Below are 56,910 nucleotides of genomic sequence, written 5' to 3' on the forward strand. Positions count from 1 at the left end.
CTCCAAGAAGGCCGGGTCGAACAACGCGACCCACAAGACGGCCGACCTCTGCTGGGGCTCGGAGAACGCCACCCTCTCGCTCGGCGGCATGACCACCGAGCTGGTGTGGGACGAGTCCAAGGGCAAGTGGTTCAGCGCCAACGGTGACGGCTCGAAGATCGAGCGGTTCAAGGACACGTCCAAGGACCCGCGTCCGGAGATGAAGGACGCCGACGGCGAGTACTGGGTCGTCACCACCAAGGACGGCACGAAGTACCACTTCGGCCTGAACAAGCTCCCGGGCTGGTCGGACAACGGCAGCTCCGCCGACGACCCGTACACCAACTCCGTGCTCGCGGTGCCGGTCTACGGCAACCACGCGGGCGAGCCCTGCTACAAGGGCTCGACGACCGCCGACTGGAAGGCCTCCGCCTGCAACCAGGCCTGGCAGTGGAACCTCGACTACGTCGAGGACGTCCACGGCAACGCCATGTCGCTGTGGTGGGAGCGCGAGAAGAACTACTACGCGAAGAACTTCTACTTCAAGGGCCCGGTCGAGTACCACCGCGGCGGCTACCTGAAGCGCATCGACTACGGCCAGCGCAAGGACACCGTCTTCAGCGCCGAGGCCCCGGCCCGCGTGCGGTTCGACGTCGAGGAGCGCTGCTACGCCGAGGGCAGCCTCACCTGCAGCCCGGAGAACTTCACGTCGAGCGACCCGGGCAAGTACCGCATCTGGTACGACACCCCCGCCGACCTGCGGTGCCAGGCGGTCACCGCGACGGACAAGAAGAAGTGCTGGAACGCCGGCCCGACCTTCTGGTCCACCAAGCGCCTGGACAAGATCACCACCTCGGCCCAGCGCCGCACCGACACCACCGCGCGCCAGGACGTCGACAAGTACCAGCTCAAGCAGAGCTTCCCCGTCCTCAAGACCGGCCCGAACACGGCCCTGTGGCTGGAGTCCATCCAGCGCACCGGCTACGCCCGCAAGGGCTCCACGGACGCCGCGGTCACGCTCAACCCGATCCGGTTCGAGTCCAACGAGGAGGAGATGCCCAACCGCGTCCTCCTGCGGAAGACGACGGGGGAGGAGAAGGGCGACCCGATCGACCCGCGCCCCGGCTTCGCCCGGCTGCGCATCGGCCGCGTCATCAACGAGTACGGCGGCGAGACCGTCGTCACGTACAAGATGCCGACCTGGGGCGACGCGGCGGACGGCTGCGCCAGCCGGACGGGCCTGCCCGGCAAGACGGACACGGCGGCACTGAAGGCCAACACACGCCTGTGCTACCCGATGTTCTGGCACCCGGACGCCGAGGTCGAGGACATCGACTGGTTCCACAAGTACGTGGTCGACTCGATCGAGGAACTGCCGAACGTCGACGGCTCGCACCCCACGCGCACGTCGTACGACTACAAGAACGCCGGCTGGAAGCTCGCCGAGGCGGAGTTCAGCAAGAAGTCCACGCGGACCTACTCGCAGTTCGCGGGCTTCGAGCAGACGTCCGTCGTCACGGGTGAGCGGAAGGTCGCGGCCGACAACGGCGAGGGTTCCGCTCCGGGCGAGGACACGCCGGGGACAGAAGGACCGAAGACCAAGGCGGTCACCCGCTTCTACCGGGGCATGGGCGACAACGTCCCGATGAAGAACCTCGCGGGCACCACGCTCACCCACGACGGCGCCACGGTCTACGACCGTGAGGCCTTCGCCGGGCGAATAGCCGAGGAGTTCAGCTACTCCGACGCGGCCGACGCCGACAGCGACTGGCTCACCCGCAGCCTCACCGTCCCCGAGGCCACCGAGCTCGCCAGCCGCACCCGCGGCGACGGCCTCGACCCGCTGAAGGCGTGGCGCGTCACCGAGCCCGAGGAGATCGCGTACACGAAGTCCTCGGGCACGGGCGACGACACCCGCACCCTGCGGACCGTCCGCACGAAGACGACGTTCGACAGCGTCCACGGCCTGCCCACGCAGGTGGAGTCGTTCGGCGACGCCGATCCGACCAAGACCGGCGACGAGTCCTGCACCAAGCTCGAGTACCTGCACAACACGACCCGGAACATCATCGGTCTGACCAAGCAGGTCCTCGTCTCGTCCACCTCGTGCGCCGCCGCGGACTGGTCCGACCTCACGAAGCTGAGCGCGGGAGGCCGGACCTCCTACGACAACACGGCGTACGGCACGGCCATCGCCGACACCGGCCGCGGCCTGGCCACCGAGACGTGGTCCATCAACGCGGACGGCACCGGCTGGCAGACCGGCGGCACCGTCGCATTCGACTCCCTCGGCCGTGTCACCAAGCAGACCGACGTGGACGACAAGGAGTACACGACCACCTTCGACCCGCCGACGGGTCAGGTCTTCAAGATCACCCAAACGAACCCGCTGGGCCACACCCAGGTCCAGGAGGTGGAACCGGGCCGCGGCGTCTCGCTGAAGACGACCGATGTCAACGGCCACGTCAGCGAGGCGGCGTTCGATCCGCTGGGCCGTCTCGCCGAGGCATGGGCCCCCGGCCGGACCCCGTCGCCGAACGCGGTCCCGGACTTCCGGGCCGAGTACGTCACTCCGGGCGACCAGCCCGACCCGAACGACCCGGACGGCGGAAAGCTTCGCAAGCCCCCGTACATCACGACCTACAGCCGTGGCTACGAGGACCGGGTCGAGAAGTCCGTCACGATCTACGACGGTCTCGGCCGTGAGCGCCAGTCGCAGGAGGAGGCGGACGGCGGCGGCCGTCTGATCACCGACACGCTGTACAACAGCGCCGGTGAGATCTACCAGACCAACAACGCGTACCTCAACGAGGACGCCCCCAGCGGCGAGCTGTTCACCCCGCGCGCCGACACCACGGTCCCGAACATCACCCGCTACGAGTACGACGGTCTCGGCCGCGTGCTCGAGGAGATGCCGGTCCTCAAGGTGAAGGCCCCGGGGACCACCGAGGCCATCTCGCAGGAGGTGCCCGAGAAGGCCACCCGCTACGAGTACGGTCCCGACTGGTCGAAGGTGATCCACCCGCAGGGCGCCTCGTCCTACAAGGTCTACACCGACGCGCTCGGGCGCACCGTCCGCACGGACAACTTCACCCCGGCGGCGCCCGGCGGCTACACGTCCACGCGCTACGCGTACGACAGCCGTGGTCACCTGACGAAGGCGACCAGCTCGACCGACCCGACGCACCCGTGGTCGTGGACGTTCGACAAGCGCGGCCGACTCGAGACCGCGACCGACCCGGACGCGGGCACCACCCGGGTGGCGTACGACCACCGCGACCGGCCGCAGACGACGACCAACGCGCGGGGCGTCATCACCTGGAACTCGTACGACGAGCTGTCCCGCCCCAAGGAACAGCGTCTGGGCGGCTCCAGCGGCACGCTTCTCGCCTCGCTCGCGTACGACACCGTCGCCGGGGGCAAGGGCATGCCCGCCTCCGCCACCCGGTACACGGACGGTCTGGCGTACACCCAGAAGGTCAACGGCTACACGAAGGACTACCAGCCGACCTCGACGACGCTGTCCCTTCCCCCGTCGCTGGCCACCACGTGGGGCATCCCCGCGGACTACCAGTACGACTACAAGTTCTCCGACAACGGCATGTTGGAGGAGACGAACCTTCCGAAGGCCGGCAAGTTCGACGCGGAGAAGCTGGTCATCCGCTACAACAAGGAGGGGAACCCGCTCTCGATCTCCGGCAAGGACTGGTACGGCTCCGAGACGCTCTACTCGCCCTACGGCCAGGTCCTGCGCTCGACGCTGGGCGCGGTGCCGTACCGGGTGTGGGCACAGAACTCCTTCGACGAGTCCACCGGTGAGCTCCAGAACCAGATGGTCTACCGGGAGCAGACCAGTGGTTCCGGTCCGGTCCAGGGCAACCTGGTCTCGAAGCGCGAGTACGCCTACGACCCTGCCGGCAACGTCACGGGCATCCGTGAGCACGCCACCGGGATCGAGGAGCGGCAGTGCTTCACGTACGACCCGCTGGGCCAGCTGAAGAACGCCTGGACCTCGAAGGACCAGGAGAACTGCACGGCTCCCAAGAACCCGGACGGCACACTCAACGTCGCCGCGGGCAAGGACAACTCCGGCTACTGGCAGGAGTACGAGTACGACCTCCTCGGCAACCGCACCAAGCTGGTCGAGAAGGACCTGACCGGCGCCACGGCCAAGGACGCGACCACCACGTACCAGTACGGTGTGGGCGCGGCCAAGAGCCAGCCGCACACGCTCACCAAGGTCTCGAAGACCTACACCACCCCTGCCGGTGCGCAGGTCAAGGCCGAGGCCGAGCGTCTGTACGAGCTGACGGGTGAGACGAAGTCCGTCACCTCGATCGACAACGGTGACAAGCAGACGCTGACCTGGACTCCGGACGGCAAGATCGACCGGATCACGGGCGCGGGCACCGGCGGCAAGACCCCCTACGTGGGCCTGGCCGACAAGTGCCTCGACCTCAAGAGCGGTCTCGCGGTCGCGGGGCAGCCGATCCAGCTCTACAGCTGCAACACCACCCTGGCGCAGAGCTGGAAGTTCACGCCCACCCCGAGCACCCCGGCGACTCCGCAGACCGACCCCAACCGGGGCACGCTGTCGGTGTACGACGACTGGTGCCTCCAGCCGGCCGCCAACACGGCCGGGTCCGCACTGCAGATCCAGAAGTGCGCCGGCACCGCTGCGGCGGCGACGGCGCAGGAGCTGAAGCGCAACGCCGCCGGTCAGCTGACGCACGTCGCGTCCAACCTGTGCCTGGCGGTACAGGGTGGCAACTCGGCCAACGCCACGGCGATCGTCCTGGCCGCGTGCGACGGAGCCTCCGCCGCGCAGCTCTGGGCGCCGCAGAACGACACCCGTCACATCTACGGTCCCACCGGCGAACGCCTGCTCACCATCAAGGGCAAGACGGCCACCCTGAACCTGGGTGACACGGAGGTCACCGTCCAGCAGGGCGGCGCCCTCGTCAACTCGCAGCGCACCTACACCACCCCTGCCGGGGCGGTCATGCGCTACGCCAACGGCACGGCTGCGGACCAACTGGTCGCCCTGACCACGGACCACCAGGGTTCGACCTACACCGAGGTGTTGCTCGGTGGCGGGATGGACGTTCGGATCCGCAAGCAGGACGCGTTCGGCAACCAGCGGGGTGCCGGCACGTCCGGTGTCAACCTGCAGACGCACACCGGATTCCTGGGGAAGACAAGGGACGACTCCTCCGGCTACACGCTGCTGGGCGCCCGTCTGTACGACCCTGTCGTCGGACGGTTCCTCTCCGCCGACCCACAGATGGACCTGAACGATCCTCTGCAGGCCAACGGATACGTCTACGCGCACAACAACCCGGTCACCCATGCGGACCCGACGGGTCTGGCGATCACCCTGACCGCCTCGGAGAAGGCGGCGGCTCTCCTGGGCGCGGGTCTTTCCGCCGCACAGGTCGCACAGGCGCAGGCCACCATGGGCAAGTCCCTCACCTCGGTGATCCTCGCCGCCGCATGGAGCGTCCTGAGCGACTTCATCGGACTCAGTGACGCCATGGCCTGCTTCGGCGGTGACATGTGGTCCTGCGGCAGCATGATCATCGGGGCGATCCCGTGGACCAAGCTGGGCAAGATCCCGTCCGTCCTGAGGGCGGTCGACCGCACGATCAACGCCATCCAGGCGTTCAAGAAGGCGAAGGCGGCCGCGGAAGCGGTCCTCAAGGCTGCCAAGGCGGCTGAGGCGGCGGCTCTGAGAGCCAAGAAGGCCGCCATCGAGAAGGCGAAGAAGGAGGCCGCGCAACGGGCCAAGAAGAAGGCAGCCGAAGCCGCGAAACGGAAGGCCGACGCTGCCGCGGCCGCGAAGAAGAAGACCGGTAACCCGGTCCAGAAGCGGGCTCAGGCCAAGGCGGCCCCGAAGTCCTCGTCCGTGGCCGGTGGCGGCAAGGGCGGTGGCAAGGGCGGCGGTGGCGGCAAGGTCAGCACGTCGAAGCCAGGCGGAAGCTCCGGTGGTTCCTCCCGTAGCAACGGCGGGTCCAGCGGCGGGTCCTGCAAGACGGGTGACAACAGCTTCGTGGCGGGCACGAAGGTGCTGATGGCGGACGGTTCCGTCAAGGCCATCGAGGACGTCAGGACGGGTGACAAGATCGTCGCCACCGACCCGAAGACCGGGGAGACCCGGATCGAGACGGTCACGGCGGAGATCAAGGGCGAGGGCCTCAAGCGCCTGGTCAAGGTCACCATCGACACGGACGGCCAGGAGGGCACGAAGACGGCCGAGGTCACCGCGACCGACGGTCACCCCTTCTGGGTTCCCGAACTGGGCAAGTGGATCGACGCCACACACCTGAAGCCGGGTGAGTGGCTCTCGACCAGTGCCGGAGTCTTCGTTCAGGTCGCCGCGGTCCAGCGATGGACGGCCCAGAGCGAGACGGTCCACAACCTGACCGTCTCGGACACCCACACGTACTACGTGCTGGCCGGGGCGACATCCGTCCTGGTCCACAACTGTGGTGTCGCGACTGAAGACGATGCCCGCCTCGCGCACGACCGAGCGCTGGAACTGCAGTCCACCCGAGACGACTTCCCCGGCGCCAACTACAGGGGGGTCACCGCGGTGATCGGCGTCTACAACTCCGACACCCGGAGCGTTACGATTCGCATCGGAATCAGCGGTGGGGCCGCGCAGCCGCCGGCCTGGTCGCTCCGCGACGGCGAGGAGTTCGTCCAAGCTGCAGGACATGCCGAGGAAGCCATCCTCGGTAACCTGGCCTCGAACGAGCACGCGATCTTCGGTGCGGCGTCGACCAACTTCTGCAACGAACACTGCCTCCCCCTGGTGGACACGAGGGATGTGAACCTCATGGGAGGGCACGGAACCATCAAGTATTCCCCGTTCAGGTACTTCTGGATTTCGAGCGAAGATTAGCGGGACGTCGTGATTGAGAACCTTCCTGGCCCGTCGGATGCCGAGTTGAACCTCCTTGCTGCCGCAACAGCGGAGCGGGCGGCAGCTTTCTGCCGGGTGATGGGATCCGAAGAGCAGCAGGACTGGATTGATTCCGGTCTGGAACTCGCTTGGCGTATGGCCGCTGGTCACGACGTGGCAGACGATTGCTCAGCCCTCCTCGATTCTCTCGTCGAAGATGACGAGGGTGAATTCGAAGACGCGGACCCCACCGCGTCTCCCGGGTTCTACGCGGAGATGGCTGTCGGTCTTGTCGGGGAAGCGCTGGCAGTTTCCTTGAGGCCGTCCGTCGATCGCATCGAAACAGGCTTCAAAACGATGCGAACGCTTTTCTCCATGGTTGATTTCAAGCTCTCCGGGGAGAAGCCCGTGATCGTGCGGGCCGGTGAGCCTCAGCCGGCTCCTGGACCCCTGGTCCAGGGCGAGAGGGATGCCGAGGATCAGGCACTCGCGATCTTGCTGAGAGAGCGAGGCGTGGCAGGAGAACGTCTGGGGGCGGAATCGACCCTGACCGAGTTGCGCGACCTCTCGGAAGCTTTCTCAACCGATGTGACACCGGCTCTGGAGGAATTCTCCGAGGCCAACAACTGGAGCTGACGAGCCGCTGGCTCACGGTCCCGTCGGACTGACAGCTTCCAGGAGACATGACGGAGGGTCGTCCCCGGCTTCGTGCCGAGGGCGACCCTCCGTTTCGCTGTGTGACAAGCGATCGAGTTGTCGGTCTCGGGTCAGGAATCGCCCGACGCCTTGCGCAGCGCGCTGATGCAGGTGCCGATCGCCTCCTGGAGGGCTTCGAGGCGCTGGAGCATGTCGGCCTCGTAGATGTCCTCCTCCATCACCTCGTCCAGGGTCAGCTCCTCGAAGACCTTCGTCGCCTTCTGCAGGCTGTTGTAGAACTTGGTGCGCCGCTCCTGGACCCGCAGCTCCGGGTCCTCCTCGACCGCCTTGGCGACCAGGCCCTTGACCGTGTCGTAGGCCTCCCCGGCCCACTCGCCCGCCTCCTCCGAGTCGTCGAGCTCGTCGAGGAGCGACAGGTGCCGCTCGGCCTCGGCCCGCAGCTCGGCCGGCGCCTCCACGGTCTGCCCCGCCGGGGTCCTGATCTGGCCGTTCTCGACGATCTGCCGGACGTACCCGATACGGTCGGCCGCCTTCGCCTCGCTCGCCACCGCCTTCTTCAGGTCGTCGGTGCGCGCGATCGCCCGGGCCATCTCCGTCTGGAGAGCCGGGTCCTCCTTCATCCGGTCGAGGAGCGCCCCGCGCGCCGCCTCGGCCGTCCCCGGGTCGGCGAGGATCGCGGCCCGCAGCGCCGTCGGGTTCTCGGCGACCTCCAGCGCCTTCGTCGGCCGGATGCCCTCCGCCTCGGCGGCGGCGCTGATCGCCTGGCCGCGCACGGAGGACGCGCTGTTGCGGGAGGTGTAGTAAGAGAGCCAGACATCCGCGTCGGGCAGCTCGACGTCCTCGCCGGGGACGAGCACCTCGAACTGCGGGACCAGGCCGTCGTCGGCCGCCATGTCCCAGGCCTTGTAGTACCGCATGACCCGCTCCGGCGAGCACCCCGCGAGCTCCGCGAACGCCTTCGCCGAGACCTTCGTCGCGGCCGTCCCCTCGGCGTGCTGGCCGCCGGGGCGCACGCTCCGCGCGACCTTGAGCGCGAACGCCCAGCCGCCGGTGCGCGCGTAGATGCCGAAGTCCCGGGCGTCCCGGACGACGACGGGGTCGAGGTCGGAGGCGAGCTCCTCGGTGACGGCTGCGTCGGTGGGCTCGTCGGTGACGGGAGTCGCGGTGGGCTCCTCGGTGACGGTAGCGCCGGTGGGCTCGTCGTCGGCGGCAAGGGCCTCGTCGTCGGCGGAGGCCTCGGTGGCGGCGGTCTCCGCGGCCTGCGCCTCGGGCTCGTTCGCGGAGGGCCCCGCGGCTCCCGGCTCCGGCTGCTGGACCCAGAACTCCCCCGACGAGTCGGCAGGGGCGGGGACGGCGGGGGAGGTGTCGGACGGGTCGAGGGCGATGGTCACCGAGAGCACTCCGGAAGGTCGGGTACGAGAACTGCGGCCGACAGCCTATACGCACCCCTTGGTCGCGTTTCGCCCGATTCCACGATCCGGGCGCCGGGAAAAGCGGTGGCGCGGGCGGTCCGCCCACCCCCAGGATGCCGTCATGACCTACGGAATCGAGTCCCACCCCGCGCGATGAGCGCTCCGGACGAGCGCACGACGCTCGCACCCGCCCTGTACGCGTACGCCGAGGGCCTGCGCGACACCGCACCCGACGCGCCCCTGCCCCGGGGCGGCATCCCGCTGCCCGACAGCGCGCGCCCCCCACGTGACCCGGCCGACCGGATCTCCGCCCGCGAGGCCCGCCTCGCCCTCCCCGCACTCCTCCGCCCCTTCCTCGCCGCCCCGGACCCCGAGCGGGCCGCCGTGGAACTGGAGCGCGCGCTCGCCGCGACCCACGTCCGTGAGCGGGCCGTCTTCGCCGCGGTCGCGGCCGTGCCACCACCCGAGGACCCCGACGCCCGCGGTCGGGCCCGTACCCTCGCGCGGCGCCTCACCCGGCACGGGACGACCGTCCGCGCCGTGGCCGCCGGGCTCGGCCTCCTGACCCGGCTCGGCGAGCCCGAGGACGTGCCGTACCTGCGCACCCTCGGCCTCCTCGACGGGCTCGGCCGCCACACCGTCACGGTGCTGGAAGCCCTGGACCGGAGCGCCGCCGCCGTGCTGTGGCTGGTCCACTTCGCCCTGGGCGACGCCCTCCGACAGGTCGCCGACGCCCTGGCCGCGGGCGACGAGGCGACCGCACGCGACCGGCTCCCCGGGCTCGCGACCACGCCCCGGGGCCTGGGCCCCGAGCCCGCACGGCGGGTCGCGGAGGCCGTCGACCTGCCCGCGCTCCTCCGGCGGGAGCCGGACCGCCCCGACCTGCTCGTCACGGCCCTGCACCTGCTCACACGCATGTGCACCGGCCGGAACTACGAGCCCGAGATCCGCCGGTACGAGGGAGCCGTCGCCCTCCACGAGGCGGTGGCCGCCCGCGCCCACGAGCTGCCCCCGCTCCTCGACCACCGGGCCCGCCTGACCACACTGGCCCTCGGCCTGCACAGCGGGGCCGCCCACCTGCTCCCCTGGCCGCCGGGGCGCCGGCGGGAGGTGATCGGCATCTTCCTGGACGCCGCCGACGAGCCCGGGAGTCCCGGCCGGCCGGGGAGCCCCGACGGCCCGGAGGACCGGGCCCGCGCCGACTGGGTCCGACGCACCGCCCGACAGCTCCGCGCCGCGGCCCCCGGCGAGTCCGCGGGCCCACCCGTACCCGCCGCGGCCGCCGGCACCGCCCGGCTTCGCATCGAGGTCGCCGTGTCCGACCCGGGCGACCCGGAGGGCGTCGAGACGCGCCTCCTCGTCGACGGGCGGCCCCTCGTCCCCGAGGCCTTCGACCGCGGGCCCGGCGAGCCGCCCGAGCGGCTCCTGGAGAACGGCGCCCTGCGGGCCGGGCCCGAGCCCCGCGAGGTGCGGATCGCCGAGGCCTACTGCACCGAGGGCTGCTGCGGCGCGCTCCACGTCACCGTGCGGCGCGAGGGCGCCCACGTCGTCTGGGACGGCTGGCGGCGGCCCGGCGCACCGGCCGGCATGCCCGACCTTCCCGCGTACCGCTTCGACGCCGAGGCCTACGACACCGAGCTCGCCCGCGCCGAGCGGGACCAGAGTTGGAGCTGGCCCGCCCGCCGTACCGCCTGGCTGATCAGCGCGGGACTGCGTGAGCGGCCCGGGCTGCTCGCCCGGTGGGGGCTCGGGCGGGGGTGGATCTCGACGGACTTCCGGGTGCGGGACACCACCGTCGTCACCTTCGGCGGCCCGCCCCTGAAGGCCGACGGGACACCCGACACGGAACAGGGGGTGCGTCAGTTCCTCTGGTACCTCCCGGACGACGGCACCCCGCCCGAGGAGCGGGCCGCGGCCGCCCTGCGGCGTCTCGCGGAGGAGGACCCGAGGGGGTACGCGAACGGCGCGGGGTGAGCCGTACGCCGTCCCGGTGACCGTCAGTGGTCCACTCCAACGGCGGTTGTCCACAGGGGTGGTAGGGCCGCCGGGCGGCGCGTACGGTGCGAGACATGAAGATCCTCATCAGTGCCGACATGGAGGGCGCGACCGGGGTGACCTGGCCCGCCGACGTGCTGCCCGGTACCCCCCAGTGGGAGCGCTGCCGCGCGATGTTCACGTCCGACGTGAACGCGGCCGTTCTGGGCTTCTTCGACGGCGGCGCCGACGAGGTGCTGATCAACGAAGCGCACTCGACCATGCGGAACCTCCTCCTGGAGCGGCTCGACGAGCGCGCCGAGATGCTCACCGGCCGGCACAAGTCGCTCTCGATGGTCGAGGGCGTGCAGCACGGCGACGTCGACGGCATCGCCTTCGTCGGCTACCACACGGGCGCGGGCAGCGACGGGGTCCTCGCCCACACCTATCTCGCCAACTCGATCACGGGCGTCTGGCTGAACGGCGAGCGGGCGAGCGAGGGCCTGCTCAACGCCCATGTGGTCGCGGAGTACGGCGTCCCGGTCGTGCTCGTCACCGGCGACGACCTGACCTGCGAGGACGCCCTCGGGTACGCGCCGGAGGCCCCCAAGGTCGCCGTGAAGGACTTCGTCTCGCGGTACGCCGCGGTGTGCCGGACCCCGGCCAGAACCGCCGCCGACATCCGGGCGGCGGCGAAGACCGGCGCCGGGCTCGCCGTCCGCCACGAGCCGGTCCGCGGCGGCCCCTTCACCGTGGAGCTGGAGTTCGACGCGGAGCACCTGGGCGCCGCCGCCACGGTGGTTCCCGGCGTGGCGCGCGGCGCGGAGCGGCGCGTCGCGTACACCAGCGAGACGATGTACGAGGCAATTCGCACGTTCAAGGCGGTCACGACCATCGTCTCGGCCGCGGTGGAGGAGCAGTATGGCTGAGGAGGTCCGGAGCCCGGACACGACGGCGCTCGACGAGGTGGTCACCTTCACCTCCGAGCTCATCCGCATCGACACCACCAACCACGGCGACGGCGCCTGCCGCGAGCGCCCCGCCGCCGAGTACGTCGCCGAGCGGCTCGCCGCCGTCGGCATCGAGCCCACCCTCCTGGAGCGCACCCCCGGCCGCACCAACGTCGTGGCGCGCATCGCCGGTACGGACCCCTCGGCCGACGCGCTCCTCGTCCACGGCCATCTCGACGTGGTCCCCGCCGACCCGGCCGAATGGACCGTGCACCCCTTCTCCGGGGAGGTCCGCGACGGAGTCGTGTGGGGGCGTGGCGCCGTCGACATGAAGAACATGGACGCGATGGTCCTGGCCGTCGTCCGCTCCTGGGCCCGCCAGGGCGTCCGGCCGCGCCGCGACATCGTCCTCGCGTACACCGCCGACGAGGAGGCCAGCGCGGAGGACGGCTCCGGCTTCCTGGCCGACCGGCACGCCGGTCTCTTCGAGGGCTGTACGGAAGGCATCAGCGAGTCCGGGGCGTTCAGCTTCCACCCGCAGCCCGGCACGACGCTCTACCCGATCGCGGCGGGGGAGCGGGGCACCGCCTGGCTCAGGCTGACCGCCCACGGCCGGGCCGGCCACGGCTCCAAGGTGAACACGGCCAACGCCGTCACCCGCCTCGCCTCCGCCGTCGCCCGGATCGGCGCGCACTCCTGGCCGGTCCGCCTCACCACCACCGTCCGCGCCGCCCTCACCGAGCTCGCCGCGCTGTACGGCATCGAGGTCGACACCCACGCCCGTGACCTGGACGTCGATCTCCTCCTCGACAAGCTCGGACCCGCCGCCGCGCTCGTCGAGCCGACCGTCCGCAACAGCGCCAACCCGACGATGCTGGAGGCCGGTTACAAGGTCAACGTCATCCCGGGCCGGGCCGTCGCCCACATCGACGGACGGACGCTGCCCGGCGGCGAGGAGGAGTTCGCCGCGACCATGGACGAGCTCACCGGGCCCGACGTGGAGTGGGAGTACGTCCACCGCGAGGTGTCCCTGGAGGCACCGGTCGACTCGCCGACCTTCGCGAAGCTCCGGGCCGCCGTCGAGCGCTTCGACCCGGCCGGACACGTCGTGCCGTTCACCATGTCCGGCGGCACCGACGCCAAGCAGTTCTCGCGTCTCGGCATCACCGGCTACGGCTTCTCGCCGCTCAAGCTGCCCCCGGGGCTCGACTACGGGGCGCTCTTCCACGGTGTCGACGAACGCGTCCCGGTCGACGCCCTGCACTTCGGTGTCCGGGTGCTCGACCACTATCTGAAGTCCGCCTAGCGCCCGGGGGAGTCGAGTTGGCCACCACAGAGACGAAGCACACGACGGACGCGACGCACCCGACGACCACGGCCGCCCACGGCAGCTGGCCGTCGCCCGTCGACGCCGCGCTCGCCGCCGCTCACGACGGACGGCCTGAGTACGTGGGCACCGTCGGCGACGAAGTGTGGTGGACCGCGCCGCGTCCCGCCGAAGGCGGCCGGCGCGCCCTCGTCCGTCGGCGCGCCGACGGCACCGAGGAGAGCGTGCTCCCCGCCCCGTGGAACGTCCGCAGCAGGGTCGTCGAGTACGGCGGGCAGCCCTGGGCCGCGACCGCGCGGCCCACCGGCGGCCCCCTCGTGGTCTTCAGTCACTTCCCCGACCAGCGGCTGTACGCGTACGAGCCCGAGGCCGGCGCGGGCGCCGCGCCCCGGCCGCTCACGCCCGTCTCCGGCGTCGGCGGCGGAGCGCGCTGGGTCGACCCGGTGATCCACCCGGACCGCGGCGAGGTGTGGGCCGTCCTGGAGGAGTTCACCGGGCCCGCGCCGACCGACGTCCGCCGGGTCCTCGCCGCCGTGCCGCTGGACGGCTCGGCCGCCGAGGACCGCGCCGCGGTGCGCGAACTCTCCGACGGACGGCACCGGTTCGTCACGGGAGCCCGGCTCTCCCCGGACGGGCGCAGGGCGGCCTGGATCGCCTGGGACCACCCCCGCATGCCCTGGGACGGCACCGAGGTCCAGCTCGCCGAGGTCGCCCCCGACGGCACCTTCCACGGCGCCAGGACCGTCGCCGGCGGCCCCGCCGAGTCGATCCCCCAGATCGCCTGGGACACCGCCGGACGGCTCCTCTTCGCGAGCGACCGCACCGGCTGGTGGAACCTCTACCGGGCGGAGCCCACCGCCGACGGGGACCTCCGTGAGCCGGTGCCGCTCCACCCCCGCGAGGAGGAGTTCGCCGGACCGCTCTGGAAGATCGGGCTGACCTGGTTCACGCCCCTGGACGACGGCCTGATCGCCGTCGTCCACGGCAAGGGCACCACCACCCTCGGGATACTCGACCCCGACAGCGGTACCCTCGCCGACGCCCCGGGCCCCTGGACCGAATGGGCCGCCACCCTCGCCGTGAACGGCACCCGTGTCGTCGGGGTCGCCGCCGGACCGCGCAGCGCCTACGAGCTCGTCGAGCTCGACACCCGCACCGGCCGCACCCGCGTCGTCGGCGCCGCGCACACCGACGCCGTCGACCCCGCCTACCACCCCGAGCCGGAGGTCCGTACCTTCACCGGCCCCGGCGGACGCGAGATCCACGCACAGGTCTACCCGCCGCACCACCCGCGGTGCACCGGACCCGCCGACGAACTGCCGCCCTACGTCATCCGGGCCCACGGCGGGCCCACCGGCCATGCCCCGCTCGTCCTCGACCTGGAGATCACCTACTTCACCTCACGCGGGATCGGCGTCGCCGAGGTCAACTACGGCGGCTCCACCGGCTACGGCCGGGAGTACCGGGAGCGACTGCGCGAGCAGTGGGGCGTGGTCGACGTCGAGGACTGCGCGGCCGTCGCCGTGGCCCTCGCCGCCGAGGGCACCGCCGACCCCGCCCGACTCGCGGTGCGCGGCGGCAGCGCGGGCGGCTGGACGGCCGCCGCCTCCCTCGTCGGCACCGACGTCTACGCCTGCGGCACGATCATCTACCCCGTCCTCGACCTGCGGGGCTGGGCCACCGACGAGACCCACGACTTCGAGTCCCAGTACCTCCACGGCCTCGTGGGCCCCCTGGACGAGGTCCCCGAGCGGTACGCGGAGCGCTCGCCGATCGAGCACCTCGACCGGATCACGGCCCCGTTCCTGCTGCTCCAGGGGCTCGACGACGTCATCTGCCCGCCCGCGCAGGCCGAACGCCTCCTCGACCGGATGGCCGGCCGGGGCGTCCCCCACGCCTATCTGGCCTTCGAGGGCGAGGGGCACGGCTTCCGCAGGGCCGACACGATGACCCGGGCACTGGAAGCCGAACTCGCCCTGTACGTCCGGACCTTCGGCATCACCCGCGCCGACGTCCCCGACCTGGACCTCCGTACGTGACCGCGCCGGGCCCGCGCGCCGCGGCCGCACCCCTGAACCGGGCCGCCCGCCTCCGGCCCGGGGCGCGGGTCGCCGTCGTCGCCCCGAGCGGACCCGTGCCCGAGGAGCGGCTGACGGCCGGGCTCGACATCCTGCGCGGCTGGGACCTGGACCCGGTGGTCGCCCCGCACGTCCTGGACACCCACCCCGCCCTCGGCCACCTCGCCGGCGCCGACCGGGCGAGGGCCCGCGACCTCACGGAGGCCTGGTGCGACCCCTCGGTCTCCGCCGTGATCTGCGCGCGCGGCGGCTTCGGGGCGCAGCGCATGGTGGACCTCGTCGACTGGCCGGCGATCCGGGCCGCCGGGCCCAAGGCCTTCGTCGGCTACAGCGACGTCACCGCCCTGCACGAGGCGTTCGCCGTGCGGACGGGCACCGCCACGCTCCACGGACCGATGGTCGCCGCCGCCACCTTCCTGGCGGACCCGCGCACCCAGGAGTCGCTGCGGGCCACCCTCTTCGAGCCCGAGACGGTACGGACGCTCGGTCCGGACACCGCGCGGACCCTCGTCCCCGGCCGCGCCCGCGGGGTCACCCTCGGCGGCTGCGTCAGCCTGCTCGCCGCCGATCTCGCCACCCCGTACGGCAGACCCTCGGCCCGTGGCGGGCTGCTGCTCCTGGAGGACGTCGGCGAGGAGCCGTACCGCCTCGACCGGATCCTCACCCAGCTGCTGCGGTCCGGCTGGCTGGACGGCGTCGCGGGCGTCGCCCTCGGCTCGTGGGAGGAGTGCGGGCCGTACGAGGACGTGCGGGCGGTCCTCCTCGACCGGCTCGGCGGCCTCGGCGTACCCGTGGTGGAGGAACTGGGCTTCGGTCACAGCGCGACCGCCCTGACCGTGCCCCTCGGGGTTCCCGCGGTGCTCGACGCGGAGGAGGGCACCCTGACCCTGGACGTGCCGGCGCTGCGCTGAGCCGGCGGGCGTGCCGCCCGACGGGGACACGGCAGCGCCCCCCGTGGGAACACGGGGGGCGCCGGTGGGGGTGCCGGGTGCCGGACATCGGATGCGGGATCCGACGCCGGCGGGTCGGCGGGACGGGGTCAGAGCGCGGCGTATCCCGGGCGGACGACCTCGTCGATCAGGCGCTGCCGCTCCGGCAGCGGCAGGAAGGCGGCGTCCAGGGCCGCGACCGTGAACTCCTCGAACACCTCGGGGCCGTAGCCGAAGGCGTCCACCATGTGCTGGAACTCCTCGCTCATGGTGGTGCCGGAGACCAGGCGGTTGTCGGTGTTGAGGGTGATCCGGAAGCCGAGGCGGCGCAGCTCGTCGATCGGGTGCGAGGCGTAGTCCTTCGCGGCACCCGTCTGGAGGTTGGAGGTCGGGCAGACCTCCAGGGCGATGCGGTTGTCCCGGACGTACGCGGCGAGCGTGCCGAGCGTGCCGTCCTCCGCGATGTCGTCCGTGATCCGCACGCCGTGGCCGATCCGCTCCGAGCCGCAGACCTGCACGGCCTCGTGGATCGACTCCGCGCCGACGGCCTCGCCCGCGTGGATCGTGAAGTGGCAGTTCTCCCGCTTCAGGTGCTGGAAGGCGGGGAGGTGGCGGGCCGGCGGGTTGCCGATCTCGCCGCCGGCGATGTCGAAGCCCGCCACGCCGTTCTCCCGGTGCGCGACCGTGAGGTGCGCTATCTCCAGGGAGCGGTCGGTGTGCCGCATGCCGGTGAGGAGGGTACGGACGGTGATCCGGCCACCGGTCCGGCGCTCGCCCTCACGGAAGCCGTCGTTGACCGCCTCGACGACCTCGTCGAGGGTGAGCCCGCCCTCCAGGTGCTGCTCGGGGGCGTAGCGGATCTCGGCGTAGACGACGCCGTCCGCCGCCAGGTCCTCGGCGCACTCGGCCGCGATGCGGGTCAGCGCCTCGCGGGTCTGCATCACCGCGCAGGTGTGGGCGAAGGTCTCCAGGTACCGCTCCAGCGATCCGGAGTCGGCGGCGTCCCGGAACCAGACCGCGAGCTCGGCCGGGTCCTCGGTCGGCAGCGCGGTGTAGCCGTGCTGCCGTGCCAGCTCGATGATCGTCGCGGGGCGCAGCCCGCCGTCGAGGTGGTCGTGGAGGACGGCCTTGGGGGCCCGGCGGATCCACTCGGAGACAGTGGCGGCGACAGGCGTGGCAGGGTTGTCAGACAAGTGCATGGCGGGGAAGTGTACGCCACGGCCGGAGGACGTGCGGCGAGGGCTGTGCGGGGGCTGTGCCGTACCGGCTTCGGGACCCCTTCCGTACGGCTCAGTGCGAGTGGAGCACCGGCAACGCGGGGGTGCCCGTCGGCAGCATGTGCTTGGCGGCCAGGACCGGTGTCTCCCCGACCCGTACGACCTGCGTGACCAGGACTGCCGGGGTGTCCGCCGGGCGGCCCAGCTGGTCCCCGCGCCGCCGCCCGAGCAGCGTCGCCGTGATGCCGCTGTGCGCGCTCAGCGCCGTCTCGCGCGAGGCCCCGAGGAGGACCGCGAGCATCGAGGAGGCGGCCGATTCCTCGCCGCGCAGGGCGCGGGCGAACTCGGGGTGGACCCGGTCGAGCACGTCGTCGGCCGCCGCCCACTCGTGGCTGAGCGCCGCCGCCGTACCCTCCCCGGTCAGCACGGACTCCCAGAACCGCAGCTCGGCGCGGGCCGGGGCGAGCAGGTGCTGGGTCGTGAAGTCGGTGGGCTCCTCCACCGTCCGCAGCAGCGCCCGCACGCGCAGCGGACCGCCCGCGCCGATCAGTTCCTCCAGCGGCTGGACGTGCTCGAAACCCCGGCGCGGCGGACGGTCGTTGACGGTCCGCCCGATCCCGCGGCGCACGGTCAGCAGCCCGTCCTCCTGAAGGAGCAGCAGCGCCTCGCGCAGGGCGGGCCGGCTCACGCCCAGTTCGGCGGCGAGCTTGGGCTCGGAGGGGAGGGTCGAGCCCGGCGGGTAGGTGCCGTCGTGGACGGCGTCCGCGATCCGTTCGTACAGCGCCACGACCGGCCGACGCCGCTGTCCGCTGACCGCCACGGCCGCCTCCTCCTGTGGTTCCGCCGGTGTGCCCACCGGTGTCGGGACCACCGTAGTCGGCCCACGTTGTCTGACAAGTCACCCGTACGGCTCTTCCCACCGGTCCGGGAAGGGCTTGCTCACCCATTCTGGTCCCACGGCTCGTCCCGCGGCACGGGCCGGGTAGGACCGGCGGGCACACCCGGCGGGCAGGACCGACGGCACGACGGAGGAGAGGGCCGGGCATGAGTCCCAAGGACACGGCAGGGGCGTCCCGCACGGGCGGGACGTCCCGGTTCAGCGGAGCCTTCACCCCGGGCCGGATCGCGATGACGGTGCTCGCGGTCCTCACCCTGGTCTTCATCTTCGAGAACACCCGGGAGGTCAGGATCCGGATCCTGATCCCCGAGGTGTCCATGCCGCTCTACCTGGCGCTCCTCGCGACCGCCCTCCTCGGCGCCGCCTGCGGTTACTACGCCGCGGCCCGGAGGCTGAAGTGAGGCGCGCCGCCGTCGTGGGCGCGACCGCCGTCCTCGCGCTCGCGGCCGTCGCCGTCTCCTCGGCCGAGGAGCCCGCCGTGCCGGGCGACGAGACCGGGGCGCGCGTGATGCCGGACCTGCTGGGCGTACCGCTGTGGCGGGTCTTCACCCGGCTCGACCGCCGGACCCGCCTCGACGTCCACGACGCGAGCGGCCGGGACCGGCGGGTGCTGTGGCCGCCGAACTGGCAGGTGTGCACGCAGTACCCCGCGCCCGGCACGGACCTCGACCGGCGGACCGCGGTCACGATCGGGGTCGTGCGGAGGGGCGAGACCTGCCCGCCCCGCGTCCGTACCGCCCGCCGCTGACCTCGCGCGACGACCCGCCGCGACGGGTTTCGCGCCTGCTCAGGACGTAGAGCAGGGCCGCCGCGGCCTGTACGAGGGCGATGCCGGCCAGGTACTCGCGCGCGGTGCCGGCGGTGGCCGCTCCGGCGAGGGCGGAGCCCGCGGCGGCGGCGGACATCTTCAGTCCCGCGCCGATCGTGAACACCTGCGTGCGCCGGTGCGCGGGGGAGTGGTCGGCGCGGATGCGGAGGGTCGCCGTCAGGACGAGCCCGTCGCACGCGCCGGCCACGGCGAAGCAGGCCGCCGCGACGGGGACGGAGGGGGCGCCCGCCGCGCCGACGAGCCCGACGGCCGTACCGGCCAGTCCGAGGACGGCCAGCCGCTGTGGCGTGAGGGTGGGCGTCGGGCGGGTGAGGCCGAGCGTCGCGGCCAGGGCGCCGACCGCGAACGCGGTCATCAGCAGGCCGCCGGCTCCTGCGCTGCCCAGGTGGGTGGCGAGCAGGACACCGGTCGTGGTCAGCGCCCCGATGCCGGTGAAGGCCAGGCAGGTCGCGGCGGTGACGGCACGCAGCTCGCGCTCCCGCCACACGGTGGCCATCCCGCCGGCCAGGTCCCGGCGCAGCCGTACGGGTGTCACGGGATCGGCCCCGGGGCCGGCACCGGTGCCGGGGGCCGCGTGCAGGGGGAGCAGAGCCGTCAGTGCGCAGGCGCAGGCCGCGGCGGCCGACAGGGTGAGCATCGCCGCCACCGGGGAGACGGCCGCCGCGAGGAGCCCGGCGGCGCCGGGACCGGCGACGGCGGCGGCGTTGTAGACCACCGCGTCCCACGAGTAGGCGCGGTCGCGCTCCCCGCCCGCCGGGACGAGCCGCGCGATGAGGCTGGAGAGCCCGCCGGAGACGACCGGCCCGCAGCAGCCCCCGGCCGCCGCGACGGCGAGGACCAGGGGGAGCGGGAGGTGCCCCGTGCCGAACGCCACGGCGGAGATCGACAGGGCGAAGCCGCCGAGCGCGGCGCAGTAGAAGAGCCGGGGCCGACGTGCGCGCTCCGCCGTGGCGCCGGCCAGTGGGGCCGCGAGGACGTGCGGCGCCATCCAGGCCGTCAGGACGTACGCCCCGTGGGCCGCGCTGCCGGTGCGGGACACGGCCAGCATGACCACGGCGACGGCCGTGCCCTCGTCGGCCAGCCGCGCGAAGAACGCGGTCGCCAGGTAGCGCGGCACTCCCCACCGGTCAGGCCGTCGTTCACCCGATCGTTCCGACATCCGACCCCCATCGCGTAACGGCTTATGATGAGAAGACGTTACCGTCGGAGTCGTGGAGCAGGGAGCGCAGACGTGAGAATCCAGGGATTCCGGGCCGCCCAACGCCTGATCGACCTCGCGAACGCCGTCCGCACCCACCCCGACCTGCCCCGCGACGTGGCGGTGCCGCTCCTGGCGAGCCACGGCGAGAGCCCGCAGGACCTGACGGAAACGGCGCTCTCCGACACGGACCTGCGGAGACTGAGGGACGCCGCCCTGAAGATGACCCGCATCCTCACCGAGACCGACACCGACCGGGCGGCCACCGCCCTCAACGAGACCCTGGCCGACCACGCCGCCGCCCCCCGCCTGTCCCGGCACGACGGCCACCCCTGGCACCTGCACGTCGACCGCCACGACGCGGGCTGGGCCGACTGGTTCCTGGCCTCCGGCGCCCTGGCCCTCGCGCAGATCCTCACCGAGCACGGCCGCGCCACCTGGGGCGAGTGCGCGGCCCCCGGCTGCCGCACCCTCTACCTCGGCACCGGCCCCGGCAGCCCGCGCCGCTACTGCTCCACCACCTGCGCCTCACGTGCCCGGGTCGCCGAACACCGCCGCCGCAAGCGGACCTGACCCGTCGGACAGGCCTCGGCGACGCGGCGGACCGGCCTCAGCCGCGCAGGCCGTCCGCCTCTCCGCGGCGGGTCCTGTACAGCACACACCGCCGCAGCGGCCCCTCGGGCACGCTCGGATCGTCGAAGTCGTCGACGGGATCCCGGGTCATGCCGATCCGGCGCATCACCGCCCGGGAGCGAAGGTTGCGGACCGTCGTCGTCGCGATGATCTCCGACAGGCCGAGGGTCTCGAAGCCGAAGGCCCGGCAGGCCAGTGCGGCCTCGGTCGCGTATCCGTGGCCCCACGCCGAGCGGGTCAGCCGCCACCCGATGTCCACGCCCGCGAACGGCATGCCCGCGTCCACCTCGTCCAGGCCGGCGCGGCCGATGAACTCGCCGGTCTCCCGCGATTCCAGCGCCCACCACCCGAAGCCGCGCGCGTCGAACTCGGCCCGCATGCGCGACACCACCGCATCGCTCTGCTCCCGCGTCAGCAACTCGCCCAGGTGTTGACGGACTTCGGGGTCGGCGTTCATCGCCGCCCACGGTTCGAGGTCGGACTCCCGCCAGTGGCGGAGCAGAAGACGATCGGTACGAAGCTCGGTCATGCGGTCAAGCCAACGCGAGCGGCGTCGGGGTGTCGACCGGATATGCCGGGCATGGGCTCCGTCGACGACTTAGCCTTGCCCCATGCCCGACGATCTTGCCCGATTCCTCGCCGCCGGGCCCCGGGTGGGCCTGCGTCCCTTCTCGCCGGACGACGCCGAGGAGTTCACCGCCCGCGCCCGCGAGAGCCGGGAGCTCCACCGGCCCTGGCTGTTCCCGCCGTGCACCACCGAGGCCTACGCGACCTACGCGGGCGTGCTCATCGAGGATCCGGCGCGCGCCGGCTTCCTGGTGTGCGAGCACGGCGAAGGGGGCGACGGCGGGCGGATCGCCGGCTTCGTCAACATCAACAACATCGTCCGCGGAGCCTTCCGCAGCGGCGCCCTCGGCTACGGCGCCTTCGCGCACGCCGCCGGACGCGGACTGCTCACCGAGGCCCTCGGACTGCTCCTGGCCCATGCCTTCGGGCCCCTGGAGCTCCACCGCCTGGAGGCGAACATCCAGCCCGGCAACACCGCCTCCCGGGCGCTGGTCCGCCGCGCGGGCTTCCGCCTGGAGGGCTTCTCGCCCGCGATGCTGTTCATCGACGGCGCCTGGCGGGACCACGAGCGCTGGGCGGTCACCGCTCCGTCGTAGCCGGGCGAACCCCTGGTCAGGACGGGCCCCGGCGTGTTCCATGGGTGGATGACGACCGTACGACGTGCCGTACTGACGCTGCCCGCGGCCCCGTTGGGCCCGGACAACCCCCTGCCCGCCCTGCGGACCCACCGCGGGACCCACACGGTCGACGCACAGACCCTCTCGGAACTCCCGCGCGACATGGCCCGGGGCATCGGCCGCGCACCCCTGCGCAGCCTGCTGCCCGCCCCCGTACGGGACGGCTACGGGCGCGCACGCACGCCCACCGAACTCGACGCGGTCGTCATCGAGAACGACCGGCTCAGGGCGACCGTCCTCCCCGGCCTCGGCGGCCGCGTCCACTCCCTGTACGACAAGACCTCCGGACGCGAACTCCTCTACCGCAACCCGGTGTTCCAGCCCGCGGCCTTCGCCCTGAACGGCGCCTGGTTCTCCGGCGGCATCGAGTGGAACATCGGCGCCACCGGCCACACCACCCTCTCCTGCTCACCCCTGCACGCGGCGGTCGTCCGCGCGCCCGACGGCGGCCGGATGCTCCGGCTGTGGGAGTGGGAGCGCCTGCGGGACCTGCCCTTCCAGGTCGACCTCTGGCTCCCGGAGGGCTCCGCCTTCCTCCACGTCGGGGTCCGTGTCCGCAACCCCCACGAACGGCCCGCCCCCGTCTACTGGTGGTCCAACACCGCCGTACCGGAGGACCGTCGTGTCATCGCGCCCGCCGACGAGGCCTGGCACCACGGCTACGACCGCGGGCTGCGCCGCCTGCCCTTCCCCCTCACCGAGGACCGCGGCACCGACCACTCGTACCCGCTGAACGGCGACTACGCGGCCGACTGGTTCTACGACCTGCCCGAAGGGCAGCGCCGCTGGATCGCCGCCCTCGACGCCGACGGCACCGGCCTCGTCCAGACCTCCACCGATCCCCTGCGCGGCCGCAAGCTCTTCCTGTGGGGCCGCGAGCGCGGCGGCCGGCGCTGGCAGGAGTGGCTCACCGAGCCCGGCACCCCCGGCTACGCCGAGATCCAGGCCGGCCTCGCCCGCACCCAGCTGGAGCATCTGGAGCTGCCCGGCGGCGCGGAGTTCAGCTGGCTGGAGGCGTACGGTCCGCTCGCCGCCGATCCCGCCACGGCCCTCGGCGACGACTGGGACGCGGCCCGCGCGGCCGTCGAGAGCGGCCTCGCCGCAGCGCTTCCGCGCGCCGGGGTCGACGCGGCGTACACGGCCTGGCGCGAGCAGGCCGCCGACTCCGGGCCGGAGACCGTCCTCGCCGTCGGCTCCGGCTGGGGAGCCCTCGAAGTCCTGCGCGGACAGCACGAGTTGCCCGGCACCCCCTTCCCCGAGTCGACGCTGGGACCGGAGCAGGCACCCTGGCGCGCCCTGCTGGACACCGGAGTCCTGCCGGCCCCCGAGAAGGGCGCCCCGCCCGGCGCACCACTGGTCTCGGCACCCTGGCGGGACATGCTGGAGACCGCCCCGGCCGACCCCTCCACCGAGTACCACCTCGGCATCGCCCAGTGGCACGCCGGAGACCGTGCCCAGGCGGTACGGAGCTGGGAACGCGGCCTGCGCGAGGCCGCCGTGCGCTGGCCGCTGCTCCGCTGCCTCGCCGTCGCCGACCGGGAGGACGGACATCCGGCCCGCGCCGCCGAACGGTTCGCCGAGGCCTTCACCGACCACGCCGACCGGGCCGCCGAGGACGAGGCGGTGGCCGCCGCCCTCGGCCGTGAGGCGGTCACCGCGCTGCTCGCCGCCGGACGGACCGGCCGGGCCCGCGAGCTCTGGGCGCGCCTGCCGGAAGAGGCCCGGGGGAGGGGCGCCTTCCGGCTCCTGGAGGCGCGGCTGCTCCTCGCCGAAGGTGCGACGGACGAGGCCCGCGCCGTCTTCGACGCGGGCTTCGAGGTCGCGGACCTGCGCGAGGGCGCGGAGATCCTCGGCGAGGTCTGGGCGGAGATCACCGAGGAACCGCTCCCGTATGCCTATGAGTTCAGGATGCGGCCGAACTGACGGAGCGTCGTGGGCGGCACGACGGTTGTGCCGGTGGCGCGGTGGCGCGGTGGCGCGGTGGCGCGGTGGCGCGGTGGCGACGGTCGTGGTTCGGCGTCGGTGGCTTCTGTGGTGGTGACGGAGGGGCGGGGGGTTCGGAGTTGGCGACCTGGGCGACGGCCGAGTGCCGGTGCGGGCACCCGCGCTTCCGTCATGCGGAGCCGCGGTTCTCGGGCGCCTGCGGCGCCTGCCTCTGCGAGACGTTCGCCCTGCCGCCACCTGAGCCGGGCCACCTGGACCCCGAGCCGGCCCGGCCCGAGCCGGACCGCACGCCGCATCCGGGCTGTCCGCTCCAGGACCCGGACTGCCTCGGCTTCCACCCCGACCTGTACTGACCCGCCGTGACGGGTGGCCCACACGCGCGGGACACGGCGGTCAGGACACCCGGCACACGATCTCGCCGTGCGGGACCATGAACCAGGCATCCTCCTGCTCGCCCCACTCCCGCCACGCCTCGCCGATCGCCGTCAGCTCGGCGTCCGTCGCGTGGCCGCCCTTGACGGCCAGGTCGGCGTAGACGGAGGCGGTCGTCCGGTCCGCCCACAGGCCGCTCCACCAGGAGCGCTCCTCGGGCGTGGCGAAACACCAGGTGCCCGCCGTCGTCGTGACGTCGGTGAAGCCCGCCTCCCGGGCCCAGGAGAACAGGCGCCGACCGGCGTCCGGTTCGCCGCCGTTCGCCCGCGCGACCCGGTGGTACAGGTCCAGCCAGCCGTCCAGTACCGGTCGTTCGGGGAACCAGGCGAAGGCCCCGTAGTCGCTGTCGCGGGCCGCGACGACTCCGCCGGGCCTGCACACCCGCCGCATCTCGCGCAGCGCCTGTACGGGGTCGCCGACGTGCTGCAGCACCTGGTGGGCGTGGACGACGTCGAAGGAGTCGTCGGGGAAGTCCAGGGCGTGGACGTCCGCCACCGCGAACTCGACGTTCTCCAGGCCTCGTTCGGTGGCGACCGCGCGGGCCTTGTCCAGGACGTCCTCGGCGGCGTCGACCGCGGTCACGCGGCCGGGTGCCACCAGTGCGGCCAGGTCGGCGGTGATGGTGCCAGGACCGCAGCCCACGTCCAGGACGTCCAGCCCCGCCCGCAGCTCGGGCAGCAGGTAGGCGGCGGAGTTGGCGGCGGTCCGCCAACTGTGCGAGCGCAGGACGGACTCGTGGTGGCCGTGGGTGTAGACGGCGGTCTCGTGGACCGTGGGCGGCGTGGCGGCATGCGTCATGGAAGCGACTCCCTCGGTGTGGGTGCGTGCTCCAACCGTACGCATCACCGCCGCATGGTGAGACCTGCGTCTTGGTATGTGGACAGGGGTTCAGCCGAACAGCGCCCGCCGGTAACGGAGTTCCTCCAGCTCCCTGCCGCCCGTGACCTCGCGGACGGCCGTGCCGTCCGGTCGCCAGCCCGCCGCCTCGTAGAAGCGGCGGCCCCGCGCGTTGCCGGCGAACACCCACAGCGCGGCGGTCCGGAAACCGGCCGTCACGAGCACCTCGATGGACGCGGCGAGCAGTGACCGCCCGACGCCCGTGCCCCACACCTCCGGCAGGGCGTACAGAGCGGCCAGTTCGGCGGTGGAGGCGGGGTCGAGCGCGCCGGCCCCGTCACCCCCGCCGGTCTCCCCGGCCCCGCCGGTCTCCCCGGCCCCGCCGGTCTCCCCGGCCCCGCCGGTCTCCCCGGATCCCTCGGTCTCACCGGCCCCCTCGGTCTCACCGGCCCCCTCGGCCGGCCAGCCCCTGAGGCAGGAGAAGGCCACCACCCGCCCGCCGGCCTCCGTCGCCAGGAGCACCGTGGGCCGGTCGGGCGCCGCCAGGCGGTCGTGCCACACCGCGGCCCGCTCCTCGATGTCCAGGGAGTCCAGGTACGGCCCGAGGAGCAGGTCGCGGTAGGCGGCCCGCCAGGACAGCACGTGCACGGCGGCGAGGGCCGCCGCGTCCTCGGGAGTCGCCTCGCGTACCGATACCGTCAAGCCGTTCGATACCGTCAAGCGGCTCGATGCCGTCACGCTGTTCGATGTCGTCATGCCGCATTCTCGGCCAGGAAGACCCGGCCCCGCTCCCGTATTTCCGGCGCCCGTCCCGGCCCGGCGGCTCCCTGTGTGACAGCACCGTGAACGGACCGTTCCGACCGGCTCCGGACCGCCTCCCGGCCCCTAGGGTGGGCCCGCCGCCACCCGGTGGCGCGCCGCCCACCTGCCGAGGAGTCCCGTGCCGCCGTACCCGCCCGCGCCCGACCGCCGCTCCCTCCTGAAGCTGCTCGCGGCGGCCCCCGCGGCCTCCGCCCTCGGCGGGCCCGCCGTCGCCGGGCCCGCGCACGCGGCACCTGCGGCGCCCTCACCCGCGCCCGGAGCCGCCGCCGCGCCCGGCATCGTCAAGTCCCTCCCGCCCGAGTGGTTCACCGTCCGGGGCACCAACGCCGAGGCGCGGTTCGACGCCTTCGGCGACACCGGTCTCCTCACGCCCACCGACCGCTTCTTCGTCCGCAACCACACCTCCACGCCCGTCCTCGACGCCTCCGACTGGCGCCTCACGCTCTGGGGCGACGGCCTCCACGGCCGCAGCCCCGTCCACTTCACCTACGGCCAGCTGCGGGACCTGCCCTCCGTCACCCGAACGGCCCTGATCGAGTGCGCCGGAAACGGCCGCAGCCTCTACACGAGCCAGCAGGGCGAGACCGTCACGGGCACCTCCTGGACCCTCGGCGCCGTCGGAGCGGCCCGCTGGTGCGGAGTCCGCCTCTCCGACGTGCTGCGACGCGCCGGGATCGCCCGCGACGCCGTCGCCCTCCAGCCGCGCGGCCTCGACGACCCGTACGTCTCCGGCGGCGTCGACTTCGGGCGCGTGCGCCGCCCGCTGCCGGTCGCCAAGGCCTTCGACGACGTCCTCCTCGCGTACGAGATGAACGGCGAACCGCTCCCGTACGACCACGGCCACCCGGTCCGGCTCGTCGTGCCCTCCTGGGTCGGCATCGCCTCGATCAAGTGGCTCGGCGACATCGAGGTCTCCACCCGCCCGCTGACCTCGCCCTGGTCCACGGACTGGTACCGCCTCTTCGGCCCCGCCCACCCGCCGGGCGGCAGCGCCCCCATCGGCGTCCAGACGGTCAAGTCCGGTTACGAACTCCCCTTCGGCGCCACCCTGGAGGCCGGCCGCGTCCACCGTCTCACCGGTCGCGCCTGGTCCGCCCACGCGCCCGTGCGCTCGGTCGAGGTCTCCACCGACGGCGGCACCCACTGGCGGCGGGCCCGGCTCCTCGACACCCCGAGGCGGGACGGCTGGGTCCGCTGGACCGTGCCGTGGCGCCCCCACCGCACCGGGCCCGTCACCCTGCTGTCCCGGACGACCGACGCCGCCGGCAACACCCAGCCCGAGCGGGCCGTCCACAACACGCAGGGCTACCTCTTCGGCGCGGTGGTACGCCACCCGGTGACCGTCGCCTGACCGGTAGCGCGCCCCGGCGCCCCCGGCCCGCCTCCCTCGGGCCGGCACGGCACGCGCGAGGCCCGCGTCCCTCGGGCCGGCCGGCCCGCGCGCCGGCACGGCACGCCCGCTGCCCGCGTCCTTCGGGCCGGGCCCCCTCCCGGCACCCGAAGCGCCTCCTTGAGCGGCGAAACCGCCCGGATCTTCGTATAAAGGGCTCGGGGTGCCGTTCCCGGTGCCCCCGTGCGCTCAGGAGGTACGGGACATGCACCACACGGCTCCGGAACGCCGAGGGCCGGTGCGCTACGGCCCTCCCGCGCCCGACGCGGGCCTGCCCGTCCTGCCCGGGCTCGCCGCGCTCCTCGCCGCCGCGGCCGGACGCACCGCCCCCGAACCGCCCGGCGGGGGCCCCGTCCTGCGGGAGGCGGCGGCCGGCTACTGGTGGCGCCGGGGCCTGCGGACGCACGCCGAGGACGTCGTCGCGGCCCCCGGCGCCCCCGCGCTCCTCCTCGCCCTGATCGCCGCCCACGGCGGCGACCTCCTGCTGCCCCGCCCCTGCCCCGCCTGGTGGACCCCGCAGGCCCGCCTCCTCGGGCGCCCCGCCTACCACGTGCCGACGCCCGCGGAATGCGGCGGCGTACCCGACCCGTACGCCCTCCTGGAGACCGTCCGGCGGGTCCGCGCCGAGGGCGGCGACCCCCGCGTCCTGCTGCTCTCCGTCGCCGACGACCCCACCGGCACCGTCGCCCCGCCCGAGACCGTCCGCGAGGCCTGCGAGGCCGCCGTCGCCGAGGGCCTCCACGTCATCAGCGACGAGACCTGGCGCGACACGCTCCACCACCCGCACGACACCGTGCTCCTCAGCCCCGCCGAGATGTGCCCGGACGACGTCACCGTCCTCGCCGACCTCGGCGGCGCCCCCCTCACCCCGGCCGCCTGGCCCTGCGCCGTCGCCCGGTTCCCGCCCACCGACCCGTCCCGCGCCGACCGCTGGACCGACCGCAGGGCCCGCGCCCTCGACGTCCTCACCGCGCTCGGCGCCGTCGTCCCCGGCCCCGTCGCCCCCGCCGCGGCGCACGCCCTCGACGAACCCGAGGACGTGACCGTACGGGCCCGGCGCGCCGCCACCGTCCACGGCCGGCTCGCCGCCGCCGCGCACCGCACCGCCCTCGCCGCCGGAGCCCTCTCCCGGCCCCCGCAGGCGGGCCGCCACCTCTATGTGGACCTGGGCCGGTTGAGGTCCGGACTCGCCGCCCGCGGCGTCACCGACTCCCTGGAGCTGGAGAGTCACCTGACCGCCCGGCTCGGCGCCCCCGTACCCGGCGGCCATCGCTTCGGCGACGAACTCGGCGCTCTGCGCGTCCGGTTCGGCACCGAGATGTTCCTCGGCGTCACCGAGGAGGAGCGCGCGGAGACCCTCGGCTCCCGGAACCCCGAGGAACTGCCCCATGTGGCACGTGCGTTGACGGACTTCGGAGGCGCCCTGGAGGAGCTCCGATGAACCGCGCCGGAGGCGGACCGCTTCCCTCCCCGCTCTCCCCTCCCTCCCCTCCCGTACGAGCCGCGCAGGACGGAGCCCGCAGATGACCGAACGGACGGCACAGCCCGCCCGGGCCACCCAGGCCCCGTACCCCGCCGATCCCTCTGCGGCCGCCACCGCCCCGGCCCGGCCCCCCGAGGCCCCGACCACGCCCCCGGCCCCGGGGCCCACCCCTGTGCTCCAGCCGGTCGGCCGGCTGCGCGCGGACTGGCCCCGGACCTTCGTCGACCGGCTCACCGCCCCCCTCCCCGGCGTCCGGGCCCTGGCGCGGCTGGCGCGCGAGGGCGCCGTCCGTCCCCGCCGCGAAGGCCTCCGAGACATCCCCCTGCTCCCCTTCGAGCCGGGGCCGCTGCCACCCGCCGGGCCCGACACCCTGGCCGTCACCTGGGCGGGGCACGCCAGTTGGATCCTCCGCCTCGGAGGGCTCACCGTCCTGACCGACCCCGTCTGGTCCCGCCGGATCTTCGGCACGCCGGCCCGGCTCACCCCGGTCGGCGTCCGCTGGGAGGACCTGCCGCCCGTCGACGCCGTCGTCATCAGCCACAACCACTTCGACCACCTCGACGCCCCCACGCTCCGGCGACTGCCCCGGCACACACCGGTGTTCGTCCCGGCCGGGCTCGGACGCTGGTTCGCCCGCAGGGGGTTCGGTCGCGTGACCGAGCTCGACTGGTGGGAGGCGTCCGAACTCGAGGGCGTGCGCTTCGACTTCGTCCCGGCCCACCACTGGTCGAAACGCACCCTCCTGGACACCTGCCGCTCCCTTTGGGGCGGCTGGGTGCTCACCGACACGGCCGGGCGCCGCGTCCACTTCGCGGGGGACACCGGGTACGGCCACTGGTTCGCCGAGATCGGCCGCCGCTTCCCCGGCATCGACCTGTCCCTGCTCCCGATCGGGGCCTACGACCCCCGCTGGTGGCTCAGCGACGTCCACACGGACCCCGAGGAGGCGGTCCGCGCCCACCAGGACCTGGGCGCCCGGCGGATGGCCCCCATGCACTGGGCCACCTTCGTCCTCTCCTCGGAACCCGTCCTGGAACCCCTCACCCGCGTCAGGGCCGCCTGGGCGAGTGCGGGACTGCCCCGCGAGGACCTGTGGGACCTCCCGGTCGGCGCCTCACGGGTGCTCACGCCCTGAGTCGCCCGAGGTGCCTGACGTACCCGAGGTGCCTGACGTACCCGAGGTGCCTGACGTACCCGAGGTGCCTGACGTACCCGACGTACCCGCGGTGCCTGACGTACCCGAGGACCCGGCCGCCCGCCCCGACGTCCCCCGCACCCGCCGCCACAGCGCCGGCAGCGCGCTGATCAGCACCGTGAGGCCGACCGCCGCCACGACCCCCTGCCACGGCTCCGGGAAGAGCGAACCGCCCAGGATGCCGATCAGCTGGTACGTCGCCGCCCACGCGAGGCACGCCGCCAGGTCCCCCCGCGCGAAGCGCCGCAGCGGCATCTCCGCGAGCAGGCACGCCAGCATCACCGGGATCCGCCCCGCCGGCACCAGCCGGGACAGCACGAGCACCGACACCTGATGGGTGTCCAGCCGCGCCTGCGCCTGCGCGAGCCGCTCCGGTGTCACCCGGCCCCGCAGCGTGGCCAGCCACCGCGAGCCGTTGCGGGACCGGACCCCGCGCTGTCCCAGCCAGTACAGCGCCAGGTCCCCGAGGAACGCGGCGAACGCCGCCACCAGGAAGACGAAGAGCAGTGCCGGCGGCGAACTCTGGTGGAAGGCGACGACCGCCGCCGAGCTGACGACGGCACCCGTCGGCACGATCGGCACCAGCGCGCCCAGCGCCACGAGCAGGAACAGCGAGGGATAGCCGACGGCCTGCTGCGTCGACTCGGGCGGCAGCTCGCGCACCGCCCCGGCGACCCGGACGAGACCGTCGATCACCTGGCGACCTCCGGCCGCACCCGCTCCCCGTGGGCGAGCAGGTGCACCACCACCTTCGGCGCGAGCCGCGCGGCCTGGCGGACGAACTCGTCCCCCGGCGCGTGGAACTCGTGCGGCCGGACCCCGTCGAGCCCGATCGGCCAGTACGTGCCGTAGTGCACCGGCACCGCGGCCGCCGGCGAGAGCGCGGCGAGCGCCTCGGCCGCCCGGCCCGCGTCGAGGTGCCCGTGCCCGAGGTACGGACCCCAGCCGCCCACCGGCAGCAGCGCCACGTCCACCGGACCCACCGCCTCCGCCATCCCGTCGAAGAGCCCGGTGTCCCCGGCGAAGTACGTCCGGGCCTCGCCCTCGACGACGTACCCGAGGGCGGGGGAGCGGTGCGGCCCGAGCGGCAGCCGCCGTCCGTCGTGGGCCGCCGGCACGGCCCGTACCGTCACGCCCTCGACCGTCACCGTGTCGCCCGGCCCCACCTCGGTCACCCGCAGGCCGTCCCGGTCGAGCCTGCGCAGCCCCGGTACGGCGGCGGGCGCCCCGCGCGGCACGATGATCCGCGTCCCCGGGGCGAGCCGTGCCAGCGAGGGCACGTGCAGATGGTCGGCGTGCAGGTGCGAGACGAGCACCGCCTCGGCGCGGGCGGCCTCGGGCGGCGGCGGGGCGCCGCGCCGCCGCCGCAGGTGCGCGAGCCGCCGCGCGAACAGCGGGTCGGTGAGGAAGCGGACCCCGGAGTCCTCGACTGTGCAGGTCGCGTGGCCCCACCAGGTGACCTCCACCGGCATGCCGCCTTCCGTTTCTCGCCCGTCGTCCCGGGGGCTCCGGCCGTCGCGCCCCGATGTCCACGACCGTTCCGTACCTCCCCAACGAGGGTAAATGTCCGGAGCGTGCTCCGGAGGATGTTCGGCCGCGCGGATCCCCAGTAGGGTCGGTCCATGGACGACGTTCGGGTGGCGGCGATCGCCAGCCTCACCCCGCTCGAAGAGCTGGACAGCGACCCCTTCCTGGTGGACACGCGGGGCCAGCACGAACTGTGCGCCCGCTGGACCGTGGACAAGGGATACGTGCTCGCCCGCCAACTCCTCTTCTACGGCATCCGGCCCGACCACGCGGCGCTGTGGCAGGACGTGGAGGACGGGGAGGTCGACCTCTTCGTCGCCGCCAACGAGCGGGTCCTCGCCCGCGCGTTGACGTCGGTGTCGGGCTTCCGCGCCGAGTGCGAGCGCCGCGGGGTGCGGGTCGAGACCGTCGGCCTCGACGAACCGGCGTACGACACGGCCGCCAAGGCCGGAGTGCACCGCCGGCTCTCCATGCCCACCGCCGGGTACGACGGCTCCTGACCCACGGGACGTTCCACGCCCCACCCGGCCCGCTCCGGCACACGGCAGTCCCGCCCCGAACCGCGGTCGGTCCGACCTGACACACCCGGGCCGTCGGCCGTCGGCCGTCACCCGTTTTCCGTCTTGACCGTGGGCGTTGTGCCACGCTTGAGGCAGGAAACGGGCGAAAGGTGAACCGGGCGTGGGAGACGGGCGATGGGGTGGCGCCGGGCGCTGGCGGACCGCGGGCAGCACGGCGATGCGGATGATCGTGGTCTGGGCGGTGTCCACCCTCACCATGCTCGCCCTCGCCGGACTGCTCCCCGACTTCGAACTCCAGTCCGCCGACGGCGACAGCATGACGCGGACGGCCGTCACCGCCGCCACCGCCGCGGGCGTCTTCGGTCTGCTGGGCGCGCTCGTGTGGCCGGTGATCGTCCGCGCCCTCCTCCTCGTCCCGGCGCTCGTCCTCGGTCTGCTCGTCTTCTTCCTCAACGGCTCGCTGCTGCTCGTCGCGCTCTGGCTGATCCCCGACGGGCGCGGCGCCGCCGACCCCGAGACGGCCGTCGTGGTCGCCGCCGTGATGTCCGCCGTCGCCTCCGCGACCTCCACGGCCCTCGCCGTCCGCGACGACGACGCCTACCGCCGCCGCCTCTACCGGCTCACCGGCCGCACCCGCCCCCGCGACCCCGCCGACTCGCCGGAGACCGCCCCCGGCACCGTCTTCCTCCAGCTCGACGGCGTCGGCCACCACGTCCTGCGCACCGCCGTCGCCGACGGGCTCATGCCGACCGTCGCCGGCTGGCTCGACTCCGGCCACCGGCTCACCCCCTGGCGGACCGACTGGTCCAGCCAGACGGGCGCCAGCCAGCTCGGCATCCTGCACGGCTCCAACGAGGACGTGCCCGCCTTCCGCTGGTACGAGAAGGACACCGGCCGGCTCATGGTCTCGAACCGCCCCGCGAGCGCCGTCGAGCTCCAGCGGCGGGCCGTGCGGCGCACCGGGGACGGCGGGCTGCTCACCCTCGACGGCGCCTCCCGCGGCAACCTCTTCAGCGGCGGCGCCGACCAGCTCGCCCTGGTCCTGTCGATGGCCGCGCGGCGCGGCAGGCGCAACCGCTCCCGGGCCGGCTACTTCGCGTACTTCTCCGACCCGGCCAACGCCGTCCGCACCGCCGGGTCGCTCGTCACCGAGTGCGTCCGCGAGGTGTGCCAGTCGACGCGGGCGCTGCTGCGCCGCGAGACCCCGAGGGTCTCGCGCGGCGGCACCTACCCCTTCGTCCGCGCCTTCGCGACCGTCGTCGAGCGGGACGTGGTGGTGGCCGCCGTGATGGGGGACATGCTGGCGGGGCGGACCGCGGTCTACGCCGACCTCGTCGCGTACGACGAGGTGGCCCACCACTCCGGGCCGCACGGCCGCGACACCGACCAGGTCCTGCGCCGCCTCGACCGCGCGGTCGCGCTGATCGCGACCGTCGCCGAGCACGCGCCGCGCCCGTACCGGATCGTGCTCCTCTCCGACCACGGGCAGAGCCCGGGCGAGACCTTCGAGTCGGCGTACGGCCTCTCGCTCAAGGAGCTCGTACGGGCCGGGTGCGGGCTGCCGGTGCCGCGCCGCGTCCGGCGCACCCGCAGCGGTTCCGAGGCGCGCGACGCGGCCAGGGACGCGCTGCGCAGCGCCCTGCACCGGCCGCTCGACGAGAACGGCGAGACCGCGCGCGAACTGCCCGCCAAGCCCTCCGAGCCGGTCGTCCTCGCCTCGGGCAACCTCGGTCTGATCTCCTTCCCCGACGTGCCGCACCGGATGACCCGCGAGGAGATCGACCGGCGCCACCCGGCGCTCCTGCGGACCCTCGCCCACCACCCGGGCGTCGGCTTCGTGCTCGTGGCGAGCGCCGAGCACGGCTCTCTCGTCCTCGCCCGCGACGGCGTGGAGGTGCCGGTCGCCGAGCTCACCGACGGGGGGCCGCTGGCCGTCTTCGGCCGGGGCGCGGCGGACGCCGTGCGCCGCACGGACGGCTTCCCGCACGTCGCGGACGTCATGATCAACTCGATGTACGACCCGGCGACCGGCACCGTGCACGCCTTCGAGGAGCAGATCGGCTCGCACGGCGGCCTCGGCGGAGAGCAGTCGCACCCCTTCCTGCTCTCGCCGCCGGAGCTGTCGCCGCCGGTCGGCGAGGGGGAGGAGCTCGTCGGCGCGGAGCGGATCCACCGGGTGCTGCGCCGCTGGCTGCGCGAGTCCTCGGGCCCGCAGGTGCCGCTCGGGATCGCCCCGCCCACGGGCCGAGCGGAATCCGACCGTCATCCGGTCGACGGCGGGGCCGCCGTCCCCGACAACAACCGCTGACACCGCCGTCCCCGACGACAACCGCTGACACCGCCGTCCCCGACGACAACCGCTAACACCGCCGTCCCCGACGAGAACCGCCGACACCGCCGTCCGCGGAGGACCGGGTCCGCGCCGTGACCGCCGGTGCGGTGAATCCGAGGGCCCGGGCGTAGGCCGCCCGGGCGGATCTCCCGCCCCGAGCGGCGTGCGCCGACCCGGGCGGGGCAGTACGGATCTCCGTGAGCCCCGTGCCCGAGCCGACCGCGCCGCCCGCCACCCCGGCGGGCTGCTGGACGCGCCCCGCGCCGGGCGGACCCCGATGGGTCGCGCTGCTCCTCATCCTCGTCGCCCTCCTCGGCGCGGGCGCGGCCGGCGCCCTCACCGGCGGCGTCGAACTCCGCCCCGCGACCGCCGCCCCCGCCTCCGACCAGGGCTGCGAGACCTTCGACCCGGCGGCCGCGGAGGCCGGGCTCCCCGGCCGGGCCAGACGCCACCGCACGCGCCTGCGCCCCGCCCCCGCGCGCCGCCGCCCCCGTACCGCCCGCCGGCGGACCCGTACCGCCGGCCCCGCTCCCGTACCCACCCCGCGTGGCGACGCGCCCCGGCGCGTGGTGATGCGCTGCTGAGAGGCCCGCACCTCTCGGCAGCCCCCCCCACATCACCCCCCCTCGCGAGGAGTTCCGCCATGCCCGTCGACCCGTACGCCGTCCTGCAGGCCCTGCTGCGCGCCGAGGCCTCCCGCGCCCAGCGTGCCGACCACCGCTCTGCCGAACCCGCCGAACCGGCACCCGCCCCGGCCACCGAGCCGCCCGCCCCCCGGGAGGACCGCGCCCGCTGACCACCCGGCCCCGGGCCGAGCCGGACGCCACCCGAGCCGGACACGCGGGCCGGACACGCGGGCCGGACACGCGGGCCGGACACGCGGGCCGGGCCGGACAAGGACCGACGCGGGCCACGGCGGAAATACGATTTGCGGACGGGTGTACGGGAGTACGAGGCTGATCCGATGACCTCGACCGACCGGAACACCAGCCCCGATCGGTCCGCCGGACCCGCGTCCGGCCCGGGCCCCGACACCGCGACGCCCACCGACGCCGAAGCCCGTACGAAGATCCGCGCCGCCGCCCGCACCACCCCCCGCACCACGGCCCGCCTCCTCGCCTTCGCGCGGCGTCCCTACCGGGACCGACCCGACCCCGCGTACCGCATCCGCCGCCGGCCCGACCTCACGGCGCTCTGCTTGGCCACCGTCTTCTTCTGGTCCAGCCTCACGCCCTCCCTCGTGCCCCGGCCCTGGTTCCTCCAGGGCATCGTCGGCGGCATCACCGCCGCCATCGGCTACGCCCTCGGCTCCACCCTCGCCTGGCTGTTACGCGCCCTGGGAGGTGCCTTCGTGCGCCGCCGTCCCGCCGAGCGGACCCGGACCCTCTGCTGGCAGGCGTACTGGCTGCTCAGCCCGGTCCTCACCGTCTGGCTCACCTCCGAGAGCGCCCGGATGCAGCGTCAGCTCCGGGTCCTCCAGGGCCTCCCCCCCACCCTCACCTGGCACACGCCGATGATCGCGCTGATCGCCCTCGGCCTCCTCCTCGCGGCGCTCCTCGTCGCCCGCTCCGTCCGGCTCGGAGCCGTCACCCTGATCCGGCTCCTCGCCAGGCTCCTGCCGCGCCCCGTCGCCTTCGCCGTCGGCGCGGCCCTCTCCGCGCTCGTCGTCCTCGTCGGCGTCCGCGACGTCGTCTTCGACCGGGGCGTCGTCGACCTCGCCGACCGCATCGCCGAGGCCACCAACGACGGCACCAAGGACGGCATCCGCCGCCCCGCCTCCCGCCACGTCACCGGCGGCCCGGGCTCCCTCGTCCCCTGGCGGGAGCTCGGCTACCAGGGCCGCAACTTCACCGGCTCCACCCCCACCCGCGCCGCCCTCACCGCCTGGACCGGCCGGCCCGTCCGCGACCCGGTCCGCGTCTACGTCCCCTCCGCGCTGCCCGCAGCCTTCACCGACGACCGGCCCTTCGCCGCCCAGGCCCGCCTCGCCGTCCGCGAACTCGAACGGACCGGCGCCTTCGACCGCGCCGTCCTGGCCGTCGCCGGGACCACCGGCACCGGCTGGATCGACCCGAACGTCGCCGAGGCCCTGGAGTACATGTACGGCGGCGACACCGCGATCGTCGCCGTCCAGTACTCGTACCTCCCGAGCTGGGTCTCCTTCCTCGTCGACAAGGAGAAGGCCGGAGAGGCGACCCGGGCCCTCCTCGACGCCGTCCGCGCCCGCCTCGGCACCCTCCCCGCAGAGCGGCGGCCGAAGCTCGTCGTCACCGGCGAGAGCCTCGGCGCCTACGCCGTCGAGGCCTCCTTCGGCACCGCCGACGCGCTCCTCGCCGGAACGGACGGCGCCCTCCTGATGGGTCCGCCCCACTTCTCGCCGATCTCCCGGGAGATCCGCCGCGACCGCGACCCCGGCAGCCCCGTCTGGCGCCCCCAGTACCGCGGCGGCGCCCACATCCGCTTCGCCCAGTTCCCCGGCACCGACCTCGAACGCCCCGCCGCCGACTGGGAACGGCCCCGTGCGGTCTACCTGCAGAACGCCTCCGACCCCGTCGTCTGGTGGTCGCCCGAACTGCTCCTTGACCGCCCCGAATGGCTCGACGAGCCGCTCGGCCCCGACATCACCCCCGAGATCAGCTGGTTCCCCTTCGTCGCCTTCTGGCAGACCTCCGTCGACATGACCGTCTCCTACGGCGTCGACGCCCCGCACGGCCACCGCTACGGGGCCGGCGCCGTCGACGGCTGGGCGGCGGTCCTGCCGCCGCCCGGCTGGACCGCCGCCGACACGACCCGGCTGCGCACCTTCATCCGCCACCGCAAGGCCGCGTACTGAGCGCGCACGGCCCCGACCGACCGACCGGCCGCCGCCCTCACGTCAGCACCGTGAACGCCTGTGTCGCCAGGGCCCGTTCGAGCCGCTGCCGGAGCCGCTCCGCCGTCGGCGCGAGCCGTGCGCGCTCATCCGCCGGCAGCGAGAACCCGACGGCCGAGTGGACCCCGCCCACCGTGATCGGCACCGCCGCGCACACCGCACCGAGGACGTACTCCTCCCGTTCGAGCACCGGAGCGCCTCGCCGCACCCCGGCCAGCCGGGTCAGGAGCGCCTCCTCGTCCCGGACCGTGCGCGGGGTCAGCCGGATCACCGGACGCCGGGCCAGATAGGCGCGGCGGTCCTCCGGCGACAGCTGCGCGAGCAGGCACTGGCCGAGCGCGTGGGCGTGCGCGGTCGTCCGGAAGTCCGCCCACTCCTCGACGGCCCGGTGCTCGGCGCTCTCCGCCACGGCCACCACCCGCACCTCCCCGTCCGTGAGGTCCGCGTAGTACACGGGCGCGCCGAGCTCGTCGCGCAGCACCCCCAGCCACTCGGCGAGCCGCCCGCCCGCCCCGGTCCCCGGCCCCCGGCCGGAGAGCCGCGGTACGGCGGGCCCGAGCCGGAACGTCCCGCGCTCGCGCTGCAGATAGCCGTCGTGCACGAGGGTCCGCAGGAGGTGGTACGTGGTCGGCAGCGGTAACCGGGTCTCCCGGGAGAGCCGCTTGGCGGTGACCTCCCCGTGCTCGGCGACCGCTTCGAGCAGAACGAGCGCGCGGCGTACGGAACTTATGAGCGTGGGACCGGGCGTCGGGCCGGGCGTGGGACCGGGCGTCGGGCCGGACGGCGGCACGGATGCGGGCGCGGACACGGGTGCGGATGAGGGCTTCGTGGGGGCCATGGGCACAGTCTGCCGAGCGCCCCGCCCCCACGAACGTCCGTTGCCAGAAGCCTTGTTCGATCGGCTCGTGCGCCCCCGGCACGGCGGCACGTTCCTCCAATCCCCACCCCGGCACCCGCCCCCACCGCCGGCATTACCTCGCGGGTAATCGCCCCCGCCGCCTTCCCCCGGCATGCTCATGAACACCGGGACCCGGGCGGCGCACTCCGCTCGGGCTCCGGGGCCACCGCCAGTCCGAACGACTCCCATGGAGCGTGATCCGCCATGTCCCAGGCCCTGCTGACCGGTCTCGCCCGCACCACCCGGCCGCAGGCCGCGGTGCGCCGCTTCCTCGGCCTCGACGCCCTCGTCACCGGGGCCAACGGCCTCGCCTACCTCACGGCCTCCGGCCCCCTCGGCGAGCTCCTCGGCGTCGACGCGACCCTGCTGCTGGAACTGGGCGTCCTGCTCACCGCGTACGCCGCCGGCGTCGCCTGGCTCGCGAGCCGCCCGCAGCCCCCGGCCCTCGGGGTGAAGCTGGTCGTCGACATCAACGTCCTCTGGGCCGTCCTGAGCGTCGTCGCCCTCTTCGCCTGGCTGGAGCCGACCACCGCCGGCCTGTTCTGGACGCCGGTGCAGGCCGCCACCGTCGCCGGGTTCGCCCTGCTCCAGTGGACAGCCCTGCGCGCCGTCGCCGCTACTCGCTGACCGCCGCCAGGGACTGGAGGTACGCGACCGTCTCCGCATCGGCCGGGAGCAGCGTCTCGATGGCCAGCTCGGCGACGGTCACGTCCATCGGCGTGTTGAACGTCGAGATCGACGACACGAACGACAGGATCCGCCCGTCGTGCTCGACCCGCATCGGCAGCGCGATGTACGGATACGGCTCCGCGTCGGGCGCGCTCTCCTCCTCCGCGCCCGGCGGCAGCGGATACGCCGCCACCTCCTCGTACAGCTCGCGCAGCGCCTCCGAGCGGGCCAGGGCGATCTGCCGCTCCATCTGGGCCAGCAGATGCGCCCGCCACTCCCGCAGATTCCGGATCCTCGGCGCGAGGCCCTCCGGGTGGAGGGTGAGCCGCATCGCGTTCAGCGGCGGGGCGAGCAGGTGCTCCGGCAGTCCGTCGAGGAGCAGCCCGATCCCCCGGTTGGCCGCCACCACCGTGTACGAGCCGTCCACCACGAACGCCGGATACGGCTCGTACCCCCGCAGCAGCCGCTCGATGCCCTCCCGCAGCACCTCCAGGTGCGGGGCGCCGAGCGGCGACTCGGTGTACCGGGGCGCGTAACCGGCGGCGAGCAGCAGCGCGTTCCGCTCCCGCACGGGCACGTCCAGGTGCTCGGCGAGCCGGAGGACCATCTCCTCGCTCGGCCGGGAACGGCCCGTCTCCACGAACGAGATGTGCCGCGCCGAGGAGTCGGCGCGCAGCGCGAGCTCCAGCTGACTCATCCGCCGCCGCTCACGCCATCCGCGCAGCAGCGGCCCTACCCCCGTGTCGCTCACGACAGTCGTCATGGCCAGACGGTATCCCAGTGGGGGACCCGGGTAGCTTCCCCGGGGGACCCGTCCCGCACGCACCGCGCACCACCCGACCGGAGGGAGCACACGTTGCCCACACAGCCGTTGTCGCAGAAGGAGATCGAGGACCGACTGCGGGAACTCCCCGGGTGGTCCGTCGAGAGCGACCACCTCGTCCGTACCTACCGGCTCGGCGACCACTTCGCCGCGACCGCCCTCGTCGTGCACGTGGCCCAGATCCAGCAGGAGCTCGACCACCACTCCGACCTGACCCTCGGCTACAACACGGTCGCCGTGTCCGTGAACACCCACTCCGTCGGCGGGGCCGTCACGGAGCTGGACTTCGCGCTCGCCGAGCGCGTCGAGGGGATCGCCCCGGGGCACGGAGCCAACTGACCGGCCGTTCGCCGCACTTCCCGGCCATGCCTCAGTAAGATCATCCGCATGGCGGACACCCTGCTCGACTACGAGGCCGAGGCGGCGCACTACGACCGGACCCGCGGCGGCGTCCCCCGCGCCGAGGCCGCGGCCGAGGCCGTGCTGCGCCTCGTGCCGCCCGGCGCGCGCACGCTCCTCGACGTCGCCTGCGGCACCGGCCTCGTCACCGAACGCCTCACCAGGACCGGCCTGCGCGTGTACGGGGCCGACGCCGCGCACGCGATGCTGCGGACGGCCACCGGGCGGCTGCCCGGCCGGACCGTCCGCGCCGACGCCCGTCGACTGCCGCTGCCCGACGGCTCCCTGGACGCGGTCTCCGCCGTCTGGCTGCTGCACCTCGTCCCCTTCGCCCCGGAGATCGTCGCCGAGGCGGCCCGCGTCCTGCGTCCCGGCGGTGTCCTCGTCGCCACCGTCGACAAGGACGCGGCCCACGACGTCGGCAGCGACATCGACGACGTCCTCCGCCCCCACCGCTCGGAGCGCGAAGCCTCCGACCGCACGGACACGATCACCCGGCACGCCGCCGCCCACGGTCTCGACCCCGCCCCCGGCGCCCACTTCACCGGCCACGGACAGGGCCGCACCCCGCGCGACACCGTCCGAAGGCTGCGCAGCGGCTACTTCGCCTCCTGGTACACCGGGGACGAAGCCACCACCGAGGCGCTCGCCGGGGCCCTGGAAGCCCTCCCGGACCAGGACCGCCCCCGCGACGACCCTCGTTACCGGCTGGCCCGCTTCGTCAGACGCGGCTGACCCCCCTCGACCGGCGGTCCCGGCCGCTCACGTCGTACCGGAACGCAGCGCGTCCGCGAGATAGCCCGACAGGTCCGGAGCGTCGGGCGTCAGCATGTGGCGTACCCAGGCCCGCCGTTCGTGCTCCAGCGGTGCCAGCTCCCACACACAGCCGATCCACGAGCGGTCGACCCGGACGAAGCGCGTCGGATCGTCGTCGGGACAGTCGAGCGCGGGCTGGCCGGCGGCCGCCCCGCCGAAGTGGAGCACGTTGTCCCACACCCAGCTGTACGCGTTGAGGTACGCGCCCGTGTCACCGCCCCGGTGCAGCACCACGAACCCCGCCGGCGCCGTGCCGTCCGGCGGCGGCAGCAGCTCCGGCAGCAGCGCGTACGCCGCCTTCTCCACCTCCGGCTCGATGCCCGCCGGATCGGCGGTGACGTGATAGCGCTTGAGCGACCGGCCGGCGATCTCCACCGGCTCCAGCGCCACGAGGTACTTCTCCGTGAAAGCCATGGCTGGACTGTAGGAGGACTTCACTGACACCTTGTGTCAGTGAAGTCCAGCCGACTCATCTCGATCCTTCTGCTGCTCCGCATCCGGGGCCGGATGACCGCCGCCGAGCTCGCCGCGGAGCTGGAGGTCTCCGTCCGGACCGTCTACCGCGACGTCGAGTCGCTGCACCTCGCCGGGATACCGCTCTACGGGGGCGCCGGGCACCGCGGCGGGTACCGGCTCCTCACCGGGCACCGCTCCCAGCTCACCGACCTGTACACCCGCGAGGCCGAGGCGCTCGTCCTCGCCGGCATGCCCGGCGCCGCCGAAGAGCTCGGGCTCGGACCGCACTTCGCCGACGCCCAGCTGAAACTTCGGGCGGGCCTCCCGGCGCCGCTGCGCGAGCACGTCGACCGGCTGCGCGCCCGCTTCCACATCGACGCCCCCGGCTGGTACGACGAGGGCCACGAGGCCCCGTTCCTGCCGCAGGTCGCCGACGCCGTCCGCGCCGGCCGGGTCCTGGAGCTGCGCTACCGGCGCTGGAAGGAGCCGACCGACGTCGACCGGCGCCTCGAACCGTACGGCCTCGTCCTCAAGGCGGGCCGCTGGTACCTGATCGCCGGGCCCGGCCCCCGTACCTACCGCGTCGACCAGATCCTCGACCTCACCGTCACCGACGAGGAGGCCGGCGTCCCGGAGGACTTCGACCTCGCCGGCCACTGGCGCGCCGCCCAGGCCGACTTCCACGCCCGGCTGCACCGGGGCGAGGCCCTCGTCCGTGTCTCCCCCGCCGGCGCGGCCCGGCTCACCGGCGCCGCCGCCCGGGCGCTCGCCGCGACCGGTACCCCGGAACCCGACGGATGGACCCGGGCCACCCTCCCCGTCGAGTCGACCGACCACGCCCACGACACCTTCCTCGCGCTCGGCACCGAGGTGGAGGTCCTGGGCCCCGAGGAACTCCGCATCCGCATCGCGGAGACCGTGACGACGCTCGCCCGGCGGTACGCCTGAGGCGGCCTCAGGCGTACGCCCCCCCCAGGGCCGCCGCGTCGACTCAGGACTCGGCCGCGCCGCCCCAGGTCTCCGCCGCGAACGCGGCGAACGAGCGCGGCTCGCGGCCCAGGACCCGCTTCACCCCGTCGGTCGCCGAGGCGTTGTGGCCGTCGAGGAGCGTCGAGAACAGGTTCGCGAGCCACTCTGCCTCCGGGGCCGGCAGGCCGAAGTCCGTGAGGAGCCCGGCGTAGTCCGCCGCCGGCATCGCCTCGTAGACCACCGGGCGACCCGAGACGCGCGAGATCTCCGCCGCGACCTCCGCGAAGGACACCGGCCGCGGACCCGTCACCTCGTGCACCCGCCCCGCGTGCCCGTCCGCCGTCAGGGTCTCGACGATCACGTCCGCCAGGTCGTCCGCGTCGACGAACGGCTCCAGCGTGTCACCCGCGGGGAAGACCAGCACCCCCTCCGCGACCCCCTCCGCGAGCAGCCCCTCGGAGAAGTTCTGCGCGAAGAACGAGGCCCGCACGACGGTCGTCTCGACTCCGCCGGCCGCCTCCCGCAGCGCCTGCTCCGCAACGAGCGCCGTGGGCTCCCCGCGCCCGGACAGCACCGTCAGCCGCCGTACCCCGTGTTCCGCGGCCAGGCGGCCGAAGGTCTGCATCGCCTCCACCGCGCCGGGGGCGGCGAGGTCCGGGTAGTAGGCCACGTACGCGGCGTCCGCGCCCCGCAGCGCCGGACCCCAGGTCTCCGGGGCCTCCCAGTCGAAGGGGACCGCTCCCGTGCGGGAGCCGGCGCGGACCGTCACCCCGCGCGCCGCGAGCCGCTCCGCCACCCGCCGCCCGGTCTTGCCGGTGGCGCTCGTCACGAGGACCGTCCGCGGGCCCGCCGAGGCCTGAACGCCGGTCCCGCTCTGCGTGTTCTGCGTGTTCGTCGTCATGGCTCAAGAATCCCGCCCACGGTTCCCGCCGCCCATGCTCCGCAGTCTCACGACCCTACGCATCCGTCTCACCCGGCCGCCTACTCTTACGACTCATGGACGCACTCGCCGGACTCCTCGACGGGCCCCGCGCCAAGGGCGCCTTCCTGCTGCGCATGATCATGGAGCCGCCGTGGTCCGTCCGCATCGAGGACGGCGCGCCCGTCTGCCTCATGTGCGTCACCGAGGGCGAGGCCTGGGTGGTCCCCGACGCCGGCGACCCCGTCCTCCTGCGGCCCGGCGCCATCGCCGTCGCCCGCGGCCCGCAGCCGTACACGGTCGCCGACGCCCCCGACGCCCCGCCCCGCGCCGTGATCGGCCCCGACGGCACCTGCACCACCCTCTCCGGGGAGCCGCTCGCCGAGACCATGCGGCTCGGCGTCCGGACCTGGGGCAACGCCCCGGACGGCGGGACCACGGTTCTCGTCGGCACCTACCGGATGGACGGCGAGGTCGGCCGCCGGCTGCTCGACGCCCTGCCGGGGCTGCTGCACCTGCGCGCCGAGGAGTGGAACTGCCCCCTCACCCCCTTCCTCGGCGAGGAGATAGCCCGCGACGAACCCGGTCAGACGGCGGTCCTGGACCGGGTGCTCGACCTGATGCTCATCACCGGCGTCCGCGCCTGGTTCTCCCGGCCCGGCGCCGAGGCGCCCGCCTGGTACCGCGCCATGGGCGACCCGGTCGTCGGCCGGGCCCTCCGGCTCCTCCAGAACGACCCCGCCCACCCCTGGACCGTCGCCTCGCTCGCCGCGAAGGCCGGGGTGTCCCGGGCCGCGCTCGCCCGCCGCTTCGCCGAGCTCGTCGGCGAGACCCCGATGGCGTACCTCACGGACTGGCGGCTCGCGCTCGCCGCCGATCTGCTGCGCGGCACGGACGCCACCGTCGAGTCGATCGCCCGGCAGGTCGGCTACAGCGGTGCCTTCGCCCTGAGCGCCGCCTTCAAGCGGGTGCGCGGGGTCAGCCCGCAGGAGCACCGTTCCCTGGGCCGGGCGACACAGTGAGCGAGAGGGCTTTGCCGGAACGGCAACACTTCTCGCGCATCCCGCCGCCCCGCCGCACCCTGGGACCATGAGCCAGCATCAGCACCGCGCATCCCACCAGGGCCACGACCACGGGCAGAAGCACGAGGGTCACGACCACGGGCAGACCCAGCCGGGACACGACCACGGGCAGAAGCACGAGGGTCACCACCACGACGGCGCCCATCCGGACTGGAGCGAGATGGCCCTGCTCCTGGAGCGGCAGGCCGAGATCGCGAGCCCCGCCTACACCGAGGCCGCCGCCTGGCTCGGCACCCTCGTCCCGGTCTACGGCGTCCGGCGCGTCCTCGACGTGGGCAGCGGCCCCGGCGTCGTCACCAGCCTGCTCGCGGAGGCCTTCCCGGCCGCCGAGACCGTCGCCGTCGACGGCAGCCCCGAACTCCTCCTCCGGGCCCGCGACCGTGCCGAGGCCCGCGGCCTCGGCGCCCGCTTCGCCACCCTCCACGCCGAACTCCCGGCAGCCATCGGCACCCTCGGCGAGGCCGACCTCGTCTGGGCGGGCAACTCCCTGCACCACATCGGCGACCAGCGGGCCGCACTCGCGGAGTTCGCGGCCCTCCTGCGTCCCGGCGGTCTGATCGCGCTCGTCGAGGGCGGCCTGCCCACCCGTCATCTGCCCCGGCACATCGGCATCGGCCGGCCGGGCCTCGAAGCCCGGCTCGACGCCGCCCACGCGCACGGGTTCGGGCGGATGCGCGCCGAGCTCCCCGGCTCCGTCGACGAGCCCGAGGACTGGCGGGCGCTCCTCACGAGCGCCGGCCTCACCCCGGCCGGCACCCGGACCTTCCTCACCGACGTCCCCGCGCCCGTCTCCCCGGTCGTCCGGGAGCTGGCCGTCTCGCACCACCAGCGGCTCCGCGAGGGCTTGGGCGACCGGATCGACGCCGACGACCGCAAGACGCTGGACGTCCTCCTCGACCCGGCCGACGAGAGGTCCCTGCACCACCGCACGGACCTCTTCCACCTGACGGCCCGGACCGTCCACACCGCCCGCAAGGGCTGACGGCCCGGGCGCGGAGGCGTCAGGACACCGGCTCCAACCGCCACCACTGGGCGGGGGAGTCGGTGTCCTCCCACTGCCGCACGGACGCGCCGGCCTCCCGCGAGCCGTCCGCGACCTCCAGGAACAGCCCGCTGACGAAGCTGACGAGCGCCACCGTGCCCGGCGACTCCAGGTCCTGCTCGATGATCCACTCCTGCGCGCCGAAGTTGTTCGGCTTCCACTGCTGGATCAGCGCGCCGTTCTCCGTCGACGCGTTCATGACGTCGAGCCGCTTGCCGCTGGCCGCGTTCACCAGGTGGTACAGCCCGCCGCCGTTCGGCACGGCCGCGATGTGCCAGTGCTGTCCGGGCGCGCCGTCCTCGACCCCCTGGTGCATCTTGGCGCCGCTGCGGGCCGACCCTCCGGGCACCTCCAGGAGCAGCCCGCTCCCCACGTTCCGTACCCGGTAGAGGCCTTCCTCCACCGGCATCGGGGCACCGCTCACGGTGCGTCCCCCCTCTCTCGTACGTCCGCTCACGCGCCGACGTGGAACTCCGCCGGGTCCGGCCCGATGCGACGGTTCTCGTCGAGCGCGGCGATCGCCGCGAGGTCCTCGGGGTCGAGGGTGAAGTCGAAGACGTCGATGTTCTCGCGGATGCGCGAGGGGGTCACCGACTTCGGGATCACCACGTTCCCCAGCTGGAGGTGCCAGCGCAGCACCACCTGGGCCGGCGTCCGCCCGTGCTTCCGCGCGATCGCCACGATCGCCGGAACCTCCAGGATCCCCTTGCCCTGGCCGAGCGGCGACCAGGCCTCGGTCGCGATGCCGTGACGCGCGTGCGCCTCGCGCGAGGCCGACTGCTGGAGCTGCGGGTGGAGCTCGATCTGGTTGACGGCGGGCACGACCGAGGTCTCGCCGATCAGCCGATCCAGGTGCTCGGGAAGGAAGTTGGAGACGCCGATCGCCCGCGCCCGTCCGTCCGCGTGGATCTTCTCGAAGGCCCGGTACGTGTCGACGTACGCGTCCTTCGACGGCAGCGGCCAGTGGATCAGGTACAGGTCGACGTGGTCGAGGCCCAGCTTCTCCAGCGAGGCGTCGAAGGCGCGCATCGTCGCGTCGTAACCCTGGTCGCTGTTCCACAGCTTGGTGGTGACGAACAGCTCCTCGCGCGGGATCCCCGAGGCGGCCACGGCCTGCCCGGTGCCCCGCTCGTTCTGGTAGATCGCGGCCGTGTCGATCGAGCGGTAGCCGGCCTCCAGCGCGGTGGCCACGGCCGTCGCCGCCTCGTCGTCCGGCACCTGCCAGACGCCGAAGCCCAGCTGCGGCATCGTCACGCCGTTGTTCAGGGTGAGGGAAGGAACCTTGCTGTCCGTGCTCACGTGCGGTCGTTCCTAACGTCGTCGGAGTACTCCCTGGGGCAACGATCCCAGCCCCCGCCGCATTCCGCCGCGCGGCGATCCCGGCCTCCGTCGCGTTCGGCCGCGACGATCCCGGCCTCCGTCGCGTTCGGCCGCGGCGATCCCGGCCTCCGTCGCGTTCGGCCGCGCGACGAGCTCAGCCTCCGTCGCGTTCCGCCGCGCGGACGGCCGTGCCGAGGTACGCCTCCCGTACGGCCGGGTCGGCCCGGACCTCGGCGGCCGTCCCCTCGGCCAGGACGCGGCCGAGGTCCAGGACCACGACCCGCGAGCACAGCTCCATCACGAAGGCCACGTTGTGCTCGACGAGCAGCACCGCGCAGTTCTCCTCCTCGGCCATGTGACGCACGACGGCGGTGAGCCGGCGGCGCTCCTCGGCGGTCGTCCCGGAGGCCGGCTCGTCGAGGAGGAGCACACGGGGCGGGTCGGCGAGCGCCCGGGCCAGCTCGACCATGCGGGCCTGCCCGACCGGCAGCGCGCCCGCGTACGAGCCGGTGAGCCCGTCGAGGCCGCACTCACGGAGCACGGCGGCGGCCCGCTCACGATGCCGGCGCGTCCCCGGCCGCAGCCCGCTCCGCCAGTCCTGGGCCACCACGAGGTTGTCGGCCACGGTCAACTGCCCGAAGAGCTGCTGGCGTTGGAAGGTGCGGCGGATGCCGTGGCGGGCCCGCCACACGGGGGAGCGGCGGGTGACGTCCGCGCCCGCGAACGTGACGCTCCCGCCGTCGGGCCGCCGGATCCCGGACAGGACGTCGAACAGCGTGGTCTTGCCGGCGCCGTTCGGCCCGATGAGTCCGCAGACCTCCCCGGGGCGGACGGAGATCGTCACGTCGCGCAGGGCGTGGACGCCGCCGAAGCGGACGTCGATCCCTCCGGCGTGGAGCAGCGCACCGGTCATCGGCGGACTCCCGTCCCCAGGTAGGCCTCGGCGAGCCGGTCCGTGTCCACCTCGGAACGGGGCCCGGACCAGGCGATCTCACCCTGTGAGAGGTACGCGACGGTGTCGGCGACCCCCAGCACCTCGGCCGCCTTCTCCTCGACGAGGAGCAGCGCCGTGCCGCTCGCCCGCAGTTCGGCGAGCAGGCCGAAGACCTCGTCCACGACGCGGGGCGCGAGCCCGAGGGAGGGCTCGTCGGCGACGAGGACGGCGGGCGGGCGCTGGAGCAGCGGGGCGAGCGCGAGGATCTGCTGCTCGCCGCCGGACAGGGAACCGGCGGCGACCGTACGACGGGAGGCGAGCGCGGGGAAGCGCGCGTACACCGCGTCGCGGTCCTCGGGGGCGGGCAGTTGCAGGGCCAGGTTCTCCTCGATGGACAGCCCGGCGAAGATCCCCCGCCCCTCGGGCGCGAGGCGCACCCCGCGCCGGGCCCGCCGGACGGTGTCGTCCCGGGTGGCGTCCAGGCCCCCCACCCGTACGTGCCCGGCGGACGGCCGGAGCAGGCCGGCGGCCACCCGGCACAGGGTCGACTTGCCCGCGCCGTTGGGTCCGAGCAGCACGAGCACCTCCCCGGCCCGGACGTCCAGGTCGACCCCGTGCACCACCGCCGCGCCCCCGTACCCGGCCCGCACGCCGCGCAGCGCGAGCGCGGGCGGCCCGGAGCCGGCGGGCGCCGTGCCGGGGACGGGGACGGGAACGGGGGCGCGTACCGGCTCGGGCACCGGGTCGCGTCCAGGCTCGCGTACCGATGCGCGTACGGGGTCGGATGCCGGGTCGGATGCCGCCGTTCGGCCCTGAGCAGGTACGAGCGCCGGCTCGCGGACCGGTCCGGGCGCCGCCGCCCGTGCTGCCGCGCGGGCCGCCCGTCGTGCGGGCAGCGCCGCGCAGTAGCCGTCCGGGTCGTTCGCGAGCGCCAGTCCCGCGAGACCGAACAGGATCACCGGCAGGTGCGCGGACTCCGTCACATAGGTCGAGAGGAGATGCGGGACCACCGCGAAGCCCAGCCCCGCCACCACCGCGAACTGCGGGCGCCGCACCCCCGCCGCGACCACGACCGCGAGCCACACCAGACCCGTCATCGCCGTGAAGTCCGTCGCCGTGATCCGTGTGTTGTACGAGGCGTACAGCACGCCCCCGAAGCCCGCGAGGCCCGCCGACACCGTGAAGACGAGGAGCTTCGTGCGGACGACCGACACCCCGGAGGCCGCGGCGGCCTCCGGCGCCGAGCGGACGGCGAGCACGGCCCGGCCCCACCGGGAGCCGCGCAGCAGGGTCAGCAGCCACACGACCGCCCCGGACAGGACGACCAGCGCGACGCCCAGCGCCCGGTCGTCGCCGAGGTCCAGCGGGCCGAGCACGGGACGCGGGACCTCCCAGCCCGTGTCCCCGTTGCGCAGCCACCCCACCTGGAACAGCACCTGGTCCGCCAGGAACGCGAGGGCCAGCGTGGCCAGCGCCAGCGACCGGCCGCCGAGCCGCAGCGCGGGCAGCGCGACCACCGCGCCGAGCAGCGCCGCCGCCGCCGTACCGGCCGCGGCCGCCGTCACGAAGGGCCAGCCGTGGCTCATCAGCAGCCCCGCCACCAGCGCCGCCCCCGTCACGAAGGTCGCCTGGGCGAGCGACACCATCGCGCCGAGCCCGGTGACCACCGTGAACGACATGAGGACGAGCCCGATCGCGAGGCCCTGCGCGAGGATCCCCGACCAGAAGGGCGTGGTGACCGTGTAGAAGGCGGTCGCGAGGAGCACGCCCGCCACGACCCACACGCCCCACCGGCGGATCCGGCCCTTCCCGGCGAGGTAGTCCACCGGCGGCGGATCGGCCGCGGCCGTGCCGGCCGCGCGACTCCGCCGCGCCAGCACGACGAGGCCGCCGAAGAGGATCAGGAACGGCACCGCCGTGCGGAAGCCGGTGATGTCCTCGGCGAACGACGCGTATCCCGCCACCAGGTTCTGCAGCACGCCGAGTCCGAGCCCGCCGGCGAAGGCGAGCGGCACCGAGAGGAAGCGCCCCAGGACCGCCGCGGTCGCGGAGACGAACAGGAACAGTGTGTAGTCGTGGGCGGAGAGGCCGAGGAGCGGGGTCGCGAGGACCCCGGCGAGGCCCGCGAGACCCGAGGACAGCATCCACGCGATCGAGGACAGCCGGTCGGCGCTGATGCCCCGCAGCTCCGTCAGCGAGCGGTTGTCGACGGCCGCCCGCAGCCGCAGCCCGAGCCGGGTGTGCCGCATGAGGACCCACAGACCGGCCGCCACGAGGGCCGTCGCGAGCCAGGTGATCAGCTGGTCGGAGTCGATGCCGACGCCGTCGAGCGGCTGCCACGACACCGCGGGGCTCGGGCCGACCCCGGGCAGCCCGAACTGGTTCTCGGCGGGCTGGACCGGGGCGCCGGCCCGCTCCAGGAGCTCGACCACCCACAGACCGGCCGCCGGCAGGGCGACCAGCAGGCCGATGGTGGCCACGATCTGCGCCGTCTCGCCGACCCGGGCCAGTTTGCGGAACATGAGCCGGTCCAGGCCCCAGCCGAGCGCGGGCGCGACGACGCACACGAGCAGCAGGGCCGTCGGCACCGCAGGCCAGCCGAAGCCGGAGTGGAGCTCGTAGAAGGCGAGCGCGCACAGGTAGGCGGTGGCGCCGTGCGCGAAGTTGAAGAGTCCGGAGGCGGAGTACGAGAGCACGAGGCCGGTCGCGAGCAGCGCGTACAGCGCGCCCGAGACCAGCCCGCTCAGGACGAAGCCCAGCAGGTCACCCACGGTGCGGTGCCCCTAGCCGAAGGGGATCGCCGGATAGCACCTGAACGGCACCGCGACCTCGTAGCGCCCGTTCTTCAGCCGCACGAGCGCCCCGCAGCCGAAGCTCTCCTTCTGCCCCTTGGGCTCGGCGCGGTCGCCGACGAGCGTGCCGGTGTCGGAGAAGCCGTTCGCGGCCTTCTGGAAGGACTCGGGGGTCAGCTCCTTGCCGGCCTTCGCGGCGATCGCGAGGAACAGATCGGCGCTCATGTAGCCGGTCATCATGTGCATGTTGAGCGGCACGTCCTTGCCGGCCGCTTTCCGGATGTCCGCCTTGAACTGCGTCATCGCGGGGCTGTCCGCCTCGAACGGCTGGAACTGGAGCAGCACGTGCACACCGTCGAGCGCCTGCCGCGTCGCGTCCTTCGCGAGCAGCCCGGGGTCGTAGTCGGTCGGGTCGGTGAGGACGCCCCGGTAGCCGGACCGCTTGAGCGCGGTGAACAGGCCGATGTTGTACGGGGTCTGCATCACCGAGACGACGGCGTCGGGCGCGGAGCCGCCGGGCCCCGAGCGGAGGATCTCCCTGGTGTACGCCGACCAGTCGCTGGGCATCGAGGTCGCGGGCACCGAGGCCTTGGCGTATGCCAGGGTGAAGCCGGCCGCCTTGAAGCCCTGGGTGAAGGTGCGGATGCCGAACTTGCCGGCGTCGTTGTCGCCGGCGATCAGCGCGACCGACTTCCCCTTGGAGCCGCCGAGGACGGTGGCGAGCCCCTCGGGCCAGGTCTGGTTGAGGGTGCCGCCGGGCATCGGGACGAGGCAGCCGTTGAAGCCGTAGAGGTAGGGCGAACCGCAGAACGAGGGGAGCGTGCCCCAGCCGACGGTGGGCACCTTCCGGCCGTTGAGGAAGTCGGCTCCGGCGAAGGTGACCGAGCTCATGGGGGAGACGGCGAAGACCTGGTCCTGCTGGACGAGCTTGCGCGCCGCCGCCATGTTCCTGGCCGGGTCCTGGCCGTCGTCCTCGGCGCCCAGGTAGTCGATCCTGCGCCCGTTGACCCCGCCCTCGGCGTTGGCCCGGTCGTAGCGCGCCTTGGCGCCGAGATCGGTGTCCTTCTTGGAGTAGCCGCTCGCGGTGGTCATGGAGACGATGCCGCCGACCTTGATCGCGTCGGCGGTGACGCCGCGCACGGCTCCTGCCGGAGCGCCGGGCTTCTCCGAAGCCCCGCCGGTGGAGGCCGAGTTGCAGGCCGTGGCGAGGAGCAGGGCCGCTGATGCGGCGGCGAGGGTGCGGATCGGTCGCAGCACGTTCGGTCGTCCCTCCGTCGGGTGACCGCATTCTGTGACCGGGCTGATGAACCGTCAATAACTGACGCAACGTCAATTGATGATGTGTCAGAAACGCGGAGCCCGCCCCGGACCGCCCCCGATCGCGGCCCCCGTCACCCGTACAGCGCCTCGACCTCCGCCGCGTACGCCCGCTCGATCGCCTTCCGCTTCAGCTTCAGCGAAGGAGTCAGCAGCCCCTGCTCCTCGCTGAACGGATGCGCCAGGATCCGGAACGTACGGATCGACTCCGCCTGCGACACCAGCGTGTTGGCCGCCACCACGCCCCGCCGGATCTCCGTCTCCAGCGAGGGATCGCGCACCAGCTCGGCCGGCGACAGCGGCGCCCGCCCCTGCATCGCGAGCCAGTGCTCCACCGCCTCCTGGTCGATCGTCACCAGCGCGGCGATGTACGGCCGGTCGTTGCCCACGACGATGCACTGGGCGATCAGCGGATGCGCCCGCACCCGCTCCTCCAGGCCCGACGGCGCGACGCTCTTGCCGCCCGAGGTCACCAGGATGTCCTTCTTCCGCCCGGTGATCGTCAGATAGCCGTCCACGTCGAGCGACCCCAGGTCACCCGTGGCGAGCCAGCCGTCGTTGAGGACGGCGGAGGTCGCCCCCGGATCGTTGAGGTAGCCCGAGAACACCTGGCCGCCGTGCAGCCACACCTCACCGTCCTCCGCGATGTGCACCGTCGTCCCCGGCACCGGCTGCCCGACCGTGCCGTACCGCGTCCGCTCCGGCGGATTCGCCGTGGCCGCGGCGGACGACTCGGTCAGCCCGTACCCCTCGAAGACCGTGATCCCGGCACCCGCGAAGAACAACCCCTGCCGGCGGTCCATCGCCGAACCGCCCGACATCGCGTGCCGCATCCGCCCGCCCAGCGCGGCGCGGATCTTCCCGTACACCGTCTTCTCGAAGAACTGGTGCTGCACGCGCAGCGCCGCCGACGGCCCCGGGCCCGTCCCGAACGCCTTGTGCTCCAGCGCCTCCGCGTACGCGACCGCCACCTCCACGGCCTTGTCGAACGGCCCCGTCCGCCCCTCGCGCTCCGCCTTGCGCCGGGCCGCGTGGAAGACCCTCTCGAAGACGTACGGAACGGCCAGGACGAAACTCGGCCGGAACGCCGCCAGGTCCGGGAGCAGCTCCGCCGCCGCCATCACCGGCTGGTGCCCCAGCTTCACCCCGGCCCGGACCGCCGCCACCTCCACCATCCGCCCGAAGACGTGCGCCAGCGGCAGGAACAGCAGCGTCGACGCCTCCTCCCCGGGCCGCGACCGGAAGACCGGGTCCCAGCGGCCCGTCAGCATGTCCGACTCGAACATGAAGTTCGCGTGGGTGATCACACAGCCCTTCGGGCGGCCCGTCGTCCCCGAGGTGTAGATGACCGTGGCCACCGACTCGGGCGTCACCGCCCGCCGGTGCCGCTGCACGACCTCCTCCTCGATCTCCGCGCCCGCCGCCGTCAGTTCGGCCACGGCCCCCGCCCCCGAGTCCAGCTGCCACAGCCGCTGGAGCCGCGGGAGCCGGTCGACCACCGAACCGATGGTCATCGCGTGGTCCTCGTGCTCCACCACACACGCCGTGACCTCGGCGTCGTGCAGCATCCAGAAGACCTGCTCGGCGGAGGACGTCGGATAGACCGGCACGGGCTGCGCGCCCAGCGTCCACAGCGCGAAGTCGAAGAGCGTCCACTCGTAGCGCGTGCGGGACATGATCGCGACCCGGTCGCCGAACCGCACGCCCTGCGCGATCAGCCCCTTCGCCAGCCCGAGGACCTCGTCCCGGAACCGCGCGGCCGTCACGTCCCGCCACTGCCCGTCCCGGCCCTTGCGGCCGAACGCCACCCGGTCCGGGGCGGTGAGGGCGTGCTCGAACACGGCGTCCGCCAGACCGCCGACCTGAGGCGCCGCCGCGACGGGCGGCACGGTGAACTCGCGCACTGGCTTGCTCCTCCCTCGTCGGCACGTCGGCTCGATGGCTGAAAGGGACCGCTGTCGCACTCCGTACAGCGCGGGTGACGGTACCCCACCCGCCTGCCCCGTGGGAGGGCCTTCACCAAGCCGGGACATTCCGCGTTCCTCCAGGTCAGGGCGGGTGAGGAGAACAAGTCGCGGGTACGGCGGGTGCGTTGCAGACCGCTCGGTACGTCCACCCCGCACGAATCTCCACGGAATCTGTACCCCCTGCGCACGGGAGGGCGCCCCGAAGCCGCCGTGGCCGGTCCGCGCGGGCTCGCCGGAACGGCGCCCGGCCCGCGCCCGGCCCCGGTCAGCGCGGCCGGTGCAGACGGTCGCCGCCCGCCAGGATCGCCTCCGCCAGCGCGTCCGCCGCCTCCTGCGTCGCCCCGCCCCGCCGCCCCCGCAGCAGCACGAAACCGACCTCGCCCAGCTCCGGAAGCCCCGCGCGGGCCGGCACCGGCACCAGCCCCTCCGGCACCAGACCCCGCGTGTGCGCCATCACCCCGAGCCCCGCCCGCGCCGCCGCCACGTTCGCGCTCAGGCTCGAACTCGTACACGCGATCCGCCACGCCCGCCCCTGCGCCTGCAAGGCCTCCAGCGCCCGCGCCCGCGTGATCCCCGGCGGCGGGAACAGGATCAGCGGCACCGGCCGGTCCGGCTCGACCCGCAGCCCCGGCGCCCCGATCCAGATCAGCGTGTCCTGCCAGACGAGCCGCCCCTCGCTCTCCTCGCCGCGCCGCTTGGCCAGGATCAGATCCAGCCGGCCGGCCGCCAGCCGTGCCTGGAGCGTCCCCGACAGCTCGACCGTCAGCTCCAGGTCGACCTCGGGGTGCTCACGCCGGAAGGATTCCAGGATCTCCGGCAGCCGCGTCGTCACGAAGTCCTCCGACGCCCCGAACCGCAGCCGCCCCCGCAGCCGCGTCCCCCCGAACCACGCCGCCGCCCGCTCGTGCGCCTGGAGGATCGCCCGCGCGAAGCCGAGCATCGCCTCGCCGTCCTCCGTCAGCTCCACGCTGTGCGTGTCCCGCGAGAAGAGAGGACGCCCCGTCGCCTCCTCCAGGCGCCGGACGTGCTGGCTCACCGTCGACTGCCGCACCCCCAGCCGCCGCGCGGCCTGCGTGAAGCTCAGCGTCTGGGCCACGGCGAGAAACGTGCGCAACTGCGTCGGCTCGTACACACCACGACCGTACCCCGGTCATCACGGAACACGATGACAGTCAGAGCGCTGTACGGGATTCCCGATCACCACCCGCTGGACCAGGATGGAAGCGCACCCCGTACTCCACAGAGCTGAAGCCATGAACCGCCGCATCCCGCTCCGCGTCCGCGTCCCCGCCCTCCGCCCGCCCGCCCGGCTCCCCGTCGACGCGTTCGTCCTGGCGCTGCTCGGTACCGTCGGCCTCGCCGCGCTGCTGCCGGCCTCCGGGGCCGCCGCCACCGTCGCGGAGGGCGCGTCGACCGCGGCCGTGGCACTGCTCTTCTTCCTCTACGGGGCCCGGCTCTCCACCCGCGAGGCCCTCGACGGCCTCCGGCACTGGCGACTCCACCTCACCGTCCTCGCCTGCACCTTCCTGCTCTTCCCGCTCCTCGGACTCGCCGCACGAGGCCTCGTCCCCACCGTGCTCACCCCGCAGCTCTACAGCGGCCTGCTCTTCCTCTGCCTCGTGCCCTCCACCATCCAGTCCTCCATCGCCTTCACCTCCATCGCCCGCGGAAACGTCCCCGCCGCCATCTGCGCCGGCTCCTTCTCCTCCCTCGCGGGCATCGTCCTGACCCCCCTCCTCGCGGCCCTCCTCCTCGGCGGCAGCACCGGCGGCCTCTCCGCCGACTCCCTCCTGAAGATCGTCCTCCAGCTCCTCGTGCCCTTCCTGGCCGGACAGCTCCTGCGCCGCTGGGTCGGCGGATTCCTCGTCCGCCACAAGAAGACCCTCGGCCGCGTCGACCGGGGCTCGATCCTCCTCGTCGTCTACACCGCTTTCAGCCAGGGCATGGTCGCCGGCGTCTGGCAGCTCGTGACCCCCGCACGCCTCGGGCTGCTCCTCGCCGTCGAGGCCGTCCTCCTCGGCGTGATGCTGACGCTGACCTGGTACGGGGCGGAGCGGCTCGGCTTCGACCGCGCCGACCGCGTGGCCGTCCAGTTCGCCGGCTCCAAGAAGAGCCTCGCCGCCGGACTGCCCATGGCCAGCGTCCTCTTCGGCGCGCACGCCTCGCTCGCCGTGCTCCCGCTGATGCTCTTCCACCAGATGCAGCTCATGGTGTGCGCCGTCATCGCCAAACGCCGCTCCCACGACCCGCAGGACACCCACGACCCGCAGGACGCCCACGACCCGCAGAACACCCCCGCCCCGCCGACCCGCGAGACCCCCGCACCCGTCGGCCGGATCACACCCCCACCCGCCCCACGATGATCATCAGGGCGGCTACGGTGCTCCCATGCCCTCACTCGATCCCGGCCGCACCGCGCTCGTCCTCGTCGACCTGATGGAACGCATCGTCGCCCTGCCCCTCGCCCCGCGCCCCGGCACCGACGTCCTCGCCGCCGCGGCCCGGCTCGCCGACACCTTCCGGGCCGCCGGAGCACCCGTCGTCCACATCCGCGTCGAACGGCCGAACGTCCCCACCCAGCCGCCCGGCAGCGAACTCGTCGCCGACCTCGTCCACGCCGGCGACCACGTCGTCGTCAAGCGCACCATCGGCGGATTCCACGACACGGGACTCCACGACCTGCTCACCGCGGCCGGTGCCACGACCCTCGTCCTCGGCGGCATCGCCACCAACCTCGGCGTCGAGTCCACCGCCCGCGCCGCCGGCGACCTCGGCTACGACCTCGTCTTCGCCGAGGACGCGATGACCGCCCTCACCGGCGACGAACACCGGGCCTCGGTCGAACTCGACTTCCCCCGCCTCGGCACCGTCGCGCCCGTCGCGGCCATCACCCTGGACGGCCCCGCGTGACACCGGTCCCGAT

General features: G+C 73.9%; 50 protein-coding genes (2 of these 50 running past the window's edge). 30 read left to right on the top strand and 20 right to left on the bottom strand.

Annotated features, from left to right (window positions below; all coding sequences use genetic code 11):
- Window positions 1-6,883: the 3' portion of a polymorphic toxin-type HINT domain-containing protein gene (locus ACF08F_RS17140; RefSeq protein ID WP_392299303.1), read on the top strand. 1,109 nt of this gene lie to the left of the window's left edge; only the last 6,883 of its 7,992 coding nucleotides appear in the window; its start codon lies beyond the left edge, outside the window; the stop codon is at window positions 6,881-6,883.
- Between the two features lie 9 nt (window positions 6,884-6,892).
- Entirely contained in the window at window positions 6,893-7,519 is a 627-nt protein-coding gene (locus tag ACF08F_RS17145) for a hypothetical protein (RefSeq protein WP_392299304.1), read from the top strand.
- 131 nt (window positions 7,520-7,650) lie between these two features.
- Here the strand turns inward: ACF08F_RS17145 and ACF08F_RS17150 are convergent, their stop codons facing one another.
- Window positions 7,651-8,931 (bottom strand): hypothetical protein, encoded by a 1,281-nt coding sequence (locus ACF08F_RS17150; protein ID WP_392299305.1) that lies wholly within the window; start codon window positions 8,929-8,931, stop codon window positions 7,651-7,653.
- 174 nt (window positions 8,932-9,105) lie between these two features.
- Between ACF08F_RS17150 and ACF08F_RS17155 the strand changes: the two genes are divergently transcribed.
- The 5 genes from ACF08F_RS17155 to ACF08F_RS17175 all read left to right on the top strand — a co-directional run bounded on the left by ACF08F_RS17155 (window position 9,106) and on the right by ACF08F_RS17175 (window position 16,192).
- Window positions 9,106-10,926: a hypothetical protein gene (locus ACF08F_RS17155; RefSeq protein WP_392299306.1), complete on the top strand. Its 1,821-nt coding sequence runs from the start codon at window positions 9,106-9,108 to the stop codon at window positions 10,924-10,926.
- Window positions 10,927-11,021: 95 nt separating this feature from the next.
- Complete coding sequence (locus ACF08F_RS17160) at window positions 11,022-11,855, top strand: M55 family metallopeptidase (RefSeq protein WP_392299307.1); 834 nt, start codon at window positions 11,022-11,024, stop codon at window positions 11,853-11,855.
- On the top strand, window positions 11,848-13,182 hold the full coding sequence (locus tag ACF08F_RS17165) for a M20/M25/M40 family metallo-hydrolase (protein ID WP_392299308.1): 1,335 nt from the start codon (window positions 11,848-11,850) through the stop codon (window positions 13,180-13,182). Before ACF08F_RS17160 ends, ACF08F_RS17165 begins: the two co-directional genes overlap by 8 nt.
- A 17-nt stretch (window positions 13,183-13,199) precedes the next feature.
- A complete protein-coding gene (locus ACF08F_RS17170; protein ID WP_392299309.1) occupies window positions 13,200-15,242 on the top strand; it encodes a prolyl oligopeptidase family serine peptidase in 2,043 nt (680 codons plus the stop codon).
- A complete protein-coding gene (locus tag ACF08F_RS17175; protein ID WP_392299310.1) occupies window positions 15,239-16,192 on the top strand; it encodes an LD-carboxypeptidase in 954 nt (317 codons plus the stop codon). Before ACF08F_RS17170 ends, ACF08F_RS17175 begins: the two co-directional genes overlap by 4 nt.
- A gap of 128 nt (window positions 16,193-16,320) precedes the next feature.
- On the opposite strand, the gene ACF08F_RS17180 is transcribed toward ACF08F_RS17175, so the two are convergent.
- Window positions 16,321-17,409 carry an adenosine deaminase gene (locus tag ACF08F_RS17180; protein ID WP_392299311.1) on the bottom strand — a complete coding sequence of 363 codons (1,089 nt, stop codon included), beginning with the start codon at window positions 17,407-17,409 and terminating at the stop codon, window positions 16,321-16,323.
- A 91-nt stretch (window positions 17,410-17,500) separates the two neighbouring features.
- Entirely contained in the window at window positions 17,501-18,247 is a 747-nt protein-coding gene (locus ACF08F_RS17185) for a GntR family transcriptional regulator (RefSeq protein ID WP_392299312.1), read from the bottom strand.
- Window positions 18,248-18,471: 224 nt separating this feature from the next.
- Between ACF08F_RS17185 and ACF08F_RS17190 the strand changes: the two genes are divergently transcribed.
- Both ACF08F_RS17190 and ACF08F_RS17195 read left to right on the top strand, forming a co-directional pair.
- Complete coding sequence (locus ACF08F_RS17190; protein ID WP_392299313.1) at window positions 18,472-18,726, top strand: DUF1049 domain-containing protein; 255 nt, start codon at window positions 18,472-18,474, stop codon at window positions 18,724-18,726.
- Window positions 18,723-19,073 carry a hypothetical protein gene (locus ACF08F_RS17195; RefSeq protein WP_392299314.1) on the top strand — a complete coding sequence of 117 codons (351 nt, stop codon included), beginning with the start codon at window positions 18,723-18,725 and terminating at the stop codon, window positions 19,071-19,073. The genes ACF08F_RS17190 and ACF08F_RS17195 overlap by 4 nt, the downstream gene beginning before the upstream one ends.
- Here ACF08F_RS17195 and ACF08F_RS17200 read toward each other — a convergent pair.
- Window positions 19,009-20,271 carry an MFS transporter gene (locus ACF08F_RS17200; protein ID WP_392299315.1) on the bottom strand — a complete coding sequence of 421 codons (1,263 nt, stop codon included), beginning with the start codon at window positions 20,269-20,271 and terminating at the stop codon, window positions 19,009-19,011. The two genes, ACF08F_RS17195 and ACF08F_RS17200, sit on opposite strands and share 65 nt — an antisense overlap.
- Window positions 20,272-20,340: 69 nt before the next feature.
- Here ACF08F_RS17200 and ACF08F_RS17205 point away from each other — a divergent pair, with 69 nt between their 5' ends.
- The gene (locus ACF08F_RS17205) at window positions 20,341-20,925 is read left to right on the top strand and encodes a CGNR zinc finger domain-containing protein (protein WP_392299316.1); all 585 of its coding nucleotides are present in this window, start codon (window positions 20,341-20,343) and stop codon (window positions 20,923-20,925) included.
- Between the two features lie 37 nt (window positions 20,926-20,962).
- Here ACF08F_RS17205 and ACF08F_RS17210 read toward each other — a convergent pair whose 3' ends face one another.
- On the bottom strand, window positions 20,963-21,514 hold the full coding sequence (locus tag ACF08F_RS17210; protein WP_392299317.1) for a GNAT family N-acetyltransferase: 552 nt from the start codon (window positions 21,512-21,514) through the stop codon (window positions 20,963-20,965).
- 82 nt (window positions 21,515-21,596) lie between these two features.
- Here ACF08F_RS17210 and ACF08F_RS17215 point away from each other — a divergent pair, with 82 nt between their 5' ends.
- The 3 genes from ACF08F_RS17215 to ACF08F_RS17225 all read left to right on the top strand — a co-directional run bounded on the left by ACF08F_RS17215 (window position 21,597) and on the right by ACF08F_RS17225 (window position 24,526).
- The gene (locus ACF08F_RS17215) at window positions 21,597-22,148 is read left to right on the top strand and encodes a GNAT family N-acetyltransferase (RefSeq protein ID WP_392299318.1); all 552 of its coding nucleotides are present in this window, start codon (window positions 21,597-21,599) and stop codon (window positions 22,146-22,148) included.
- Between the two features lie 48 nt (window positions 22,149-22,196).
- A complete protein-coding gene (locus ACF08F_RS17220; protein WP_392299319.1) occupies window positions 22,197-24,152 on the top strand; it encodes a DUF5107 domain-containing protein in 1,956 nt (651 codons plus the stop codon).
- 140 nt (window positions 24,153-24,292) lie between these two features.
- Window positions 24,293-24,526: a hypothetical protein gene (locus tag ACF08F_RS17225; protein ID WP_392299320.1), complete on the top strand. Its 234-nt coding sequence runs from the start codon at window positions 24,293-24,295 to the stop codon at window positions 24,524-24,526.
- Window positions 24,527-24,566: 40 nt separating this feature from the next.
- Here ACF08F_RS17225 and ACF08F_RS17230 read toward each other — a convergent pair whose 3' ends face one another.
- Window positions 24,567-25,403: a methyltransferase domain-containing protein gene (locus ACF08F_RS17230; protein WP_392299321.1), complete on the bottom strand. Its 837-nt coding sequence runs from the start codon at window positions 25,401-25,403 to the stop codon at window positions 24,567-24,569.
- Between the two features lie 90 nt (window positions 25,404-25,493).
- Window positions 25,494-26,144 (bottom strand): GNAT family N-acetyltransferase, encoded by a 651-nt coding sequence (locus ACF08F_RS17235; RefSeq protein WP_392299322.1) that lies wholly within the window; start codon window positions 26,142-26,144, stop codon window positions 25,494-25,496.
- A gap of 238 nt (window positions 26,145-26,382) precedes the next feature.
- On the opposite strand from ACF08F_RS17235, the gene ACF08F_RS17240 reads away from it, so the two are divergent.
- The 3 genes from ACF08F_RS17240 (at window position 26,383) to ACF08F_RS17250 (ending at window position 30,272) form a co-directional block, all read left to right on the top strand.
- On the top strand, window positions 26,383-27,615 hold the full coding sequence (locus tag ACF08F_RS17240) for a sulfite oxidase (protein WP_392299323.1): 1,233 nt from the start codon (window positions 26,383-26,385) through the stop codon (window positions 27,613-27,615).
- Between the two features lie 244 nt (window positions 27,616-27,859).
- Window positions 27,860-29,095 (top strand): aminotransferase class I/II-fold pyridoxal phosphate-dependent enzyme, encoded by a 1,236-nt coding sequence (locus tag ACF08F_RS17245; RefSeq protein WP_392299324.1) that lies wholly within the window; start codon window positions 27,860-27,862, stop codon window positions 29,093-29,095.
- A gap of 82 nt (window positions 29,096-29,177) precedes the next feature.
- Complete coding sequence (locus tag ACF08F_RS17250; protein ID WP_392299325.1) at window positions 29,178-30,272, top strand: MBL fold metallo-hydrolase; 1,095 nt, start codon at window positions 29,178-29,180, stop codon at window positions 30,270-30,272.
- Here the strand turns inward: ACF08F_RS17250 and ACF08F_RS17255 are convergent.
- Window positions 30,252-30,995 (bottom strand): DedA family protein, encoded by a 744-nt coding sequence (locus ACF08F_RS17255; protein ID WP_392299528.1) that lies wholly within the window; start codon window positions 30,993-30,995, stop codon window positions 30,252-30,254. The genes ACF08F_RS17250 and ACF08F_RS17255 overlap by 21 nt on opposite strands.
- A gap of 29 nt (window positions 30,996-31,024) precedes the next feature.
- Window positions 31,025-31,804: an MBL fold metallo-hydrolase gene (locus tag ACF08F_RS17260; protein ID WP_392299326.1), complete on the bottom strand. Its 780-nt coding sequence runs from the start codon at window positions 31,802-31,804 to the stop codon at window positions 31,025-31,027.
- A 150-nt stretch (window positions 31,805-31,954) separates the two neighbouring features.
- Between ACF08F_RS17260 and ACF08F_RS17265 the strand changes: the two genes are divergently transcribed.
- From ACF08F_RS17265 to ACF08F_RS17285, 5 genes are all read left to right on the top strand, one after another.
- Window positions 31,955-32,359 carry a hypothetical protein gene (locus ACF08F_RS17265; protein ID WP_392299327.1) on the top strand — a complete coding sequence of 135 codons (405 nt, stop codon included), beginning with the start codon at window positions 31,955-31,957 and terminating at the stop codon, window positions 32,357-32,359.
- A gap of 238 nt (window positions 32,360-32,597) precedes the next feature.
- The gene (locus ACF08F_RS17270) at window positions 32,598-34,688 is read left to right on the top strand and encodes a phage holin family protein (protein ID WP_392299529.1); all 2,091 of its coding nucleotides are present in this window, start codon (window positions 32,598-32,600) and stop codon (window positions 34,686-34,688) included.
- Between the two features lie 221 nt (window positions 34,689-34,909).
- Window positions 34,910-35,296, top strand: a complete 387-nt coding sequence (locus ACF08F_RS17275; RefSeq protein WP_392299328.1) for a hypothetical protein — start codon at window positions 34,910-34,912, stop codon at window positions 35,294-35,296.
- A 59-nt stretch (window positions 35,297-35,355) separates the two neighbouring features.
- Window positions 35,356-35,508, top strand: a complete 153-nt coding sequence (locus tag ACF08F_RS17280) for a hypothetical protein (RefSeq protein WP_392299329.1) — start codon at window positions 35,356-35,358, stop codon at window positions 35,506-35,508.
- 168 nt (window positions 35,509-35,676) lie between these two features.
- A complete protein-coding gene (locus ACF08F_RS17285) occupies window positions 35,677-37,545 on the top strand; it encodes an alpha/beta hydrolase (protein ID WP_392299330.1) in 1,869 nt (622 codons plus the stop codon).
- 37 nt (window positions 37,546-37,582) lie between these two features.
- Here the strand turns inward: ACF08F_RS17285 and ACF08F_RS17290 are convergent, their stop codons facing one another.
- Window positions 37,583-38,422, bottom strand: coding sequence for an IclR family transcriptional regulator (locus tag ACF08F_RS17290; RefSeq protein ID WP_392299331.1), 840 nt, complete (start codon window positions 38,420-38,422; stop codon window positions 37,583-37,585).
- Between the two features lie 264 nt (window positions 38,423-38,686).
- On the opposite strand from ACF08F_RS17290, the gene ACF08F_RS17295 reads away from it, so the two are divergent.
- Complete coding sequence (locus ACF08F_RS17295) at window positions 38,687-39,109, top strand: hypothetical protein (protein WP_392299332.1); 423 nt, start codon at window positions 38,687-38,689, stop codon at window positions 39,107-39,109.
- Here the strand turns inward: ACF08F_RS17295 and ACF08F_RS17300 are convergent.
- Window positions 39,099-39,914 (bottom strand): helix-turn-helix domain-containing protein, encoded by an 816-nt coding sequence (locus ACF08F_RS17300; protein WP_392299333.1) that lies wholly within the window; start codon window positions 39,912-39,914, stop codon window positions 39,099-39,101. The genes ACF08F_RS17295 and ACF08F_RS17300 overlap by 11 nt on opposite strands.
- A 93-nt stretch (window positions 39,915-40,007) precedes the next feature.
- Here ACF08F_RS17300 and ACF08F_RS17305 point away from each other — a divergent pair, with 93 nt between their 5' ends.
- Both ACF08F_RS17305 and ACF08F_RS17310 read left to right on the top strand, forming a co-directional pair.
- Window positions 40,008-40,313 (top strand): 4a-hydroxytetrahydrobiopterin dehydratase, encoded by a 306-nt coding sequence (locus ACF08F_RS17305; RefSeq protein ID WP_392299334.1) that lies wholly within the window; start codon window positions 40,008-40,010, stop codon window positions 40,311-40,313.
- 60 nt (window positions 40,314-40,373) lie between these two features.
- A complete protein-coding gene (locus tag ACF08F_RS17310) occupies window positions 40,374-41,108 on the top strand; it encodes a class I SAM-dependent methyltransferase (RefSeq protein WP_392299530.1) in 735 nt (244 codons plus the stop codon).
- Window positions 41,109-41,135: 27 nt separating this feature from the next.
- Here the strand turns inward: ACF08F_RS17310 and ACF08F_RS17315 are convergent, their stop codons facing one another.
- Entirely contained in the window at window positions 41,136-41,603 is a 468-nt protein-coding gene (locus ACF08F_RS17315; RefSeq protein ID WP_392299335.1) for a hypothetical protein, read from the bottom strand.
- 39 nt (window positions 41,604-41,642) lie between these two features.
- On the opposite strand from ACF08F_RS17315, the gene ACF08F_RS17320 reads away from it, so the two are divergent.
- Window positions 41,643-42,593, top strand: coding sequence for a helix-turn-helix transcriptional regulator (locus ACF08F_RS17320; protein ID WP_392299336.1), 951 nt, complete (start codon window positions 41,643-41,645; stop codon window positions 42,591-42,593).
- A gap of 43 nt (window positions 42,594-42,636) precedes the next feature.
- On the opposite strand, the gene ACF08F_RS17325 is transcribed toward ACF08F_RS17320, so the two are convergent.
- The gene (locus ACF08F_RS17325) at window positions 42,637-43,515 is read right to left on the bottom strand and encodes an NmrA family transcriptional regulator (RefSeq protein ID WP_392299337.1); all 879 of its coding nucleotides are present in this window, start codon (window positions 43,513-43,515) and stop codon (window positions 42,637-42,639) included.
- Window positions 43,516-43,610: 95 nt separating this feature from the next.
- Here ACF08F_RS17325 and ACF08F_RS17330 point away from each other — a divergent pair, with 95 nt between their 5' ends.
- The gene (locus tag ACF08F_RS17330; protein ID WP_392299338.1) at window positions 43,611-44,555 is read left to right on the top strand and encodes an AraC family transcriptional regulator; all 945 of its coding nucleotides are present in this window, start codon (window positions 43,611-43,613) and stop codon (window positions 44,553-44,555) included.
- Window positions 44,556-44,622: 67 nt separating this feature from the next.
- Window positions 44,623-45,597, top strand: a complete 975-nt coding sequence (locus ACF08F_RS17335; RefSeq protein WP_392299339.1) for a methyltransferase domain-containing protein — start codon at window positions 44,623-44,625, stop codon at window positions 45,595-45,597.
- A 19-nt stretch (window positions 45,598-45,616) separates the two neighbouring features.
- Here the strand turns inward: ACF08F_RS17335 and ACF08F_RS17340 are convergent, their stop codons facing one another.
- From ACF08F_RS17340 to ACF08F_RS17370, 7 genes are all read right to left on the bottom strand, one after another.
- Window positions 45,617-46,081 (bottom strand): RICIN domain-containing protein, encoded by a 465-nt coding sequence (locus ACF08F_RS17340; protein ID WP_392299340.1) that lies wholly within the window; start codon window positions 46,079-46,081, stop codon window positions 45,617-45,619.
- A gap of 29 nt (window positions 46,082-46,110) precedes the next feature.
- A complete protein-coding gene (locus ACF08F_RS17345; protein ID WP_392299531.1) occupies window positions 46,111-46,905 on the bottom strand; it encodes an aldo/keto reductase in 795 nt (264 codons plus the stop codon).
- A gap of 226 nt (window positions 46,906-47,131) precedes the next feature.
- Entirely contained in the window at window positions 47,132-47,890 is a 759-nt protein-coding gene (locus ACF08F_RS17350; RefSeq protein WP_392299341.1) for an ABC transporter ATP-binding protein, read from the bottom strand.
- Window positions 47,887-50,682 (bottom strand): ATP-binding cassette domain-containing protein, encoded by a 2,796-nt coding sequence (locus ACF08F_RS17355; RefSeq protein ID WP_392299342.1) that lies wholly within the window; start codon window positions 50,680-50,682, stop codon window positions 47,887-47,889. Before ACF08F_RS17355 ends, ACF08F_RS17350 begins: the two co-directional genes overlap by 4 nt.
- A gap of 12 nt (window positions 50,683-50,694) precedes the next feature.
- Window positions 50,695-51,960, bottom strand: a complete 1,266-nt coding sequence (locus ACF08F_RS17360) for an ABC transporter substrate-binding protein (RefSeq protein ID WP_392299343.1) — start codon at window positions 51,958-51,960, stop codon at window positions 50,695-50,697.
- 134 nt (window positions 51,961-52,094) lie between these two features.
- Window positions 52,095-53,924 (bottom strand): AMP-dependent synthetase/ligase, encoded by a 1,830-nt coding sequence (locus ACF08F_RS17365; RefSeq protein WP_392299344.1) that lies wholly within the window; start codon window positions 53,922-53,924, stop codon window positions 52,095-52,097.
- A 328-nt stretch (window positions 53,925-54,252) separates the two neighbouring features.
- Window positions 54,253-55,119: a LysR substrate-binding domain-containing protein gene (locus ACF08F_RS17370; protein ID WP_392299345.1), complete on the bottom strand. Its 867-nt coding sequence runs from the start codon at window positions 55,117-55,119 to the stop codon at window positions 54,253-54,255.
- Window positions 55,120-55,240: 121 nt separating this feature from the next.
- Here ACF08F_RS17370 and ACF08F_RS17375 point away from each other — a divergent pair, with 121 nt between their 5' ends.
- The 3 genes in view from ACF08F_RS17375 to ACF08F_RS17385 are tightly spaced (at most 25 nt apart) and all read left to right on the top strand, a layout consistent with a single transcriptional unit that may run on beyond the window.
- A complete protein-coding gene (locus ACF08F_RS17375; RefSeq protein WP_392299346.1) occupies window positions 55,241-56,350 on the top strand; it encodes a bile acid:sodium symporter family protein in 1,110 nt (369 codons plus the stop codon).
- Window positions 56,351-56,375: 25 nt separating this feature from the next.
- On the top strand, window positions 56,376-56,897 hold the full coding sequence (locus tag ACF08F_RS17380) for an isochorismatase family protein (protein WP_392299347.1): 522 nt from the start codon (window positions 56,376-56,378) through the stop codon (window positions 56,895-56,897).
- On the top strand, window positions 56,894-56,910 hold the start of the coding sequence (locus tag ACF08F_RS17385; RefSeq protein ID WP_392299348.1) for a (2Fe-2S) ferredoxin domain-containing protein. Its footprint extends 367 nt past the window's final position; the window shows 17 of its 384 coding nt (coding positions 1-17); the start codon lies at window positions 56,894-56,896; the stop codon falls past the right edge of the window. The genes ACF08F_RS17380 and ACF08F_RS17385 overlap by 4 nt, the downstream gene beginning before the upstream one ends.

Origin of the sequence: Streptomyces sp. NPDC015130 (assembly GCF_043080005.1) — a bacterium.
Classification (GTDB): domain Bacteria; phylum Actinomycetota; class Actinomycetes; order Streptomycetales; family Streptomycetaceae; genus Streptomyces.

What these genes read in the sequence shown, in the direction of transcription:
- ACF08F_RS17155 (WP_392299306.1), top strand. Translation starts at nt 9,106, where the DNA reads ATGAGCGCTCCGGACGAGCGCACGACGCTCGCACCCGCCCTGTACGCG.
- ACF08F_RS17160 (WP_392299307.1), top strand. Translation starts at nt 11,022, where the DNA reads ATGAAGATCCTCATCAGTGCCGACATGGAGGGCGCGACCGGGGTGACC.
- ACF08F_RS17165 (WP_392299308.1), top strand. Translation starts at nt 11,848, where the DNA reads ATGGCTGAGGAGGTCCGGAGCCCGGACACGACGGCGCTCGACGAGGTG.
- ACF08F_RS17180 (WP_392299311.1), bottom strand. Translation starts at nt 17,409, where the DNA reads ATGCACTTGTCTGACAACCCTGCCACGCCTGTCGCCGCCACTGTCTCC.
- ACF08F_RS17190 (WP_392299313.1), top strand. Translation starts at nt 18,472, where the DNA reads ATGAGTCCCAAGGACACGGCAGGGGCGTCCCGCACGGGCGGGACGTCC.
- ACF08F_RS17205 (WP_392299316.1), top strand. Translation starts at nt 20,341, where the DNA reads ATGAGAAGACGTTACCGTCGGAGTCGTGGAGCAGGGAGCGCAGACGTG.
- ACF08F_RS17210 (WP_392299317.1), bottom strand. Translation starts at nt 21,514, where the DNA reads ATGACCGAGCTTCGTACCGATCGTCTTCTGCTCCGCCACTGGCGGGAG.
- ACF08F_RS17215 (WP_392299318.1), top strand. Translation starts at nt 21,597, where the DNA reads ATGCCCGACGATCTTGCCCGATTCCTCGCCGCCGGGCCCCGGGTGGGC.
- ACF08F_RS17220 (WP_392299319.1), top strand. Translation starts at nt 22,197, where the DNA reads ATGACGACCGTACGACGTGCCGTACTGACGCTGCCCGCGGCCCCGTTG.
- ACF08F_RS17230 (WP_392299321.1), bottom strand. Translation starts at nt 25,403, where the DNA reads ATGACGCATGCCGCCACGCCGCCCACGGTCCACGAGACCGCCGTCTAC.
- ACF08F_RS17245 (WP_392299324.1), top strand. Translation starts at nt 27,860, where the DNA reads ATGCACCACACGGCTCCGGAACGCCGAGGGCCGGTGCGCTACGGCCCT.
- ACF08F_RS17250 (WP_392299325.1), top strand. Translation starts at nt 29,178, where the DNA reads ATGACCGAACGGACGGCACAGCCCGCCCGGGCCACCCAGGCCCCGTAC.
- ACF08F_RS17260 (WP_392299326.1), bottom strand. Translation starts at nt 31,804, where the DNA reads ATGCCGGTGGAGGTCACCTGGTGGGGCCACGCGACCTGCACAGTCGAG.
- ACF08F_RS17265 (WP_392299327.1), top strand. Translation starts at nt 31,955, where the DNA reads ATGGACGACGTTCGGGTGGCGGCGATCGCCAGCCTCACCCCGCTCGAA.
- ACF08F_RS17270 (WP_392299529.1), top strand. Translation starts at nt 32,598, where the DNA reads ATGCGGATGATCGTGGTCTGGGCGGTGTCCACCCTCACCATGCTCGCC.
- ACF08F_RS17280 (WP_392299329.1), top strand. Translation starts at nt 35,356, where the DNA reads ATGCCCGTCGACCCGTACGCCGTCCTGCAGGCCCTGCTGCGCGCCGAG.
- ACF08F_RS17285 (WP_392299330.1), top strand. Translation starts at nt 35,677, where the DNA reads ATGACCTCGACCGACCGGAACACCAGCCCCGATCGGTCCGCCGGACCC.
- ACF08F_RS17290 (WP_392299331.1), bottom strand. Translation starts at nt 38,422, where the DNA reads ATGGCCCCCACGAAGCCCTCATCCGCACCCGTGTCCGCGCCCGCATCC.
- ACF08F_RS17295 (WP_392299332.1), top strand. Translation starts at nt 38,687, where the DNA reads ATGTCCCAGGCCCTGCTGACCGGTCTCGCCCGCACCACCCGGCCGCAG.
- ACF08F_RS17300 (WP_392299333.1), bottom strand. Translation starts at nt 39,914, where the DNA reads ATGACGACTGTCGTGAGCGACACGGGGGTAGGGCCGCTGCTGCGCGGA.
- ACF08F_RS17315 (WP_392299335.1), bottom strand. Translation starts at nt 41,603, where the DNA reads ATGGCTTTCACGGAGAAGTACCTCGTGGCGCTGGAGCCGGTGGAGATC.
- ACF08F_RS17325 (WP_392299337.1), bottom strand. Translation starts at nt 43,515, where the DNA reads ATGACGACGAACACGCAGAACACGCAGAGCGGGACCGGCGTTCAGGCC.
- ACF08F_RS17330 (WP_392299338.1), top strand. Translation starts at nt 43,611, where the DNA reads ATGGACGCACTCGCCGGACTCCTCGACGGGCCCCGCGCCAAGGGCGCC.
- ACF08F_RS17335 (WP_392299339.1), top strand. Translation starts at nt 44,623, where the DNA reads ATGAGCCAGCATCAGCACCGCGCATCCCACCAGGGCCACGACCACGGG.
- ACF08F_RS17345 (WP_392299531.1), bottom strand. Translation starts at nt 46,905, where the DNA reads ATGCCGCAGCTGGGCTTCGGCGTCTGGCAGGTGCCGGACGACGAGGCG.
- ACF08F_RS17350 (WP_392299341.1), bottom strand. Translation starts at nt 47,890, where the DNA reads ATGACCGGTGCGCTGCTCCACGCCGGAGGGATCGACGTCCGCTTCGGC.
- ACF08F_RS17375 (WP_392299346.1), top strand. Translation starts at nt 55,241, where the DNA reads ATGAACCGCCGCATCCCGCTCCGCGTCCGCGTCCCCGCCCTCCGCCCG.
- ACF08F_RS17380 (WP_392299347.1), top strand. Translation starts at nt 56,376, where the DNA reads ATGCCCTCACTCGATCCCGGCCGCACCGCGCTCGTCCTCGTCGACCTG.